Origin of the sequence: Vibrio sp. 10N.247.310.23, assembly GCF_041467155.1 — a bacterium.
GTDB lineage: Bacteria > Pseudomonadota > Gammaproteobacteria > Enterobacterales > Vibrionaceae > Vibrio > Vibrio crassostreae_C.
Genome location: NZ_JBFSTZ010000022.1, coordinates 57,672 through 100,980 on the forward strand (window position 1 = coordinate 57,672; position 43,309 = coordinate 100,980).

The following is a 43,309-nucleotide window of genomic DNA, read 5'->3' on the forward strand; positions in this document are numbered from 1 at the left end:
GGAATGGTTGGCGTGTTCATTTGGCTAAGTACAGCCGTTGAAGGCTTTACCGGTTCCATCACAACCGATAACCAATCATCGGCATTGAATTTGTCTGTACGAATCAGTGCGTGATGGCCAACAACCGGGCTAATTTTATAGCCACCGCGACCAAGCACTAAGTTGGTCGCCGTTAACTCAGGCACGTCGCCTGTGATATCAATCTCAGCTTGGTACTTGGTGTTTGGCAATTGCAGGCGCGCGGTAATCGTCTCTTGGTTACCCGATGCCTGTAGCCTTGCAGAGCCACTTTCTAGTGATTTTTTCTCCAAAGGGTACGGGTAATCACTCGCCAAGTATTTTAGATCTGACTGTAAGTCTAGTTGGTAGGTAAAGCCGATATCATTAAGCTGGATATCAATCTGGCTTTGCCATTGCGCATGACCTGACAAGCGACTTAACCATTGCTCACCAATGTAAGGTTCTAGAGGCTTTACGTCCCAATCACCTAACACATCAATATCAACGGCATAGCCAGGACCATCATTCAGGCCTTTAAAATCAAGCGAGATACCTTGGTTAAGTAGATCCGCAGCGAGGCCATTCGCCGTCACTACATCATTATCAAATTCAATGCGTCCCGTGGTGTTCTCAAGCACCATTGGCGGCGCTTCAATTTCAACATGGTTACCACTTAAGTCGGCGTAACCCCATGCTCTTGCTTCTTTTTCAGAATCAAACGGAATATTAAGCTGAAATTCAGAAGAGACATCACCACTCACTTGAAGTGCGGTTAACGCTGCGCCTACTGAACCTACCAGTGGCGAAGACGTCATGTAATCGCGTACTGCGTTGCCAGACGCCGTCGCTTTAGCTTCAATTTCAATATGGCCGCCTTCCCCTAAATAAGGAATGCGTCCTGTGATTCGATCTGCCGTCACATCCATCAGTTGAGCTGAGCGAGAATCCAGATGCATCGCATCATTTTCAAACAACAGATCAAGCTGAAGATCAGTAATCAGTGGCCACGCGGTATCAAAGCTGAATTTCGCATCTTCTAAGCCAACCCAAACCTGGAAAATACCATCGTGGTTAGTGTATGGGTATTGAGACAAATCACCATGCCACAACAGTTTTACGGTATCCGCTTTACCGGCTTGAATCGCAGTTGAAAGGTAGTCTGTTAGATCTTGCCCAAGAGCCAGTGTAGGTAAGTAGCGCCATGTTTCACCGACATTGTAAGCGTCCGCTTCGCCGTAGAAGGATAAAAACGGGCTCGCATCTTTTGGGAAGTCTAAGCGGAATGCGCCTAGTACTTGTAAATCGGGGGTGGCAGCTGTGATTTTGTCTGACCACAGCTTCCAGCCGTTTTCATCTTGCTGCCAAACAATATCAACCTGACCTTGTTTGATATTCAAAGGCGCTTGGAATACGTCACCATAAGGGAACACATCGTCAATAACATGCAGGCTAGCTTTCGCTTCCGAGGCCGAACCAAACACACTACCAGACACTTGGCTAAAGCCTGGGACTAGTTCCCACTGCTCGATAGCAAGATCAGAAAAACTGGCTGAATAACGTAAACTGTCAATTCCCGAACCCATGGAAACACGGATATCAGAAACAGAGCCGCCCGGCGCCAATACGTTAATCATTTTGGTTGATTGTTCAGAGTCAGGCAGCAGCTTAATCAACGGAGTAATAGTCGCAATATCCAGCTCAGAAATGTTGAGTTGCCATGGACCTTGATTCCACTTGAACGCTACGTCGAGTTCCGGCCAAGGTGTGTCATCCGTTCTAAGGTTTAGTGAGTGACCATTTACTTGCCAACCATCATCAGTCGGCGACAACTTAAAGACACCGGACTCAAGCATGAGGTCATGCTCGCCATCTTCGTTCCACGCCAGTTCTGAGGGTAAAACCTCAACATAAGCGCTCACTGGCTTGCTATTTCGCAGCGTAAGCCAACTATTCAAGCTCACAGTACCCGTTTCAATGCCGGATTCCGCCTGCATATAATGCGTAAGCCATGGCTTAACAGAAATGCTGTCGGCACTGACATAAAACTCACCAGTCACATCAGTCAGTGACCCACCATCAATAAAGTTAGCACTCACTGACAGAGAGTTTAGATTGGCATCTTTGATACTCACCACACCTTCAGCAAGGTGATGTTTGTCTGAATTTTGCCATTTTAAGGTTTCTATATCGAGCTGACGTTCTTCACCCGAAACAGAGTGATAAAGAATAGAAGAATCTTTTGCAGTTACATCGACGAGTGTTTTTAGCAGTAAATTATCGAGCTCTTGTATCACTCGCTTGGAAGACTCGGGATCTGTAGGTTCGTCTTTGCCATTTTGCCCGGCAAACAGATCAATTGAGCGGATATCAAGATACATTTGATTCATGACTAGATCGGCCACAACCGGGCGCATCTGCACGAGCGATTGAATCAAGTCAAACTCGACTTCAACACGCTCAACAGAGAAGGTCACATCTTCTGCATTGGGGAGGCTAGCTTTAACGCCTTGCAGAGCAATAGAGGGGTGAGTGTTACGCCAAAAACCGCCCACATCTTGAATCGAAAAATCAAAACCGGAGTGTTGGTTTACCCAAAGCTCAATTTCAGATTGATACTTGTTTAAATTGGGCAAGGCTACACGCAGTGTAGTAACGGCAATGGCTAGCGTTACTAAGAGAGTAACCACTAACCATAAACATGCACGTAGAATCAGAGTAACGCTTGAGCTCACAAAATTTCCATTACATCATAACAACATCAAACTGCTCTTGTATGTACAGAGGCTCAGCCTGGATTTTAACTTGCTTACCAATAAAGACTTCAAGCTCCGCAAGCGCATGAGATTCATCGCCCTCTAACGCCTCAGCTACGGCAGCTGCCGCATAGACCACAAATTTATCGGCGTCGTACGCACGATTCACTCGCGTGATCTCTCGAAGAATTTCATAACAAACGGTTTCAACTGTCTTCACACTGCCGCGGCCTTCACAAGCAGGACAGCTCGAACATAGGATATGCTCAATACTTTCACGAGTACGTTTACGAGTCATCTCAACCAACCCAAGCTGCGTGAAGCCATTAATATTGGTTTTCACACGGTCTTTGTCGAGCGCAGCCTCTAAAGAAGTTAGTACTCGCTTACGATGTTCCTCAGACAACATATCAATAAAGTCGATAATGATGATGCCACCTAAGTTACGTAGACGCAGCTGACGAGCAATCGCTTGAGTCGCTTCTACATTGGTGTTGAAAATCGTCTCTTCTAGATTACGGCGACCAACAAACGCGCCAGTGTTGATATCAACCGTGGTCATCGCTTCAGTTTGGTCAATAATCAAATATCCACCAGACTTTAATTCGACTTTACGATCCAATGAACGCTGAATTTCGTTCTCGGTATCGTACATATCAAAGATAGGTTTATCACCTTCATACAGCTCAAGCTTGTCTGTCAGCTCTGGCACGTATTCAGAGGTAAACTCTTTTAGGTTTTCATACTCTAGACGAGAATCGACCTGAATCTTACTCAGCTCAGTACCGACAAAATCACGCAAGATACGTTGGCTTAGACAAAGTTCACCATACAAGCGAGTGCGCGCTTTGTGTTTGCCACGACGCTCAAGAACCTTTAGCCAAAGTCGCTTCAAGAAAGCGGCATCTTGTGCAAGTTCATTCGAGTCAGCGCCTTCAGCCGCAGTACGGATGATGAAGCCACCGTGTTCGTCACAGTAACGAGACACGACTTTTTTAAGACGGTTACGCTCAGACTCGCTGTCGATTCGTTGGGAAACGCCGACATGACTTGCGCCCGGCATAAACACCAGATAACGAGACGGTAGAGTGATATCCGTGGTTAGGCGGGCACCTTTAGTTCCAAGAGGATCTTTGACCACTTGCACCACAATGTCTTGCCCTTGACGAACAAGCTCTGAAATGTCACGAACTTGAAACTGCTTCTTTTCATTTTCAGCAACACATTCAGTGTGTGGAACAATATCAGAGGCGTGTAAAAAAGCTGCTTTTTCAAGGCCTATATCCACAAAAGCCGCCTGCATTCCCGGAAGAACACGGCTTACACGTCCTTTATAGATATTTCCTACGATACCGCGTCGAGCATCTCGTTCGACATGGATCTCTTGAAGAGCCCCCCCTTCAATCATGGCCACACGAGTTTCACTCGGGGTCACGTTCAGCAACAATTCAGCACTCATGGTGCACCTCAGATTAGTAATTATAAGAATTCTTGCAGTAGCTGGTCCGTTTCAAATAAAGGTAAGCCGACAACGGCGTAATAACTACCTTCAATTCGGGTAACAAAGCGTCCGCCCAAACCTTGGATCCCATAGCTACCGGCTTTATCGCATGGCTCCCCTGTTTGCCAGTATTGTTCTATTTCTTTTTCACTGAGGGGTTTAAACCATACGTCGGTAATAATGATTTCTGTTCTTTGTTTTTCTTCTGAAACCACAGAAACCGCCGTCATCACTTGGTGACGTTCATTCGCTAACTGAGTAAGCATGCGCTTAGAGTCAGCAAAATCGGTGGGTTTCTCAAGCACTTGCCCTTGACTAACAACGACGGTATCAGAACCAAGAACGACTATATCAGAGCCATTATCTACAGTATCAGAACTAGGAACGACATGCTGCCTTTCAGAAGGGTTATCTTTTAATAAAGACAACGCAGCTAAAGCTTTATCTAAAGATAGTCGCTTAACATATTCTTCGGCGGTTTCTTGAGCGTGTTTACACTCTTCAACATCGGTTACGAGGACAGAAAACTCATAACCGAGTTGAGATAGCAATTCTTTGCGGCGTGGAGAGCCGGATGCCAAAACTAAATGTTTCTTTTCCATCGTCACGCTACCTCACATGCCAATGGCGACGCACGCGTCTCATTAATAAAAACATCCAAGGCCAAAGTATACAGTTTATCAATGCGCTCCATAACGATAACGGATTGAAAACAACATCTTGGATCAAATATTCACCAAAGAAGATCAACACCTCAAACAAGACCGTTAACGCGGCAATGATCATCGCTTGCTGCCATAACGCCATGTTACGAATGACGAGGAAGTTCATCGCAATAATGTACATCACTATTGCCATCATCATGCCTCGAATACCCAGAGTAGAGCCGATCAAAAGGTCCCACAATAAGCCTAAAATCAAAGCACTACCCACGTTAACACGATGCGGTAGAGCCAAAACCCAGTAACACGTAACCAGCAGTAACCAAGATGGTCTAAATAAATCTAAGCTACCAGGCCAAGGGATCGTCTGCAGAATCAGTGCTATTAAAAATGAGCAGAAAATTACTACCTTGCTTCTCAAAACGCTATTGGCCATCTTCGCCCTCTAACAATGCTTGTTCTATGCTCGATTGATCCGCTTGCATCTGTTTGTTTTCATCAGGCCATACAAGCAGCAGGTATCTGAGCTTATCGAACTCAACCACAGGCTCTGCTTTAATCACAGCGAACTCACGTTTCGGGTCGTAATCAACGGCCGTAACATAGGCGACTGGATAACCTTCTGGATATACCCCACCAAGACCTGATGTCACCAACAGATCTTCTTCTTGTATATCGGTACTGGTTGGAATGTGCTCTAGCTGGATCTCATCAATCATGCCATTGCCCGAAGCAATCACACGGATGTCATTACGAATAACCTGAACAGGAATCGCATTGTTTGCATCAGTGAGTAGTAATACACGACTATTATGAGCAGCAACGAAAGTGACTTGGCCGACAATGCCTTTTTCGTTGATCACCGGCTGACCTTCATACACCCCATCAATCTGACCTTTGTCGATCACGACTTGATGGCGATATGGTGAAGTGTCTACCGCCATAACTTCTGTGACGACTTTCTTCTCATCACGGATAAACGGAGACCCCAACAGCTTACGAAGGCGCTTGTTTTCTTCTTGATATTGCTCAAGCAGAATCAGCTCGCTCTTCAGACGCAAGACTTCTCGTTTAATATTATGGTTGGATTCAATTAACCCTTTGCGAGTGCTAAAACGGTCGTAAACACCATCGAACATAGTGCGAGGCAAGTTGGCTGCATATTGAATAGGCGCAACCATGCTGTTTAATAGATAGCGAACATTTGAGAAAGCATCTAAACGACTATCAGCCAGCATAAGGCTGGCTGATAAAATTACAGCAAAAAACAGGCGCAATTGTAGAGAGGGACCTCTACCAAAAATTGGCTTCATTCTATATTTGGTCCTAGAGCTACATTTGATCCTATAGACAAGGTCCTAGGCTCTTTACATAAAACTAGATAAGAAAAGAGCCTAACACTAGATATTATTCTTCGCTGAACAGATCGCCGCCGTGCATGTCGATCATCTCTAGAGCTTTACCGCCACCTAGAGCAACACACGTTAATGGCTCTTCTGCAACAACAACAGGGATACCTGTTTCTTCTGTTAACAGGCGATCAAGGTCTTTAAGCAGTGCACCACCACCTGTTAGTACCATACCGTTTTCTGAGATATCAGAAGCCAGCTCTGGTGGACACTGTTCAAGTGCAACCATGACTGCAGATACGATGCCAGATAGAGGTTCTTGAAGTGCTTCAAGGATTTCGTTTGAGTTTAGGCTAAAGCTACGAGGCACACCTTCAGCAAGGTTACGACCACGTACTTCGATCTCTTCGACTTCATCGCCAGGGTAAGCTGAACCGATTTCGTGTTTGATCTTCTCTGCTGTCGCTTCACCGATCAAGCTGCCGTAGTTACGACGAACGTAGTTGATGATCGCTTCATCAAAACGGTCACCACCAATGCGAACAGAAGACGAGTAAACCACACCGTTCAGTGAGATAACCGCAACTTCAGTAGTACCACCACCGATATCAACAACCATTGAACCTGTTGGTTCAGATACACGTAGGCCAGCACCAATCGCAGCAGCCATAGGCTCATCGATTAGGTAAACCTCACGAGCACCAGCACCTAACGCTGATTCACGGATAGCACGACGCTCAACCTGTGTTGAACCACAAGGTACACAAACCAAAACACGAGGACTTGGTTTAAGCACACTGTTGTCATGCACTTGTTTGATGAAGTGCTGAAGCATTTTTTCCGTTACGTAAAAGTCGGCAATTACACCGTCTTTCATTGGACGGATCGCTGAGATGTTACCAGGCGTACGACCAAGCATTTGCTTAGCAGCGTGGCCAACAGCAGCGACACTCTTTGCAGAACCCGCACGATCTTGGCGAATAGCTACAACTGAAGGCTCATCAAGAACAATGCCTTGGCCTTTTACATAAATAAGGGTATTGGCTGTACCTAAATCAATCGATAGGTCGTTTGAAAACATGCCACGAAGTTTTTTAAACATATTCTTCGCTCATCCTGCAAGAATTAGAAGACAAAAATTGCACTAAATGTACCAATGCCTTGCTGTTACGGCAAGGCATTGAAGTACAAACATGGACTGAAACCCGCAATTTCTTACAGATTCCTAACTTAAGGGGCAAAAATTATATTATTACTGACCTGTTAAGCCACTTTCACCTCGGTAGATCACACGATCGTTACCACGGTAGATACCAAATGTGACGACGGTGGATGGATCTTCATCACCCAGTTGGCGCCAGTTGTAACGTAGCCATGGTTGATCTTGATCACTGCCACTACATGAGATGTTATTTCCGCCATCGCTATCAGGCTCAGAGTCATCCATTCTTAACCACAGACGAACTTGCTCACGTGGCGCGTCTGTTCCTGCTGGCGTATTTTGATTTGCTGTGACCTCTTCTTCTCCATCATCCACATTTCCACTACCGCTAAGTGAAACTAAAGTGGTTGCCGCCCCTTCACTGTGCCAAATAACTTGTTTACAAGTATTAGCCCCATTGAAGGTACTGTGGTCATCATCCTCGTTAACAATAAACTCGCTGCCATCCCAGAACTCAGTTCGCAGCGGAATAGTTAGAGTAGTACCGGAATTACCACCAATATCATCAAGCGCCATTCGGCCATAACGAGCTGGAGGCTGGACCGGAAACTCGACAGAATCAGTCAAAATATCAGAGTCAGTAAATGAAACAGGATCAACTCCTGCAACGGTCAAGCCAAAGTGGGTAATAGTGGAGTTAGCATCTGAAGTATTAAACGGTGCATCTCTGCGGCTAACGTCATCTGAATCCGTAACTCGCTGAAGAACAGAGGCACTATCGTTCAACAACCAATGCTTACGATCATTAGACCAAGACCCAGCATCCGTATCTAGCAAGAAGCCGTTATCTATATTGCTATCATCTAGAACACCAAACTTTGCTTGTAGTTCTGTATTAAAGAATCGGTAATTATTAAGCGCATTATCCGTATCACCTTCACCTTCACCTGATGCCATTGGATATACTTGGTGAACTGTAGAGTCATAAGGTTGACTCAAATAAGCAATGTCGTTTTGATTCGCGACATTCCATTCAGGGTTCTCTTGCAGGAAGTACTTCGGATAGAAGCGGCCAATTGATTTACTTCCAGAAAATCCACCAAGAATCTTGCCGTAAAAGCTGCTCGAATCTTCAGTCACTTCAAAATTTATACTACCAACTTCTGAATACTTTAAACTTTTGAATTTATAACCATTATCATTAGGACTAATATCGGAACTAGACTGAGTCAATTGGCTGCCAGGCTCTAAGCTACCAAGCACTGCACCATTATTGCTAGGTGTATCCAGAGTATGAGTTGCAACGACAGCACCAGAGGACAGCAAATAGTTTTGTGTTACTAAGCTATTGTTACACGAAGGGTTAGCGTTACTCGAAAATCGAATTGGTTTAGCAAACACGTCAAACTCTTCCCCTGCTGCAACAAACGCATTCCCACCACTGCTGTTGCCATCAGAACTGTTGTTTGTACAGATTGCAAATTGCCAAGGTCTGACATAGACCTCAACGATACCTTCTAACGAATCCCAACTGTCACCATCATTATCTTCACAATCATACCCCGTTGGACATTCAAAAGTAGGGTCCGAAAGTTTGAAGCTAACCTTACCCGCTTCACTGTAAATAACGGAACCTGTAGTTTGAGCGGAACTATCAAATTCAAAAATTACCGAAGTATCGCTCCAATCGCTCTTACTTTTTACCAATAAGTTTCCATCAACGGCTCCCTGGGCAGAAGTGGGGTGCACCAATGAAAAGTCCGAGACATTGAGAGTTTTATCCCCTAGATAACCTAAAACAGGTGTTGCCGTATCATCTTTACAAGCCAAAGCTTTCAGGTCAAAGCTCGCAGCCAGACCGGCTACAGCATATATATCGCTCGCTTCAAATTTGTATAGCGATACTAAAAAGTCGCCAGAGTCACTTTGATTGGAATCTGACGCCAATTCAGCCTCAATTTTATAAGTCCCAATTGATTCAGCATCTAAACCGAGCGTTAATATCCCAGATGAATTTGTCGAATAAGAATTACCACCGTTATGGCGCCCCTCAATAACACTATCAACAATTATGCCAGCAGGTGTCGTAATATAAACTTCAACTTGCTCCGTGGCTGGATTCCCTTGAGAATCAGTTATGATGACCGTCACTTGTGGAGTTTCACACAATAAAGAGAAATCTTTATTAGGTGTCAGATCCAATTGATAATCTGATGGTTGCACAGGACAAAACTGACCATCATCAATAATTTTCCCATCAGGTCGTAATTCTATATTTTTCGCTGTTACTCGACCATTTATAAGACCGTTGCCACCAGTAACAAGGACTTTATCGCGACTAAAAATTAGCGCATTCAAGTTCCTTTCCACCTGAACTAACGCATTGCTACCTTTATAATTCTCAGCCCATATAGACAGTTTGAAGCTATTATTAATAACTTGCCCCCCGCCTGACAATTCAAAACTATTCACATAGATCTTAGTATTTTGAGATAATATTATTTTACCGCTAGCACCTACAATCAAATGCTCAATATAATAGGTATCCCCAGTCAAGTTAATCGTACCTGAACCTCCAGCGGATACTGTATTATACTTACCGCTAACCAAGTTGATTTCTTGCCAACCGGCATCCACATTTTGACCTGTTGGTAAATCTAGATCGACAATATTAGGCTCAGTTATATATAGCGATGAGTTCTCTACACACTCGTTGCCATCACATTGTGTCTTTGGGTTAACGGTTGGGTTTGTCGGGTCAACCCATATGCCTACTTGCCCACTAGACTGGTAGGTACCTTCAATCTGAATCGAGGCCGTATTTGAAGTCCATAATAAGCTACTATTATCCCCCCAAGACTGAACCACATATGGAGCAACATCACATATATCTAATGGAACATCTTCCATTTCAAAAGCAAAGTAACCCACTTCTTCCGGAATATGCGTGCGGTCTCTAAAGTCCTCATCTACAACAAAGCTAACTTGGTTCGTGTTAATGTTACATCGACGTAGCCAGCCTCCGTGTCCACCAGCCCTCTCTTGTTTATTAGCTATGATCCCGTCAATATTCGTTAGAGAGGTGGTAGCATACTTATCCTCACAGCCATCCAACATTGGGTCATTACCGCTTTGACTTGGCGTATCATACCCTCTTGCAAATTGAACCTTAAAACCATCAACATCAAGGTTAGTATTGGTGGCTAACGTCGCTAAAAACGCGATCTTCTCATCGTCATAATCATCGTTACTGCGGTGAGAAGCACTTAGCTCCAAAAACAAATCAATGTATGACGTTTCATCGGTTCGCCTAACCTTGCCAGAGGTCATCCATTTATCATTGTTATTTCGAGTTTGAATTTGATGCAATACCACCGGATTAGAAGAAAAGCCAGCTCCGCCAAAATCGCTATAAAGGACTCTATCATTACTATTTGAGCCTGATTTAGCACTGGCTGCATTGGTGTTCAAATAACCCGCTATGACTTCATGGCCATTAAAATCGGCCACACCGGGCTCAATCGCAAGGTAACTGACTTCTGTTATCGGTTGGCTATCTAAATCTGAACCACCGCCATTCTTTGGCGCCTTAATCTGCTTGATGGTCGCTTCGGTTTTGCTTACCTCGGTAACCATTAACGTTGCAGGAGCATCCGCGTCAGGGGCACTTGAATCAATGGTTGGCATCACAAACACCAGTGGCGTGTTGGTATAAGACTGAGTCAGTGGGATCTTACATTCTCCACCAGAGCACTGAACGATACCAAATTCATACTGAGCATCGTTTGAATAAACCGGCGGTGGCTCGATATCCGAGCTGTCACATTCTAGTTCAGTACTGTCCCCACTATTAATATCGACGCTTTGCGGGTGAATACCTTTAAAGTCTGCGGGGTAATTGCCTAAAAAAGTAAAACCCTGCCCATCGTCAACGTAGTAGTCTGCGGTTCCGGCATCATTTCCCGCTCCCGGCTGATAAATCAGTTGAACACTATAGTCTCCCCCACCAACCATGTAACGAGGATCGCGAATAAAGGGCGTATCTCCCACCGTAGGCTCATTAATATCATTGGTCCAGATGGTGTATTCCGGGCGGTTATTTCCGGGCTCTTGCTCTGCAAACACAGATTCAACAAGCTGGGCGGAATTGATATTAAATGATATTTTAAATTCACCGCTCGGATCTACGTTACAAGTCGACGCTGTCGCGATCAAAGGGAATAGGCAGAAACAGGCAACTAAAATATATCTACATGCTTTCATCGTATTGACTCCTTCACCCACACTTCTTGATTACGTTGCACTTGGCTCACACCAGAACCGCAAATTACCGAAGACTCTAGAACATAGAAAACAAAGCCATCAAGCTCTCCTCGATTGGAACACTGCACTCGCTCAAGAGAGCAATTCACCGAAGCCGTATCAACAATAGAGCTTGCTACCGTAAAAACCCCACCTCCGGGTTGGAGATCATTGCTGCTACAAACACTAGCAACAGCAGAAGAAGCCTGAGGATCAGGATCCGGATAAAACTGAGTCATAACATATTCATTAACAGAGTGACTGAGCAACCAAGCTTGTGTGCCAAGTACAACTCGAGTGTTTGAATCATTATCAGACCAACTCGTTCGACTCAAACTTGTCGCTAAGAAACCAAGCACCACGATAACAAAGATGACAATGACTAACGCACTACCTTTTTGGGTTGATTTACGGGACATTAATCACCTGTATATCTAGCTCAAACACTGTGGACTCATTATTTTCTGCAAACTCGAGAATCAACTCAACAACACCGTTACTCTGAACATCCGCAGGTTGATAACTCAGAGTGCTATTCTCACTCATAACTCGATCGCTTATTGTGACACCATTACGAGTTAGTAAATTACTATTCGCAAGGCAATACTCCACAAGGTTATTTGAGTCAAAAATGTAGTGCCTTTTACCTACAGATTCACTGACAAGAGTGTTAGCTCCATTTGGAATAGAAAAGTATGCAGCAGATACGCTCGGAGGAACCACACTATCAAGAGGGTATACATTATTTAGGTTGTTGATATCCGTATGTGGTCTAGTCGGATTTATAACCAATGACATAGATTGTAATGAACTACTTGTCGCTCCAGTATCACTAACTAGAAAGTTAATGTCTGCCCCCGAGGTAGCGTAAAAACCTGAATCAACAATTGGATAAAATGATACGCAACCGCTACTTACAGAAGCAGGAAACAGATTAGGTACAGCATGCCTCACTTCACGCGAAAGCTTTTCCAGTACAAACCTAGCTTCGGTTTGTAGCCGAAAGCGCTCTACAGAGCCAAAATAGCTTCTCATACCGAGTTCAGTAAAATTCGCGACACCAAGCAAAACGATACTTGAGATGACAATAGCTAAAATCATCTCTATAAGCGTAAACCCTTTCCCTTTCATTAATACTCCCCTTTATAAGCAACTAAAGTGATAGGAGGATTATTGCTTGCGGTAATTGTTAAGGTAAATTTCTGCATCGAAGCAGTTGGGGTATCGTTGGCAACAACCAAATCCACATCAAAATTAGTATAAGTGCTGCCGAGTTCAATTGGAGTACCTGAGCTCACCGTTCCGTAATCTCGAGCTAACAGATCGGTCATAATACTTTGACCTAATGCCGAAGCTCGGTTGGAATAATTTACTTGCCCTGAAAGCGCAGATTGTGGTGCAAGAAAAGTAGAAAATGCGAGCATTGCAAAACCAAGTAGTACAATAACAATGATCGACTCGATAAGCGTAAAGCCACTATTTACGTACTTCATGGGCATACCTGATTACTTGGATAAACAAAACCTTGAGAGTTAACACAAACCCAAGCTCTGTCTGAACTATTATTGGATAAAATCGTAATTTGAACACCAGATGAGGCGGTATTTTCAGGATTACCTAAAAGGCTGAATTCGATTGGCGAAGAGTAATTAGAGGAAGGTACAGACGCGAAACTATAATCATCACTAACGATAACATCACTTCTTGTTTCAGATGTGTTATCACAAGCAGATTTCGAACCGATACAATTGTTCGCAGCTACTAAACGTAAGCTTTCAGCACCTGACACAGACATATCCATATTGGATTGCATTCGATTGAGCTGAATTTGTCGGATGACAGAAGATGTCTGTTCTTGAAGAGCATACAATTCGTAGACTTGGCGACCTCCAAACCGGCTAATAGCTGTCGCTGAAATAATAGCAAGTAAAAGAATCACTACGATCAATTCAACAAGAGTGAAACCTTTGTTTGGCTTTATGTCCATATACATCCTAAGTAGCTCAATCGCAGCTCTACATTACAAGATAGAAAAAAAACAATGAATATATCTATTGTGAATATTAGAGATTTATTAGTTTATTCCTAAAATAAAAAAGGCCGGCAAATGCCGACCTCTAGCTTACCGTAGCAAGCTATTTAGTTACCATTACAACCAGCACCAAGAGTCACTGATGTAGATGCAGCTGTATCAGCAGTTGTTCCTGTTGCTTGAGTATAAGTAACGATACACTCATCTTCACCAACATCTGCTCCAGAAAAGCTGAATGAGATAGTACCTGAACCACCACTAGTAACGTCTTCCCAGTCATCATTTAGGCCAACAACAGCAGCTCCAATACCTGTAGATGTTGCAGTTGGGTAACCGAAGGCAATATCAATGCCTTCGACGTTTTGTCCTGAAGAAATAGCTTCTAATCCCTCAACAGCAGCTTTACCGTAAGTAATACCAGCAGCACCATCAATTGCACCTTTTAGACCTTGGAGTGAAGACTCACGAGCATCATCTTGCAGGTTTAGGAAGCGTGGTGCCGCAGTTACAGCAAGAATACCTAGAATAACAATTACAACCACTAGTTCGATTAGGGTGAAACCGCCTTGTCTTTTCATAGTTTAGCTCTCTCTATGTTTAATTTTACGCAGACTTACTGCAAAGTTACGGTCACACGACCAGTTTTAATTTCGTAAACAAATTCATGTTCTGTACTACCTTCTAATTGAACGTAAGTACAGGTTGCATCACCTGAATTCGCTTGCGCTGAATATTTGTAATTTGAGTCATTAGCGACATCTGAAACCGCACCTACTTTAGGTGGATTTTGCAGCAAGTTTTCCATCAACTCAGAACATGTTTGGTCTGAAATATCTTGTGGAGCAGTGCTCGAATTATTGTTCAGAGTCCACGGATAGCCATCACGAAAGTCGGTCTCGACGTTGTTACTGTTTTTTGATCTTGTTAACCAAAAATCAACACCATCATAGTTTACAGTATTGTATGTTTCAACACCTATCTTCTCTGACGGCCTTGCTTCCGCTTCCCATTGTGCTCTTGCTGACAAAACAGCCGTTGCAAAGCCACCAGCGACACCTTCAATACTGGATTTCTTGGCTTCATCCGTCACATCAAGAAAACGAGGCAACGCAGCGACCGCCAATAAACCAACAACTACGATCACTATCACTAATTCGACAAGGGAGAAACCCTTTTGATTCTTAAGCATTTTCTACCTACTCATCTAATTATTAACGCGCATTATACATTCGCGCACGTATAAAACCATACTAAAACTGTCAATATTTTCACAAAGCCAAAATATTGGCTTTTACACTAAACCTTTCTCTTTCAAGTAATATATCTACCTGATATTTATCAGTATAATGATAACTACAGTGAAAGTGTCTGTTGTCACTTTTATCTTCAACTCTTGGAGAGCTTAGCCCTAAAATGCTCCCTTGAGGATATAATTGATCCAGCCAATAATTACAGTCTCGCTCCGTACCTTGGATAGGCATTACCCACCCAGTTCTGCTGTAGATCTTTGGGGGTTCCGAGCCTTCTTCTTGCCCAGCACCCGATAACAAATACTGCTGTTTGAACAAATTGGCTTGCTCCAAAATCCGCTTGCTCGCGACGATAAATGCCGTGTTAGTCGCTTCCTCTTCTACCGTTTTGAATGCCGAAAGCACACCGACAATAAGAAAAAGAATAACCACTGTCCAAATAACAAAACGTGAGCGTTGTAGGTTATTTAGCATTCCCTAGCCTTTGATCGCATCCAACATTCCCCACATCGGCAAGAAGATACCTAGCGCCAAAATCAGCACCATGCCTGCAACGATGGTTAACAAAATGGGTTCAATTCTGGCGGTTAAGGTTTTCAGATCGTAATCGACTTCGCGGTCATAAAAATCAGCCACTTCAAGTAATAGCTCATCAATACGACCCGTCTCTTCACCGACGGAGATCATTTGTATCACGAGCGGTGTGAAAATTTCGCTGTTAATCGCGGTCGACGAAACCGTACTACCGGCTTCAATGGCCGATTTCATGGCTTGAACTCGCAACTCTAGAAAACGGTTATCTAAAGCTTCCGCCGAAAGCGCTAGCGACTGGTTCAGTGGAACACCCGCTTTAAGCATCAAAGCAAAAGTACGCGAGAAGCGTGACAACAGTGCTCGATTCACTACCCCGCCAATGACCGGCATTTTTAAGCGTAATCGATCCCACTTTTCCAAGCCTTTGTCTGTCTTCACCCAAGCTTTAAAAGCGAAGATAAGACCAAAGATCACTCCAAGCATTAAGCCCCAGTAATTCACAAAGAACTCAGACATACCAATCAAGATACGAGTAGGCAGCGGCAAGTCGACACCAAAGCGCGCAAACATGCTTGAGAACTGTGGAATAACCTTGATGTTAAGAATGAACATTGCAATCAAGATAAAACTGATCACGAATGTTGGGTAACGCATCGCAGTCTTAATTCGTTTGCGAGTCTCAACTTCTTGTTCGTAATATCCAGCTAATTGCAGTAAAGCCTGATCTAGACGGCCTGTGTTTTCACCAACGCCAATCATCGAGACAAACAACGGACTGAATACCTTGGGGTGCATCTGCATTGACGCCGCTAAGCCGCGACCATTAGTTAGCTCAGCAACCACCTCTTCCAAGGCGGCTTTCAGCTGCTTATTTTCGCAGTGTTGAGTGAGGCCTTTCATCGATCTTAATAGTGGTACACCCGCTTTGGTTAGGCTGTATAACTGTCGACAAAACAGAACCAACACCTCTAACGGTACACTCGGAAAGAACAGACTCGATACATCCATATCTAAGACTGAACCACCACTTTTGCCCAGTTTGATAGAGGTTGGAATGATCCCTTTACTCATCAAGCTTTCAGCAGCAAGATCTTCGTTATTCGCGTCTAATTGCCCACTTACTTGACTACCATCAGAGCTGCGACCTACATAACGATACGTTGGCATATCATTCTACCCCTACAGATAAATTGGGTCAGTGGCACCGGACGCATCACCTTCGCCAAGATGCATTATCTCATCAAGACTCACGACACCTTGCAGAGCCAATTCCATCGCAGAAGCCAATAACGGTTTATAGTTTTCAGACTGTCTCGCCTTTTGAGCAAAACCTACCGCATCATTAGCTCTCAGTGCATCCATCATGTTTTGTTCTAGCTCCAACATTTCAAATACACCAATACGCCCACGGTAACCGGTTAAATTACAGTTCTGACAGCCACGGCCTTTCATAAACGGCACACCCACTTGGTTAGGGAAACGAACGCTCAGCCATTGCTTACGAGGTTCATCTAACTCATCCTCAACCTTACAATCGGTACAAACTTTGCGAACCAATCGCTGTGCAACGACCGCTCGAACAGCGCTCGCGACCAAGTAACCCGGTGCTCCCATATCCATCATGCGCAGTGCACTGTCTACCGCATCATTGGTATGGAGGGTGCTTAATACTAAGTGGCCAGTCAGCGCGGCTCTCAAGCCAATCTCAACCGTTTCGTGGTCACGCATCTCACCAATAAGAATGATATCGGGATCCTGACGCAAGAAGGTTCTTAGGACTGTAGAGAAGTCGAGATTGATCTTAGGGTTTACCTGAACTTGGTTCACACGAGGAAGACGGTATTCCACCGGATCTTCCGCGGTAATGATCTTTTTACCCGGTTCGTTGAGCTCACTTAATGCCCCATACAGGGTGGTGGTTTTACCCGAACCTGTCGGCCCAGTAACCAAGATCATACCGTGCGGGCGGCGCAGCTGTTGACGAAGACGAACCAACAGATCGCTCGGTATACCCGAGGCTTCAAGTTTACGTAGTCCTGCAGATTGGTTAAGCAGACGCATCACGACAGACTCACCGTGCTGTACCGGCATGGTCGACATACGAATATCAACCGACTGACCTTTAGCACGGATATTAAAGCGACCATCTTGAGGAAGACGTTTTTCTGAGATATCGAGGTTTGCCATCAGCTTCAAGCGCAGTACAAGTGCTGAAGCAATATTCACTTCATTCAGCAATGTTTCATGCAGCACACCATCAATACGCTGACGAAGACGCAATACGTTTGAATCTGGCTCGATATGGATATCCGAAGCACCAACCTGAATAGCATCTTCAAATAGTGAGTTGATCAGCTTAACGACGGTAACTTCATCACTGTCTTCTTCAGCGATATCGAAATCAAAAGCATCATTAACTTGGTGTTCAGCGTGAAGTTGCTCAGCAAACGAGGCAATCTCTTTGGTTCTTCGATAATAGCGATCGAAGCCATCAACCAATTGCCTTTCTTGAGCAACAACGAATTCCAGCGCGTAATCGCCGAGCTGACCAAGCAAAGACTCTTGGGCAAACAGATCCGCAGGGTCACTCATTGCAACACGCAAAGTGTCACCTTGGCGTCCAATAACCAATGCACGAAGGCGACGAGCATGTACTTCGGGTAAAAGCTGTACTGCTTCAACATCGACAACGGCTCGGCTTAAATCAATAAGAGGAATCGCTAACTGCTGCGACAAAAAGCTCAGCATTTGCTGTTCTGACAAGAAGCCAAGCTCAATTAGCGCATCACCCAGCTTACGCCCAGTACTTTTCTGAGCGGCCAGTGCTTGTTCAACTTGAGCCTCAGTGATAATGCCTTCTTCGACAAGCAAATCACCAAGTCTTTTTCTTAATCTAATTTGCATCGCCGCTCTCCTCTAAAGCATTGAGTATTTTTAACCGGTCACGCACAAAGCTTTGTGATTGAGATGAGATACCGACTCTGGTTAACGCACCTTGGTATGACGCTTTAGCAGCTGTGAAATCGAGTTGACGTTCTTGCTGAATCGCTAAGCCTAACCACCAGCGAGCATTATCTGAATCGACCTCAACCAACTTTTGGTAACTTTCCAATGCCACTTCTTCTTGCTGACTCTTTTGACTCAAGGCCGCACGCATCGCCAAATAATTTTGGGTAGGGTTCGGTGGTAAATGTATTAACGGACTTAAAGCCGCTTCTGATTGATTCGCTTTTACCAGCAGTTTTGATAACCCTAAACGCAGTTTTTCACTGTTGATGTTGAGCTTGATACCAGACTGATAAAGCTCATAGGCTTTGCGAGTATCGCCTTTACCAAAATAGAGAATCGCAAGTTTCTGACGGACATCTTCATTTCTTGGGGTATAACGCAGCGCCTCGGTATAACCTTTCAACGCACCAGTAAGATCGTTCGCATCAAGCGCTTTCTGAGCTCGACCTTGTGCATTCACAGATAGCTGTTCCGGAGTTAACTCAACCTGCTCGATCAACATTCCGCTATTTTCTGAACCACCAGAGGTTATAGGCTCATTAGAGATAGACGCAGGATCTTTTTTGGCCACACTAGCAACGTAAACTGGTTGGGGGATGTCAGTCCTAATCGTTTTAGGCGTGCTTAGAGGTTTAGCCGGTGTTTGTTGTTTTGTCGCTTTTGGGGCAGACATAACAACTGATTCGGAAACACTAGGCTTAGATTGAGCGCTTTTTGCCATCGCAGTGTTTTCTGTTGAAAGGATCGCAGAGTCTAGTGTCACCAATTTCTTAGTTGGCGATGAGATAGGTTGAGCAACTTCCTGAATGCCATTTGAATCATCAACGACAGAGACTTGAACCTGTAAATCTCGAGTTGAGATTGACTGCTCAACAATAGACTGATCAATCACAGGGCCTTGCGATATCGCCCAACCGCCCATCGCTAAGCTCAAAGTAAAACCTGCAACAACCCAAACTAGGGGGGAACGCGTTTTTACTTTAGGTACGACTGCCGCTTCAATCGAAGTCGCTGACTTTTTCTTTGCCAATTCAGACAAGGCGTTGTTAATGACGCTCATAATTAATTCCAACCCCACAGTATTGGCGTTTTAAATTTAGGCTTACACACATCGTACGTTTCATGCATAGCTGAAAAAAGATGTTGGTTGTCGATACTTTTCTTATCGTCACTGAACGAAAGCAATAGAGCCTTATGGCAAAGTTGGTTTATCAATCTAGGGATACCTAACGACGAACGACAGATCGCCTTTTTTTGATTCAAGCTGAATAACTCAGGGCTACCACCAGATTTAGCGATTCGATTATCAATATAAGCCACCGTTTCATCGAGATTCAGCGGTCTCAGTGTCGAACTAAATGTGATTCTTTGGCGAAACTGCCTTAGGTGGTACGCCTCTAATCGAGCATCCAATTCTGGCTGACCTAATAAGACAATCTGCAGCAGTTTTTTATCTTCCGTTTCAAGGTTACCAAACAACCTTAATGTTTCGAGCGCTTCATCCGATAGAGCCTGAGCTTCATCAAGAATAGCCACCACTCTTAAACCAGAATTGTGCAATTCAATGAGCTTATGCTGAATGTTATCAACCAAGGTTGCTTCATTATCGACAGCTAAACCAAGCTCTGTTGCAACCGCCTGGCGCAAGTCTGCCCCTGATAACACAGGGTTTGGTAAATAGATCAGAGCTGTACAGTAATGTAGGTGATTGACCAACATCCGGCAAACCATGGTTTTTCCAGTGCCTACCTCTCCGGTCACCTTAATCACGCCCTCGCCCATTTCCAACGCCGAGATTACCGTCTGAATCGCTTCGAAATGAGGCGCTAAACCATAGAAGAAATCGGTATTCGGCGTTAAGGTAAATGGCAGTTGTTCAAAACCAAAGTGAGCTTGATACATACGACGACCTAGCTTAGTGAGACACTGCCACTCTATATTGAGAAAGTAAGCAATTACTCTTCATCAGGGAACCACTGTTGAAGAAGATCACGTGAACGCTCCAACTCATTTTGCCAAGTATTCACACCCACGATCGTTGGCTTAAGTAAGATCACGAGCTCAGTTTTTTGCGTTAACTGATTGGTATTACGGAACAAATGACCTAAGGCTGGAATATCACCGAGGAATGGAACTTTAGAGGTCACATCACTGGTGTTGGATTTCATCAAACCACCAATAACAACCACATCGCCATCTCGAGCTCGAATCACTGAGTCAGACTCACGAATAGAGCTTTTCGCCAAAGGAAGCTGCACCACACCCGTTGTAGAACCAAGGTTGAGCTCTTTCACTTCTTCCTCGACCTCAATAACGGCTGGGTGAACATGTAAGAATACGCTACCTTTATCATCTATCTGAGGGGTCACATCTAAGGAGATACCCGAAAAGAACGGAGTTAACTCAACCTCAGGTGCGACGTTCGCGTTGTCACCACTGCCTACCGCGCTAGATAAATCCGTCACGTAGTATTCGTCAGTACCCACTTTGATAACCGCTTTCTGGTTGTTTGCAGCTGTGACTCGTGGGCTTGATAGAACGTTCAGGTCACCTTGAGTATCCATAAAGCTCAATACCGCTTCAAAACTGCCATCTGAGATCGTTACGTTGGTTTGCCCGCCTAACAAAGAGCTGATCGCATCTAATGGAGGCAAAGTTCCACCAGGTCGATCAATTACCACACCGCCGCTGCCAATCGACTTAGATAAATTAGACCAGCTAATACCTTGTTGGTAACCATCACTCAAGGTTACTTCCATGATTTTGGCTTCTAGGATAACTTGACGCTGCAGGCGTTTTTGAGAAATACCTAAGAACTCTCGAACCTCACGAATTTCGTCAGGGTAAGCACGCACTGTAATCACACTCGCTTGCGGGGTCACGACAACGCTTTGCCCATCGCCCGAGCCAATTAAGTGAGCAACCGCCGCTTCAAGCTGTGGCCAAAAATCACTTTCAGAGGTCGTTTCAATCTCTGTACCACCATTCGATGTCGAGTTTGATGAATTAGAAGAGTTAGATGAATTTGACGAGTTTGAGTTCGAGTTTGAAGAGCTCGATGAATTCGAATCTGAGTTAGAGATCGTGCCGGTGGTGATCGTCGTTAATGAGCGACCAGAACGCTTAACTTGTAAGTAATCGACAGGGATCGTTACGGTGCGAAGACCGGCAGGATAAACTTGAATCACTTTGCCACGCTTTTCAATATCGTAGCCATACATATCTTGAGCAACAGCCAGTACCTCATCTAACGTCACGTCCGTTAGATTAAGCGTAAGGTTTCCAGACACACTTGGGTGAATAGCCGCACTATATTCCGTACCTTTCACTAAGCTGGCAAAAAAAGTTCTCGCTTCAACGCCTTTTGCCTGAATACGAAAACGCTTAACCGTTTCCATCCCCGGAGACATCGAGTCAGAATTAAGCTGAGGCATAAGGTCATCTTGAACCGACGAAGGCAGCTCATGAAGCGCTCTGCTATTGGCTTCATTAATTGATTCGTTTAAAGACTCTTTAATCTCAACAGGATCTCTATGCCCCATCGAACAGCCGACTAAAGATGACACTAGGATTGCTACTACAAGTTTACGCATGTCTTCACTCTAACCTTAATTATTCTTAACATCTAAAGAGAACATCTCTAATTTCCACTGCTTAGAGCTTCTCTGCAGAGTGACGTATTCTGGATCTATGTTCTTAACTCGGTACCCTCTGATCGTTTCCCCTTGTCCGAGAATCTGACCATTCATAATCGCATAGCAAGGCGTATCTCCCTTACACACGATGCTTTCTAAAGAAGGCAAGCGATAACGAGTTGGTGCTTTCTTAGCAGGCGCCGTTTTCTGTTGAGGTGAAAGCCAGCCTAATGGCGCCGTGGGATCTTGCTCAGCCCACACAAAAGAGCTACTAAATAGCAAGGACAACAAAAGAGTTCTAACCACCGATAAACTCCTGTCTAGTACCTAATGTGTAAACCTCGAACACCAGTCGAGCTTTAGGATATTCTTCTACTGAGTATTCAAATGTGCGCCAGTAGTAACTCACAGGTAGAGACTCAAGTGCTTGAAGGTAAGCTGAGATATCAAAGTAACTGCCGGTTAGCTCCATTCTTACAGGGTGAAGAAAGTAGCCTGAATATTCGCTGGTCTCTTTATTGTTCGAAATCGCTTCTGGTTTTAATGACTCTAGCGATTCAAGCTTTAGTCCATTACCGGCGTTAAGAACGCTCTCCAGTAACTGCGACATTTGAGAAGGTGTGATTAATCCATCAACAATCTGAGAAAGCTGAAGAGAGAGATCTTGGCTCTCCACCAGCAGCTTTTTGTACTCTCGATTAATTTCTTTGTCTGGGTCTTTGTTTAACTGAGCTTGCAGAACAAGTAACTCACCTTGCTGCCTTTGATTCGATTGAGTCAGGCTGCTCGCCTTGGCATTTTTAGCTTGTAGATCGAGATACGCAGGCTCAACCAATAAGGTGAACAACAACATCGATAGGCCAACAAAACCACACACAAAAAGTAGCCATTTTTCTCTTTGACTTAATGCAAGAAACTTATCGCTCAGCTGGTTCCACTGCTGCATTATTTACTCTCCCGACGAGTACTTAGCTCAAACGTCACCACATCCTGATCATTACGGCCAATTTTTAGTTTTTCAAAAGTGCGTCCGACTAAATTAAGCTCACTTTTAAACTGACCAATCCAGTTCGGAACGACATTTGCGTTACGAGCCAAGCCACTAAGATCTAAAGTATCGTGGGTCATGTAGATGTGCGAAAGAGAAATGTCATTTCGGCCTAATTTAGCTAAGGAATTCATGACGCCAGAATACCCGACTTGTTGGGATTCGTCGTATTGTCCAACAGCCTTCAAAGCCTCTTTTTTAGCCTCAGTCTCACGTTTGAGACGCGCAACCGCCGCGACTTTCTCTGGAGACGGTTTATGCTGAGTTAACTTACTATTCAATTGGTTAACTTGCTTGTTAAGTTGATTCGAGTCTTGTTGCAGGGCTGTTAGCTCTTTATCTAGATTAGAAACTTGATACTGCATTGCGAAGTAACCACCAAGCATCAAAACACAAACTACTCCCCAGCTCGCAACAACATTGGTCAGCGTAAAATATTCTTTTTTAGGCTTAAGGTGTTCAGGGTAAAGATTGACCTTAAACGTCTCTTTTTCAGCTGCAAGTTTAAGCAACAAACTCTCTGAATTATCACGCTCACCTTCAACCAACAGTGAAACTGTCGAGCTCAATGTACTGTTTAAGGCACTTTGTAACTCTGCTTCATCTTCTTCGTCACAACAGATTTTAAGCTGGTGAAGCTGGGTGCCTTTAATTTGAGAAGAAAGGTAATCAATCGAGCGTTGAAGCTCTAAAGCGAGGCCATCTAACTGAAGAGCACTTGACGCAACACCCGTTAAAGGTGGCACAACACTGCGGATGGTTCTTTGAAAACAAACGGTATTTTCGACAAACGCACCCAATTTAAAGTGTGAATTGACGCTACGTTGTAAAAGAATGAAATTAGACAGTTCGCCTGCACTGTAACCCCAGATTTCATCTTCAGGAGCAACACCTATTAATTCAACCTGAGCCGAATTAGTGATATTCAAAAGCTTGTCCAACAGCTTTTTAGGCAGGACATATACTTGCAGCTTGTTCGACGTTGGTAACGCGACCGCACTCGCAGTAATTTCCGTGACTCTTTCTGAAACAAGATCTTTGAGTAAAAAAGGCAGTGCTACCGACCATTCACTCTCTGGAATGTCCGGTTTATCAATTTGGTAGGTTTGGTAGTAGTTAGCACAGACAATCAGTTGGACGCTATTACTGGTAAACGCCTCACTGCTAAGCGATTTTTTTAGCGCACTCTCCCAGTCCCCATTAACCACGGGAATGCTGGCTACTTGAGGATCTTGTTCTGTCGATGAAATATAAATGGCGTCATTGCCCAGCAAGACAACTTGCGAGCTACCTTTATTATTCGTTGGCTTTATTTTGTCTAAAATCGCTTTAAAATTCATTCTTAACTACTACTCTTACGCCATCGATTTCTTCGTCCAACTTTGACAACAGATTCCGCTTTCGCGGCTTTTTCTGCTTGATTAGGCAAAGGGATAATTTGTTGTTCTTCGTCGAAATATCTCCCTTGATAGCCGTTAATGCCTAACTCTATCAAGGTATTCTTTTCTTGTTTTGTCTCGACTCCAACGGCAATAACTTGAGTTGGAGAATCACCACACGCCCCAATTAAGCTTCGAACAAACAGTTGGTTCTCATGCCTTTGGTCGATTTTCTTTATTAGGCTTCGATGAAGCTTAATATAATTAACCTTCAAATCCTTTATATAGTGAGTGCTAACAATGGTTCGCCCAGCTTGGCCAACCACAACTTTACACCCTAAACCTCGCAACATCTTTGCCACCGGTCTCATATAATCAAGATGAGCAATCAAGTGCCCTTCTGGAAACTCAAACGCAAGCTGAGAGCGGTGTTGAGCAGAGAGCTGTAACAACTCACTCCTAAACCACTTAAAGTGCTGTTTATTAGCAAACGGGGTAACATTCAGATTCACTGAATAGTTGATAGGTTGAGTTGATTCTTTCAACGATTTCAACACAACCTTTAGAACCGATTGGTCCATTTGAGCTTGATAACCCACTTGCTCTACCGCAGGCATAAATCGAGACGATTTCAATAAACCTTTGTCAGGATCCTGAATTCTAGTAAATATTTCTCTATGCAATTCATTAACTTGACCAGATTCCGGCATAAGATAACACCGCTGAGCAAAGATTACTAAATTTTCAGGAAGCAGCGCTTTATCAAGTAATGTTCTCCAACGAACACTGCCTCTATCAAGCTCATTCTTATTCTCTTTCGGGTAACGGCTCCAGTTATTAATACGCTCTAACTGAGCACTCTTTAGTGCCGTTTCCGTTTCATCCATGATCTGGCTATGACGCTCACCTTCGGTATACATGGTCACACCAATATGACACCAGTTATCCGACTCTAAAGGCTCTGGCGGAGCTAGCTTATCTAACTGCCTTAAACACTGAGCAGCCAAGGTCGCAATATCTTTTGCGCCCTGATGAGGGATAAATACAGCAAAGTCCGCTTCGTAATAGCGAGAAAAAATGACATCGGGATAGCGTTGAACGATATTCGACAGTACTTCACCGACTTCAATAATAAAGCCGTCTGTGGTTTGCTTATCGTTAGCATCACTAACTTGCTCCCATTCGTCGATACGTATCAGTAACACACCGCCTCGAGCACCACTTTCATGCAGTGCCGATTCCAGCTTATTATCGAATAAAACTCGGTTTGCCGTTCCCGTGAGTTTATCTAGGAAAGTATGGGTACGAATAAAGGTATCAAAGCGACTTCGTTCTTGACGAGCATCTTGTAGCTCTTCAATCAATACATCTAAGGCTTCGCTTGCGGTATAAGGCCACTCTCGCTCATCTCCCTTTGCATGAGCTTCAACCTGACCGGCCAAGATCATTCTTCCTCGCTCTTCCAAGATTTCAGAACCCATGAGTTGTTCTTTCAACCAACGAACACCGCGAGCAAGACAGAACAGAACCAATGCGACAGCCAAAGTAATTGACCACATCGCTTCCATTGAGTAGTTGTAGCCAATATAAGGAGGAAGTGCTTTAAATTCGATTCGGTAGCCTTCATTACGCTCTAAAATGAAGCTTTTCTCATAAAGACGATTGGGATCAATTTGTGGGGAGGTATCTTTGAAACGATAAACGATGCCGGTCTTGTTCGAGAGTTTCATCTCAACAATATTGCTCGCCTGCAACATCTTAGGCATCCAACGCTGCATTGAATACGCGGCGTCAGGGTCTTCCATCTCTTTATCTACAACGTCGACAATGCCAACCAAATAATGGTCTAAATATTCCTGTCCAATACGCTTAAAGGAAAGTGTGCCACCAATAAAAAGAATGAACATCGCGCTGATCACTATCACGGTGACAAATGCGACCAATCGAGTGCTCAATTTTAGTGTCGGGGTATATCTCATGAATAACGAAATCCTTTTCAACTCACATTATACCGTATTGCTACTTATACTATAAATTGACGTTGTAAATAAAGCGTTAAGAATTGTAGGTAACAAAAAGCCGCGATGAACGCGGCTTTTTCCAATTTAATACTGTCTTTATAATATATTAAAAACAGGGACTAAAATGGGATGTCATCATCAAAATCCATTGGCGGCTCATTATATTGAGGTTGAGCCTGCTGAGGAGCTTGTTGAGGTGCTTTTGGCTGCTGTTGAGCGGGAGCACTGTATTGTTGTTGCTGTGGCTGCTGTGGCTGACCCCAACCACCTTGCTGTTGGTTGTTACCCATGCCACCTTGAGCAGGAGCACCACCTTGAGCACGGCCGCCAAGCATTTGCATTACACCATTGAAGCCTTGAACAACCACTTCAGTTGTGTAGCGATCTTGACCGCTTTGATCTTGCCATTTACGAGTTTGAAGTTGACCTTCAATGTAAACTTGAGAACCTTTACGTAGGTACTCACCAGCAACTTCCGCAAGCTTGCCAAACAGAGCAACACGGTGCCATTCTGTTTTTTCACGCTGCTCGCCAGTTGCTTTATCACGCCATGACTCTGACGTTGCAATGGTAATGTTCGCTACTGCGCCGCCATTTGGCATGTAACGAATTTCAGGGTCATTACCTAGGTTACCCACTAATATAACTTTGTTAACTCCACGGCTAGCCATGATTTGCTCCGTCTAAATTCATAGTCTCAGAAAATTTTAGCGCACAAGAATAGCATGCTTTTCTACAGTGATAAATCGCATTCCTATTCTCTCCTCACTACAAAGAATAAAAACGTAACAAATCATGATATTCAGAGCGATGTTGCTTTTTTCTCCACTTACAAACCACTCATTTACTTTGATAATTGATATTCAACGCAAGTCACTATCAAGGCGCTAGAGAAGCTAAAGCCTGCATGACAACGTGGAATCTAATCCCACTCAAACAGGACGTTTCAATGAGAAAATCAAGATACGCTCGCACTTTACACTTTCTGTGCATCGACCCAAACGATACCTATCTACATGTAAAAGAGATAGAAAAGCATTTATCTATTGTTCTCTACAAAATGACACCCGACGCATTAATGCTAGTTGATAGAAAGCAGAGTAACCGGATCTTGCTCGTCGATTACAGAGAGGTACCACAACTACTGATTATTTGTCCTAACCTGACTGTTATGTGGAAAAATCACGAAATCATTTTATTCAATGTCCCCCAGCAACTTCCAACCTCAGAGCTTCTTACCTATGGGGTACTAAAAGGACTCTTTTACAACACTGAACAAAAGGACAAGATTGCTCGTGGTCTTCAAGAAGTCATTGATGGCGATAACTGGCTGCCAAGGAAGGTAACCAATCAACTGTTGTTTTATTATCGCAATATGGTCAATACCAACACCACACCAACCAATGTTGATTTAACCATTCGTGAGATCCAGGTGATTCGCTGTCTTCAATCCGGGTCTTCAAACACACAAATCGCCGATGACTTGTTTATTAGTGAGTTCACGGTTAAATCTCACCTCTATCAAATATTCCGTAAGCTTGCGGTAAAAAATAGAGTTCAAGCGATAGCATGGGCAAACCAGAACCTGCTTGCATAATCGACCCACCTCTTAGTCTGACGATAATTTTGAGGGAAGCTCTAGTAAACCATGGCTATTGTTGCTGAATTTTCGACATAACTTATGCTAGAGTTGCCCTCAGAAATATCAACCACTCAGGTTGAATCAATAATTATTATAGATAAAGGGTCTTATCATGATCAAAAAGTGCCTTTTCCCGGCAGCTGGCTACGGTACACGTTTTTTACCTGCAACCAAGTCAATGCCTAAAGAAATGATGCCTGTAGTAAACAAGCCTCTGATTGAATACGGTGTAGAGGAAGCTATCGAAGCTGGTATGGATGGAATGTGCATCGTTACTGGTCGTGGTAAGCATTCTCTGATGGATCACTTCGATAAAAACTACGAACTCGAACATCAGATCAGCGGCACGAATAAAGAAGACCTATTGGTTAATATCCGTGAAACGATTGAAGCGGCAAACTTCACCTACATTCGTCAACGTGAGATGAAAGGCCTTGGCCATGCTATTTTAACGGGTCGCGAACTTGTAGGCGATGAACCGTTCGCAGTAGTACTTGCTGATGACCTTTGTGTGAACGAGCAACAAGGCGTGCTAGCTCAGATGGTTGCGCTATACAAACAGTTCCGCTGTTCTATTGTTGCTGTACAAGAAGTTCCAGAAGAAGAGACTCACAAGTACGGTGTTATCTCTGGCGAAATGATCAAAGATGACCTTTTCCGAGTTGATGACATGGTAGAGAAGCCAGAGCAAGGTACAGCACCAAGCAACCTAGCGATCATTGGTCGTTATATTCTGACTCCAGATATCTTTGAATTAATCGAGCAGACAGAACCAGGTAAAGGCGGCGAAATCCAGATCACTGATGCATTGCTAAAACAGGCAAAAGCAGGCTGTGTATTGGCTTACAAATTTAAAGGCCAACGTTTTGACTGTGGTAGTGTTGAAGGCTATATCGAAGCAACAAACTACTGCTTCGAAAACCTATACAAGAAAGACCAGCAGCAAATCGAGCTAGGTAAACACTCGACCAAGAAAGAAGCATAACGACTGGTTAATCACTAACGTTACTGATTTTAGAAAGGGCGACTCTTTGAGTCGCCCTTTTTGTTTACTGTTTTTTTATCCAGTAAAACTTTGCACAAATCTCACTCTATGTAATACTTTAGCCACTTAAAATTACATGGTCTATTGAGATGGATAAAATAGAAATTAGAGGCGCTCGTACGCATAACCTCAAAGACGTCAACCTAACCATTCCACGTGACAAACTGACTGTCATCACCGGATTATCGGGTTCAGGAAAGTCGTCACTTGCGTTTGACACACTCTACGCAGAAGGTCAGCGTCGTTATGTTGAATCTCTGTCTGCTTACGCTCGTCAATTTCTATCTCTTATGGAAAAGCCTGATGTCGACCATATTGAAGGTCTGTCTCCAGCTATCTCAATAGAACAAAAATCGACTTCACATAACCCTCGCTCAACCGTCGGTACCATTACCGAAGTCTATGATTACCTCAGATTATTGTATGCGCGAGTAGGCGAACCTCGCTGTCCAGACCACAACATCCCTCTAGCAGCACAAACCATCAGTCAAATGGTCGATAAGGTCTTAGAACTGCCTGAAGGCTCAAAGATGATGTTGATGGCACCGATTGTCAAAGAGCGCAAAGGTGAGCATGTTAAAACACTGGAAAACTTAGCTGCGCAAGGCTTTATCCGAGCCCGAATTGATGGTGAAACCTGTGATCTATCCGATCCACCAGCCTTAGAACTTCATAAAAAGCACACCATTGAGGTCGTCGTTGATCGATTTAAAGTACGTCCCGATCTACAGCAACGTTTGGCTGAATCGTTCGAGACCACATTAGAGCTATCTGGCGGCATCGCTGTCGTCGGTTGGATGGACGAAACGGATCAAGAAGAGATCGTATTCTCTGCTAACTTCGCTTGTCCTAAATGTGGTTACAGCATGCAAGAGCTTGAGCCTCGCCTGTTCTCATTTAATAACCCGGCAGGAGCATGTGGTACGTGTGATGGTCTTGGTGTTCAACAGTATTTTGATCCAAGCCGAGTGATTTTAGATGAGAACCTAAGCATTGCTGAAGGTGCGATAAAAGGTTGGGATCAAAAGAACTACTACTATTTCCAAATGCTAACGTCGCTGTCAGAACATTATGGTTTTGATCTGTATGCGCCATTTAATTCTCTACCGAAAAAGACTCAAGAGATCATTCTAAAAGGATCAGGTCGTACTGAAGTGGAATTCAAGTACATCAATGACCGAGGTGATATTCGGGTTAAGCGTCATCCATTTGAGGGCATTTTAAATACCTTGGAGCGCCGTTACCGTGATACTGAATCGAGCGCAGTGCGTGAAGATCTTGCTAAATACATCTCAACCAAATCGTGCTCTAGCTGTGATGGCACTCGCCTGAGATTAGAAGCTCGTAATGTTTTCATTGGTGATACAACACTTCCGGAAATCGTTGAACTTAGCATTGCTGACGCACTACAATTTTTCCAAGAATTGAAGCTAGACGGTCAACGTGGGCAGATCGCAGATAAAGTGATGAAAGAGATCAATGATCGTCTGCATTTCTTAGTCAACGTTGGTTTGAACTACCTTAACCTATCACGCAGTGCTGAAACGCTGTCTGGTGGTGAGGCGCAACGTATTCGTTTGGCGAGCCAAATCGGTGCCGGTTTAGTTGGCGTTATGTATGTACTTGATGAGCCATCAATTGGTCTCCACCAGCGCGATAATGAACGTCTATTGCAAACCTTAATTCACCTGAGAGACTTAGGTAATACGGTACTTGTTGTGGAACATGACGAAGATGCAATTCGTTGTGCTGACCATGTTATCGATATCGGTCCAGGAGCAGGGGTGCACGGTGGTCACGTGGTGGCAGAAGGTACCATGCAAGACATCATCGAAAACCCGAACTCTTTGACAGGCCAATACCTGAGCGGTGCTAAAGAAATTGCAGTGCCTGAAAAGAGAACGCCTATCGACAAGAAAAAGGTCGTCGAGATCGTTGGCGCAACGGGGAACAACCTAAAGAATGTGACCGCGACAATTCCTGTTGGCTTGTTCAGTTGTATTACGGGCGTATCAGGTTCGGGTAAATCAACGCTTATCAACGATACCTTCTTTAAAGTCGCCCACACTCAATTAAACGGTGCCACGACTGCAGTTCCAGCAAAGCACAAAAAGATTAAAGGGTTAGAACATTTTGATAAGGTAATCGACATAGATCAAAGCCCTATCGGTCGTACACCAAGATCAAACCCTGCGACCTACACAGGGATTTTCACCCCTATTCGTGAACTATTCGCGGGCACTCAGGAATCACGTTCTCGTGGTTACAAGCCAGGTCGATTCAGCTTTAACGTTCGTGGTGGTCGTTGTGAGGCTTGTCAGGGAGACGGCGTAATCAAGGTAGAGATGCACTTCTTACCCGATGTGTATGTGCCTTGTGATGTGTGTAAAGGTAAGCGTTATAACCGTGAGACTCTAGAGGTCCGCTACAAAGGTAAAACCATTGACGAAGTTCTAGAGATGACTGTGGAAGATGCTCGTGAATACTTCAACCCGGTACCTGTTATCGCTCGTAAACTGCAAACTTTAATGGACGTTGGCCTTTCCTACATTCGCTTAGGGCAAGCAGCTACAACCTTATCTGGTGGTGAAGCTCAGCGTGTTAAATTAGCGCGTGAACTGTCTAAACGAGACACGGGAAAAACCTTATACATTCTCGATGAGCCAACAACAGGCCTTCATTTCCACGATATCCAGCAGCTACTGACGGTATTACATAGACTGCGTGATCACGGTAATACAGTTGTCGTGATTGAGCACAACCTAGATGTCGTTAAAACAGCAGACTGGATCCTAGATCTTGGCCCAGAAGGTGGGCAAGGTGGTGGTGAGATTGTTGCAGAGGGTACACCTGAAGATGTGGCGTTAGTCGAAGGTTCACACACTGCTCGCTTCCTTAAGCCTATGTTAAATTTGAAGTCGGTGTAAAATAGCGCCCTGCGGGCAGACAGAAAAATGTTAAAGTAACAGAGCTTGTTTCAGAAGGAACAAGCTCTGTTTTTATAAGGTTAGGGATTTATGGCAACAATACACACTAGCGGTACTCAGCTAGAAAATCAGGTCACTCAGCTACCACTCAACAAAGCATTTCTGGCTTCTTTAGCTGTTGTATTCTTGTTAGCTATGCATTTTTTTATGCCGAATCCTGGTGGTTCGGGCCTTGCTCTATCCTTTAACCCTACCACTTGGCTAGCGCTAAGCTTCACGCTAGCGATTGGCTTTTACCAACTCGCGACCAATCGAGTACTCAAGTATTCCAAATTAACAATTGGCTTGTTGATTAGCTGCATCATACTCACGCTACCCATTTTATACAGCAATGCTGCACCTCAAGGAGCGTCAGGACGCTTGCTTGGATTGTGGGCGGGCTTTGCCTTATTTGTGGTGCTGCAGCAATTTAAGTTCAGCAATAAACACAAGCAACGTATGTTATGGTTCATTGTACTTGCTGTTGTTATACAAGCACTATTTGGCTATGTGCAATATTTCTTATTAGAACCAGGCAACCTATTTGGCTACAACACTGCTGCAAACCGACCATATGGGATATTTCAACAACCGAATGTAATGGCAAGCTTTCTTGCTACTGGTTTTATGCTGTCCGCTTACCTTTTAGCAAGGCAGCCGGCTAAATATAACCATAAGATCAGCGAATCATTCCTACTGTATTTAACTCCAACCTTAACCGTGCCCTTGCTGATCATCATTGCATCACGTACCGGATGGTTGGCCGCTGTCATTGGGTTTATCTGCATTCTGCCCTATCTATACAAGTTCTCGACCAAGAAACGCTTCTACGGATGGTGCGCATCAGTGCTCGTCGGTGTCGTCGTCGCTTTTTCGGTGATCAGCCTAAGTGCGACTGATAGCCTCGCTAGCAAGAAAGCGAACCTAGAAAGCCCGCGCGCTTATACGTTCCCGCAAGCTTTAGATATGATGATCGAAAAGCCATTTACAGGTTATGGTTACGGGAAATTTGAGTCTGAATACACGCTATATACAGCTCGCCAACATCAACTCAACTCGAACTATCATCCAGGTCTTCCTTCAATGGATCACCCGCACAATGAGTTCCTGTTTTGGGGAGTTGAAGGGGGGATTGTACCAATCATCGGAATCTTGATTGCTGCAATATTGGTGATGTCACGCATAACAAGTTCAGCAAAGGGAACACGTCTAGCCCTGCTCGCGTTATTTATCCCAATCCTTTTGCACTCTCAACTTGAGTATCCTTTTTACCACTCGGCGATTCACTGGATAACATTCATTATATTGATTTACTGGGTAGATCAGCGCTCTTCCCGACATTATCAACAGTCGTTCAGTATCATCAGCAAGACCCTATTTAGAGTGTTGAGCTTAGTGCTCCCTATTTTGGTCAGTTTTTATATGTTGAGCGCCCTGCACACCAACTATGTACTGACTAAGTTTGAACTGTCTAAGCCGAAAAATCCGGACATTCTTAAGCAGGTAACGAACCCAGTGGTGTGGAAAGATCGCTACGATTGGGATATATACAGCACTTACCTTAATATCGGCCTCTACAAAGCCGACCCGAGCCTTATACAGCCTTACATCGATTGGTCACTGGAGATCATAAAGAGTAAACCAAGACCGGCTTTCTACAGCAATCTGATTCTGGCGTATCAAGGCCTAGGAGAAGAAAGTAAAGCAGAGCAAATTCGTAGCGAAGCGAACTTTTTATTCCCTAACAGAGACTTTTCAAAGGTTCAGTATAAGAAAGTGTCACAAGCAGAAGATAACGTTTCGTCTGCAGAATAATGTTAAGAATTCGCAACGCAAGCTTCACTTAGTAGGCAGTAGGAGCTTGGGGTAGATACAAAAAAGCGCACGATCTCTCGTGCGCTTTTCTTTTTAATTTCAGTTCATGCAGCTACTTCAAAACATCTTTTAGCGCTTTTAGGCACAACGCGACATTCTCTTTACGAGCACCGTAACCCATTAGGCCGATACGCCATGCCTTACCAGCCAAAGAGCCAAGCCCAGCACCGATTTCAAGATTATATTCTTCTAAAAGCTGCGTTCTGATCTTAGCCTCATCAATTCCTTCTGGGAAATAAAGTGCATTAAGCTGCGGCAGGCGGCTCTCTTCATCAACCACAAACTTTAACCCTAGAGCTTCTACGCCTTCTTTAAGCTCTTGGTGCATCGCATGATGACGAGACCACGCATTATCTAAGCCTTCATTTTTCAACAAAACCAGCGACTCATGCAGAGCATAAAGGCTGTTCACGGGTGCGGTATGGTGGTAGCTACGCTTACCTTCTCCACTCCAGTAACCTAATACTAAACTTTGATCCAAAAACCAGCTTTGCACTGGTGCTTTACGGGCTTTCATTTTATCAACCGCACGCTGAGAGAAAGTCACTGGAGATAGCCCTGGCACACAAGACAGACACTTTTGGCTGCCAGAATAAACCGCATCAAGCTGCCACTCATCAACCAGCAATGGCACACCACCTAATGATGTCACTGCATCAACAATCGTTAACGCATCAAACTGACGAGCGACAGCAGAGATAGCTTGAGCATCAGATAACGCTCCGGTTGATGTCTCTGCATGCACAAATGCAACAGCAACGGCATCGGGGTTTTCTGCCAATGCTTGTTCTACCTTTTCAACTGAAACGGGCTTGCCCCATTCGTCATCAACAAGGATGGCTTCGCCACCACAACGCACCACGTTTTCTCGCATACGCTCACCGAAGACACCATTACGACAAACAATCACCTTTTCACCAGGCTCAATCAAGTTAACAAAACAGGTCTCCATACCTGCACTGCCCGGTGCAGAAACGGCAATCGTAAATTCGTTTTCAGTCTGAAAAGCGTATTTAAGAAGTTGTTTAAGCTCATCCATCATCGCAATAAACAGCGGATCTAGGTGACCTATGGTTGGACGGCTCAAAGCCTGTAGCACTTGAGGTGAGATATCAGAAGGACCAGGCCCCATTAACGTTCGGTGTGGTGGATAAAAGCTATCGATAGCAGTAGTGAGTGTGAAATTAGACATGTACATCCCTTACGTTAATGTTGTGAACAATCCACCCTAAAGCAAATTGATTACCTCAGCAATTAGCCATAAGTATTGAGGTCAAACCACTGTCACATAATTGTTAAAATTATTTTTCAATTATCTCAAGTTACGGATTGACATTGTTACCACAAAAACGTTCAATGAAACGGCTATCTAGCAGAAGAGGAGCACTGCCCAGGCAGATGTTTTGTGGAACCGCATTTCCAATACAAAACATTTATGGGGAGCAGTGCCGAGATAATAAAAGGATGCAGGACCTTTATTATCGGTTGAGCGGGCTGAATCCCGTCAACTGTCGCCATTTCTATATGGTGAAGAGCTTCTGAGGTTACTATTCTAATAATTCCTCTCTTTTTGCTCTAAAACTCTCTTCGAAAAACATCGGACGTTGGATTACCCAACCGTAATTTTATTTTAGGAAGTCGTGGGAGATATATCGTGAGTGCATCTAATGTAGCTGGTTCTTTTAATGTCGCTAAGTTTGGTGGAACAAGTGTTGCCAACTTTGAAGCAATGAGCCGTTGTGCTGCCATTATTGAAAACAACTCAAACACGAAACTGGTCGTGAGTAGTGCATGCTCTGGTGTCACTAACTTGCTGGTTGAACTAGCAAATGGTGTTCAAGACAAAGCTCGTCGTCAGGAACTAATGGCGCAATTAGCGGACATTCACAACGCAATTCTTGACCAACTCGCAGATCCAATCAGCATCGAAAAAGAAGTCCACAGCATTCTTGATGACATTGCGAGCGCTGCAGAGGCCGCATCATTCCAAACAAGTACTAAACTGACGGATCACCTTGTCGCATGTGGCGAGTTGATGTCGACACACATCTTGGCTCAGATCATCTCTGAACGAGGCACTCCTGCTGTTCGCTTTGATATCAGAGAAGTGATGCGCACTAATGATGATTTTGGTAAAGCCGAACCTCAACTAGAAGATATTGCCGCTCTAGCGCAACAGAAACTTATTCCACTTTGCCAACAACAAGTTGTCGTTACACAAGGTTTTATCGGTGCTGATAGCGAAGGCAACACCACGACTTTAGGCCGCGGTGGCAGTGATTACTCAGCAGCATTGATTGCCGAATCTGTAAAGGCGATTGGTCTAGAAATCTGGACGGATGTTCCGGGTATTTACACCACTGACCCTCGTATTGCACCTAAAGCTTCTCCTATCCCAGAGATCAGCTTTAGTGAAGCATCGGAAATGGCAAACTTTGGTGCGAAGATCTTGCACCCATCAACTCTAGTACCTGCACTACGCCACCAAATACCGGTATTTGTCGGCTCTTCTAAAGCGCCAGAGCTCGGTGGAACTTGGATTCGCCAAGAAGTTGAGAGCTCTCCTCTATTTAGAGCGCTTGCCCTACGCTGCAACCAAACCATGGTTACGCTACGTAGCGCTAATATGTTCCATGCCTATGGCTTTTTGGCAAAGGTATTCGAGATCCTTGCTAAACATAAGATCTCGGTCGATCTTATCACCACTTCAGAGATCAGTGTTTCACTAACACTCGATCAAACCGATACCTCTGGTGGTGCTCCTGAGTTACCTGAAGCCGCTCGCCTTGAGCTTGAAGAGTTGTGTTCCGTGGATATTGAGCACGACCTATGCCTTGTTGCACTGATTGGTAACAACATGAGTGAAAGCAAAGGCTATGCGAAGCAGGTATTCGGCACTCTTGAAGATTTCAACCTACGCATGATTTGTTACGGAGCAAGCCCACACAACCTGTGTTTCTTGCTAGATGAATCTGTTTCTAAGTTGGCGATTCAAAAACTGCACCAAGAATTGTTTGAGTAAAAATGCGTTTATCACCAACAGATAAATAACTAAATCTCAGATACAAAAAGGGTTGCGATTAAGCAACCCTTTCTCTTTTTTACTATACGAATCAAAGCTCGTCGTAGATTCAAACTAGTTAATGTTTGGACCTAACCACTTCTCAGCTTCCAACATATCCCAGCCCTTACGATCAGCATAGCTTTCTACTTGATCCTGTTGAATCTGTGCAATCGCAAAATATCGCGAATCAGGATGAGAGAAGTACATACCCGACACTGAGGCACCTGGCCACATTGCGTAACTCGTGGTTAGTGACATGTCGATGGCTTTTTCAACGTCCATCAACTCCCACAACGTGCCTTTCTCTGTATGTTCTGGGCAAGCAGGGTAACCCGGAGCTGGACGAATACCTTGGTACTTCTCTCGAATCAAATCGTCGTTAGACAAATCCTCATCAGGCGAGTAACCCCAAATGTCCTTTCTCACTTCTTTGTGTAAATATTCTGCAAACGCTTCAGCCAAACGGTCCGCAACCGCCTGAATCATAATCGCATTGTAATCATCACCATTAGCTTTATATTCATCAGCAAGCTCTCGCTCACCAATACCGCCAGTAACCGCAAAGCCACCAATCCAGTCAGCTTTACCGCTTTCTTTTGGCGCAATGTAATCAGACAAACAGTAGTTAAAGCCTTTTGGTTTCTCTGTTTGTTGACGAAGATTGTGTAGAACTTTTAGAACTTCGGTACGAGATTCATCGGTATACACCTCAATATCATCACCAACACTGTTCGCTGGGAACATGGCACACATACCACGCGCTTCAAGCAGCTTCTCTTTCTCTACGCGATCCAGTAAATCATTAGCATCTTTGAATAAACGTTTTGCCTCTTCACCCACTTCTTCATGATCAAGGATTGCAGGGTATTTACCAACCAATGACCATGTCATAAAGAATGGAGTCCAATCGATGTACTGACGCAAAGTTGCCACATCAAAATCATTGAAGATGTGAACTCCCGGCTTAGCGGGTGCCGGTGGCGTATACGCATCCCAATCGATAGCAACTTTATTGGCACGAGCTCTTTCAAGCGTGACAGGCTTGGTACGAGGCTTCTTACGATTGTGCTGATCTCGAACGCGATCGTAATCGATATCCAGCTTCTCAACGAAAGCGGGTTTCAATTCATCAGAAAGTAGTGAGGTACAAACACCCACTGCACGCGAGGCATTATTTACGTATACAACAGGTTCTGAATAATTCTGCTCAATCTTAACTGCTGTGTGAGCTTTAGATGTGGTTGCACCGCCAATCAGAAGAGGCAGCTTGAAACCCTGTCTCTCCATTTCTTTAGCAACATGTACCATTTCATCAAGAGACGGTGTAATCAGCCCAGACAGGCCAATAATGTCGACATTCTCTTCTTTCGCTACCTTGAGAATCTTCTCGCAAGAAACCATCACACCTAAGTCGATAATTTCGTAGTTATTACACTGTAAAACCACACCAACGATATTTTTACCGATATCGTGAACGTCACCTTTAACGGTCGCTAACAAAATCTTACCGTTAGTTGCGCCCACTTCTTTGGATGCATTAATGAATGGTTCTAAATGGGCAACCGCCTGTTTCATCACACGCGCAGACTTTACAACCTGTGGTAAGAACATCTTACCTTCACCAAACAGGTCACCAACAACGTTCATTCCGTCCATTAGAGGACCTTCAATCACTTCAATAGGACGAGAGGCATTAACACGAGCTTCTTCGGTATCTTCAACAATAAAGTCGGTGATACCTTTTACCAAAGAGTGCTCCAAACGCTTCTCTACAGGCCAAGTTCGCCACTCTAATGCAGATTTATCTTCAACCTTACCAACAGCACGCTCTAGGTATTCGGTCGCCATATCCAGCAATCTTTCAGTCGAATCATCACGACGGTTTAGTACGACATCTTCAACAGCATCACGCAGATCTTCTGGAACATTATCGTAAATTTCCAACTGACCAGCGTTTACAATGCCCATATCCATACCGTTTTTAAAACAGTGATATAGGAATACCGCGTGAATAGCCTCACGGACGTAGTTATTACCACGGAATGAGAATGAAACATTCGACACACCGCCAGAGATCATCGCATGCGGGAGATCGCGTTTGATGTCTCCTACTGCTTCAATGAAATCAACCGCATAGTTATTATGCTCATCGATACCAGTAGCCACTGCGAAAATATTCGGGTCAAAAATAATATCTTCTGGTGGGAAACCGACTTCATCAACAAGAATGTTGTAGGCATTGGTACAGATTTCGACTTTACGCTCTCGAGTATCAGCCTGCCCGACTTCATCAAACGCCATCACGATGACAGCAGCACCATAACGACGAACTAATTTGGCTTGCTCAACAAACTTCTCTTTGCCTTCTTTTAGAGAGATTGAGTTAACGATGCCTTTGCCTTGAATACACTTTAGGCCAGCTTCGATAACTTCCCACTTAGAAGAATCGACCATAACAGGTACTTTCGAGATTTCAGGTTCTGAAGCACATAGATTCAGGAATTTAACCATACACGCCTCGGCGTCTAGCATCCCTTCATCCATGTTGATATCGATAATCTGAGCGCCATTTTCGACTTGCTCGCGAGCAACACTCAATGCTTCGTCGTAAAGCTCTTCTTTGATCAAACGCTTGAAACGCGCAGAACCAGTGACATTGGTCCGCTCACCTACATTCACGAACAAAGATTCTTTAGCTATCGTCAGTGGCTCTAGTCCCGAAAGACGACAAGAAACTGGTAAGTCTGGCAATTGACGCGGCGTTACACCTTCAACGGCCTCAGCCATTTCACGGATATGCTCTGGAGTAGTACCACAACACCCACCAATTAGGTTCAAGAAGCCACTTTCAGCCCACTCTTTAACATGTTCAGCCATATCCTCAGGAGAAAGGTCATACTCGCCAAATGCATTAGGCAAACCCGCATTAGGGTGAGCAGAAACATTGCACTCTGAGATACGAGACATCTCACCGACATACTCACGCAGTTCATCAGGGCCCAATGCACAGTTCAATCCAAATGAGATTGGTTTTACATGACGAAGGGCGTTGTAGAATGCTTCTGTCGTCTGTCCTGAAAGGGTACGACCTGATGCGTCAGTGATGGTACCGGAAATCATCACTGGAAGAGCAATACCCACCTCTTCAAAAACAGATTCAACGGCAAAGGCACACGCTTTCGCGTTTAACGTATCAAAGATAGTTTCAATAAGAATTAAATCTGAACCGCCCTTAATGAGCGCGCGAGTCGATTCAGAATAGGCTTCAACCAGTTCGTCAAAGCTAACATTACGGTAACCTGGATCGTTTACATCAGGCGAGATAGAACAAGTTCGGTTGGTAGGGCCTAATACACCCGCGACGAAGCGAGGTTTATCTGGGGTCTTTGCAGTCCATTCATCAGCTGCTTCACGAGCAAGCTTGGCAGCAGCAAAGTTAATCTCTTCACTAAGGCTTTCCATATCATAGTCGGCCATAGCGATGGTTGTAGCGTTAAAGGTATTGGTTTCGAGGATGTCAGCCCCAGCTTCCAAATACTCCATATGGATATCTTTGATAAGTTTAGGCTGTGTAAGAACTAAAAGGTCATTGTTGCCCTTCAAGTCACTGTGCCAATCAGCAAAGCGTTCACCACGATAGTCTTGCTCTTCCAATTTATAATCCTGAATCATGGTGCCCATGCCACCATCAATCAGTAAAATTCGTTGCTTCAACAGAGCGTCAACCTTTTGCCTTACATTACTTCCCACGGTACAACCTCATTCCTTTAATTATCCCTCCATCCTATCACACATTAAAAAGGAGTCTAGACGTCTAAAAAAGGAAATTGATTACTGAGTCATGACAAAAAAATGTTTGCTATTTGAGCATGAGACAACGAAAATTCATATTCATACTTTGTTACATGTTGGAATCCCAATGTCGGTCTATTACACCTTATGCTTCTTGTCCGCTGCAGCCATGCTTATTGCTTTCGTGAATACAAAAATTGGTAAAATGCAGACAACCATCGCCATTACAGCTGGCTCAATGATGTTATCTCTATTAATTATCATTGCGGGACAAAACAATTGGTTCCAATTGGCTGACATCGCCTCAGAAACCGTTGCCAGTATCAATTTTGAAGATTTCCTTCTAAAAGGGATATTAGGATTCTTACTATTTGCAGGCGGTTTGGGAATCAAATTACCAAACCTAAAAGACCAGAAATGGGAAATAACAGTACTCGCGTTAGGTGCTACGCTGTTTTCAACATTCTTTATCGGTTTTGTGCTGTACGGGTTTTGCCAGTTCATCGGTATTCAATTTGATCTGATTTACTGCCTACTCTTTGGCTCGCTAATCTCTCCAACCGATCCCATCGCCGTGCTAGCAATAGTAAAGAAACTCGACGCTCCCAGAAGAATCTCTACTCAAATCGAGGGAGAATCTCTATTCAACGATGGTTTTGGCTTAGTTATCTTCGTAACCCTATTTACTATCGCATTCGGCACAGAAGCGCCAACCGTCGGTAGTGTGACCATGCTATTCGTTCAAGAGGCGATTGGCGGCATTGTCTATGGTTTTGTTTTAGGTCTTGTATTCCACTACCTAATCAGCAATACAGATGACCACTCGATGGAGTTACTATTAACCATCGGCATCCCAACTGCTGGTTATGCGTTTGCTGAAGTTCTACATGTATCAGGCCCATTAGCGATGGTGGTCTCAGGTATCATGATTGGTAACTGGACTCGCTTTATCGGATTCTCAAAAGAGAGTGAAGATCACTTAGATCATTTCTGGGAATTGATAGATGAATTCTTAAACGGCGTATTATTCCTACTAATTGGTATGTCGATGCTGTTATTCAAATTCCACCAAGAAGATTGGATCTTAATGGCTTTCGCAGTCCCTCTAGTATTGAGTGCACGTTACTTGAGTGTTTTCTTGTCTTACATCGGATTTAAACGCTTTAGAACTTACAACCCGTGGTCGATTAAGATTCTAACTTGGGGTGGTTTACGCGGTGGCTTAGCACTAGCCATGGCACTTTCAATCCCTTCAGGTATCTGGGTAATTGAAGACAAAGCAATCGATGTTAAAGAGATAATCCTTGTCATGACATACGCCGTTGTTGTGTTCTCTATTCTAGTTCAAGGCTCAACAATCACTCCTATGATAGAGAAAGCAAAACAAGCAGAGAAAGAGCTAGATTAACACCTAGATAGATCAACCAAAGCCGCCTACTTTAGGTGGCCTTTTTTATACCCAATGAAAGTCAAACTCACCAATTCCCATACTGGAGCTATCGCTGAAAGATATGCGTGGAACATAGATCTCATATCGATATTTGATACCGCTAATATTTGAGTAATCGAAAGCCTTAATGTGGGTATCCAGAACTCTTTAAGTAGGTTAAGTCATACAGAGAACTCGTTCTTGTGCGCACTCGCTAGTCTACCCAATAACCCACTCTCAAGTTATATAAGCTTCAATCGAAAGGCTTCACCTTTCACCTGGAAACAAAAATAACGGGACTCAACGTCTCGCTAGAATAGCGTTAGTTATTAACAGGACTACGGAGCTAGATGAGTGGTGAACAGAAAGCTTTAGCTTTGAACTAAGTCATTAAATACAGCAAGGCTGCACTAAATCAGTGTTCGATAGAGATAGCTAAAGGAACACATGGTACTTCAAGTGATACTTGTAAAAATGACAGGAATAAAAAGCGCTAGCATTTCTGCCGAGACGTGCAGACTAGAGTCTTAAATATGGCAAGGCTGGAATGAGTAGGTACTCCGGAGATTCGAGCACGCAGGTGAGCTAGGAGCGCCTAGTTATCCCAACATTACTTCGTAGAAGCAGCAGATACAAAAAAGCCCCAGTATTTCTGCTGAGGCTTAGTATATGGAAAGGTTGGAGGTTTAGACTCCCAACACGCGCTGTTTTGGTAAGTAGGAGAATCCGCGGCTTTGCTAATGGCGTATATTATACCAATCCGGAAAATTAACTGATCAGGTCAATCCAATCTCTTGTACACATTTTTGTGACGCGATCTTTGCACTCAAGAAATCCATTCCAAGCGCTACAGACCTTC

32 protein-coding genes and 1 riboswitch (1 of these 33 running past the window's edge) are annotated in these 43,309 nt (G+C 44.1%); of the genes, 6 read left to right on the top strand and 26 right to left on the bottom strand.

The window, feature by feature from the left end; genetic code table 11:
- The 24 genes from AB6D93_RS16705 to AB6D93_RS16820 form a co-directional block, all read right to left on the bottom strand.
- A protein-coding gene (locus AB6D93_RS16705; RefSeq protein WP_102332746.1) for a YhdP family protein crosses the window boundary here: on the bottom strand, positions 1-2,732 show its 5' portion. The gene continues 1,144 nt to the left of window position 1, outside the view; only the first 2,732 of its 3,876 coding nucleotides appear in the window; it begins with the start codon at positions 2,730-2,732; the stop codon falls past the left edge of the window.
- A 10-nt stretch (positions 2,733-2,742) separates the two neighbouring features.
- Entirely contained in the window at positions 2,743-4,212 is a 1,470-nt protein-coding gene (gene rng, locus AB6D93_RS16710) for a ribonuclease G (RefSeq protein ID WP_017061363.1), read from the bottom strand.
- Between the two features lie 20 nt (positions 4,213-4,232).
- On the bottom strand, positions 4,233-4,856 hold the full coding sequence (locus AB6D93_RS16715; RefSeq protein WP_017062955.1) for a nucleoside triphosphate pyrophosphatase: 624 nt from the start codon (positions 4,854-4,856) through the stop codon (positions 4,233-4,235).
- 7 nt (positions 4,857-4,863) lie between these two features.
- A complete protein-coding gene (mreD, locus tag AB6D93_RS16720; protein WP_017061361.1) occupies positions 4,864-5,352 on the bottom strand; it encodes a rod shape-determining protein MreD in 489 nt (162 codons plus the stop codon).
- Positions 5,342-6,229: a rod shape-determining protein MreC gene (gene mreC, locus AB6D93_RS16725; RefSeq protein WP_004735927.1), complete on the bottom strand. Its 888-nt coding sequence runs from the start codon at positions 6,227-6,229 to the stop codon at positions 5,342-5,344. The genes mreD and mreC overlap by 11 nt, the downstream gene beginning before the upstream one ends.
- Before the next feature lie 94 nt (positions 6,230-6,323).
- Positions 6,324-7,367 (bottom strand): rod shape-determining protein, encoded by a 1,044-nt coding sequence (locus AB6D93_RS16730; protein ID WP_017062957.1) that lies wholly within the window; start codon positions 7,365-7,367, stop codon positions 6,324-6,326.
- 150 nt (positions 7,368-7,517) lie between these two features.
- Positions 7,518-11,690 (bottom strand): DUF6701 domain-containing protein, encoded by a 4,173-nt coding sequence (locus AB6D93_RS16735; RefSeq protein ID WP_102332745.1) that lies wholly within the window; start codon positions 11,688-11,690, stop codon positions 7,518-7,520.
- A complete protein-coding gene (locus tag AB6D93_RS16740) occupies positions 11,687-12,148 on the bottom strand; it encodes an MSHA biogenesis protein MshP (RefSeq protein ID WP_102332744.1) in 462 nt (153 codons plus the stop codon). Before AB6D93_RS16740 ends, AB6D93_RS16735 begins: the two co-directional genes overlap by 4 nt.
- The gene (locus tag AB6D93_RS16745; RefSeq protein ID WP_102332743.1) at positions 12,138-12,860 is read right to left on the bottom strand and encodes a PilW family protein; all 723 of its coding nucleotides are present in this window, start codon (positions 12,858-12,860) and stop codon (positions 12,138-12,140) included. Before AB6D93_RS16745 ends, AB6D93_RS16740 begins: the two co-directional genes overlap by 11 nt.
- The gene (locus AB6D93_RS16750) at positions 12,860-13,222 is read right to left on the bottom strand and encodes a prepilin-type N-terminal cleavage/methylation domain-containing protein (protein ID WP_102332742.1); all 363 of its coding nucleotides are present in this window, start codon (positions 13,220-13,222) and stop codon (positions 12,860-12,862) included. The genes AB6D93_RS16745 and AB6D93_RS16750 overlap by 1 nt, the downstream gene beginning before the upstream one ends.
- Complete coding sequence (locus tag AB6D93_RS16755; RefSeq protein ID WP_102332741.1) at positions 13,219-13,716, bottom strand: type II secretion system protein; 498 nt, start codon at positions 13,714-13,716, stop codon at positions 13,219-13,221. The genes AB6D93_RS16750 and AB6D93_RS16755 overlap by 4 nt, the downstream gene beginning before the upstream one ends.
- A 152-nt stretch (positions 13,717-13,868) precedes the next feature.
- Positions 13,869-14,339: a prepilin-type N-terminal cleavage/methylation domain-containing protein gene (locus AB6D93_RS16760; protein WP_102332740.1), complete on the bottom strand. Its 471-nt coding sequence runs from the start codon at positions 14,337-14,339 to the stop codon at positions 13,869-13,871.
- Between the two features lie 35 nt (positions 14,340-14,374).
- Positions 14,375-14,950 (bottom strand): prepilin-type N-terminal cleavage/methylation domain-containing protein, encoded by a 576-nt coding sequence (locus AB6D93_RS16765; protein WP_102332739.1) that lies wholly within the window; start codon positions 14,948-14,950, stop codon positions 14,375-14,377.
- Between the two features lie 79 nt (positions 14,951-15,029).
- Complete coding sequence (locus tag AB6D93_RS16770; RefSeq protein ID WP_017068728.1) at positions 15,030-15,485, bottom strand: hypothetical protein; 456 nt, start codon at positions 15,483-15,485, stop codon at positions 15,030-15,032.
- A gap of 3 nt (positions 15,486-15,488) precedes the next feature.
- The gene (locus AB6D93_RS16775; protein ID WP_102332738.1) at positions 15,489-16,712 is read right to left on the bottom strand and encodes a type II secretion system F family protein; all 1,224 of its coding nucleotides are present in this window, start codon (positions 16,710-16,712) and stop codon (positions 15,489-15,491) included.
- A gap of 12 nt (positions 16,713-16,724) precedes the next feature.
- Complete coding sequence (locus tag AB6D93_RS16780) at positions 16,725-18,449, bottom strand: GspE/PulE family protein (RefSeq protein WP_102332737.1); 1,725 nt, start codon at positions 18,447-18,449, stop codon at positions 16,725-16,727.
- Positions 18,439-19,614: a lipopolysaccharide assembly protein LapB gene (locus AB6D93_RS16785; RefSeq protein WP_017071536.1), complete on the bottom strand. Its 1,176-nt coding sequence runs from the start codon at positions 19,612-19,614 to the stop codon at positions 18,439-18,441. Before AB6D93_RS16785 ends, AB6D93_RS16780 begins: the two co-directional genes overlap by 11 nt.
- A 2-nt stretch (positions 19,615-19,616) precedes the next feature.
- A complete protein-coding gene (locus tag AB6D93_RS16790) occupies positions 19,617-20,456 on the bottom strand; it encodes an ExeA family protein (RefSeq protein WP_102332736.1) in 840 nt (279 codons plus the stop codon).
- A gap of 53 nt (positions 20,457-20,509) precedes the next feature.
- Positions 20,510-22,147 (bottom strand): pilus (MSHA type) biogenesis protein MshL, encoded by a 1,638-nt coding sequence (mshL, locus tag AB6D93_RS16795; protein ID WP_017065932.1) that lies wholly within the window; start codon positions 22,145-22,147, stop codon positions 20,510-20,512.
- Positions 22,148-22,162: 15 nt separating this feature from the next.
- Positions 22,163-22,495: a hypothetical protein gene (locus tag AB6D93_RS16800; protein ID WP_017061346.1), complete on the bottom strand. Its 333-nt coding sequence runs from the start codon at positions 22,493-22,495 to the stop codon at positions 22,163-22,165.
- On the bottom strand, positions 22,488-23,135 hold the full coding sequence (pilO, locus tag AB6D93_RS16805; protein ID WP_017061345.1) for a type 4a pilus biogenesis protein PilO: 648 nt from the start codon (positions 23,133-23,135) through the stop codon (positions 22,488-22,490). The genes AB6D93_RS16800 and pilO overlap by 8 nt, the downstream gene beginning before the upstream one ends.
- Complete coding sequence (locus AB6D93_RS16810) at positions 23,135-24,577, bottom strand: MSHA biogenesis protein MshI (protein WP_017065934.1); 1,443 nt, start codon at positions 24,575-24,577, stop codon at positions 23,135-23,137. The genes pilO and AB6D93_RS16810 overlap by 1 nt, the downstream gene beginning before the upstream one ends.
- A 2-nt stretch (positions 24,578-24,579) precedes the next feature.
- Complete coding sequence (gene csrD / locus AB6D93_RS16815; protein WP_102332735.1) at positions 24,580-26,595, bottom strand: RNase E specificity factor CsrD; 2,016 nt, start codon at positions 26,593-26,595, stop codon at positions 24,580-24,582.
- 161 nt (positions 26,596-26,756) lie between these two features.
- The gene (locus AB6D93_RS16820; RefSeq protein WP_017062970.1) at positions 26,757-27,308 is read right to left on the bottom strand and encodes a single-stranded DNA-binding protein; all 552 of its coding nucleotides are present in this window, start codon (positions 27,306-27,308) and stop codon (positions 26,757-26,759) included.
- A gap of 278 nt (positions 27,309-27,586) precedes the next feature.
- Here AB6D93_RS16820 and AB6D93_RS16825 point away from each other — a divergent pair, with 278 nt between their 5' ends.
- From AB6D93_RS16825 to AB6D93_RS16840, 4 genes are all read left to right on the top strand, one after another.
- A complete protein-coding gene (locus AB6D93_RS16825) occupies positions 27,587-28,234 on the top strand; it encodes a LuxR C-terminal-related transcriptional regulator (protein WP_102332790.1) in 648 nt (215 codons plus the stop codon).
- A 157-nt stretch (positions 28,235-28,391) separates the two neighbouring features.
- Positions 28,392-29,264: a UTP--glucose-1-phosphate uridylyltransferase GalU gene (gene galU / locus AB6D93_RS16830; protein WP_048618119.1), complete on the top strand. Its 873-nt coding sequence runs from the start codon at positions 28,392-28,394 to the stop codon at positions 29,262-29,264.
- A 149-nt stretch (positions 29,265-29,413) separates the two neighbouring features.
- The gene (gene uvrA / locus AB6D93_RS16835) at positions 29,414-32,251 is read left to right on the top strand and encodes an excinuclease ABC subunit UvrA (RefSeq protein ID WP_017062972.1); all 2,838 of its coding nucleotides are present in this window, start codon (positions 29,414-29,416) and stop codon (positions 32,249-32,251) included.
- A 90-nt stretch (positions 32,252-32,341) separates the two neighbouring features.
- Entirely contained in the window at positions 32,342-34,105 is a 1,764-nt protein-coding gene (locus AB6D93_RS16840; protein ID WP_102332734.1) for a PglL family O-oligosaccharyltransferase, read from the top strand.
- 112 nt (positions 34,106-34,217) lie between these two features.
- Here AB6D93_RS16840 and AB6D93_RS16845 read toward each other — a convergent pair whose 3' ends face one another.
- Positions 34,218-35,357: an alanine--glyoxylate aminotransferase family protein gene (locus tag AB6D93_RS16845; RefSeq protein ID WP_102332733.1), complete on the bottom strand. Its 1,140-nt coding sequence runs from the start codon at positions 35,355-35,357 to the stop codon at positions 34,218-34,220.
- Between the two features lie 176 nt (positions 35,358-35,533).
- A riboswitch (Lysine riboswitch) is annotated at positions 35,534-35,711 on the top strand.
- 108 nt (positions 35,712-35,819) lie between these two features.
- Between AB6D93_RS16845 and lysC the strand changes: the two genes are divergently transcribed.
- Positions 35,820-37,187: a lysine-sensitive aspartokinase 3 gene (lysC, locus tag AB6D93_RS16850; RefSeq protein ID WP_102332732.1), complete on the top strand. Its 1,368-nt coding sequence runs from the start codon at positions 35,820-35,822 to the stop codon at positions 37,185-37,187.
- Between the two features lie 114 nt (positions 37,188-37,301).
- Here the strand turns inward: lysC and metH are convergent, their stop codons facing one another.
- Complete coding sequence (gene metH, locus AB6D93_RS16855; RefSeq protein WP_102332731.1) at positions 37,302-40,979, bottom strand: methionine synthase; 3,678 nt, start codon at positions 40,977-40,979, stop codon at positions 37,302-37,304.
- A 169-nt stretch (positions 40,980-41,148) separates the two neighbouring features.
- Here metH and AB6D93_RS16860 point away from each other — a divergent pair, with 169 nt between their 5' ends.
- Positions 41,149-42,429 (top strand): sodium:proton antiporter, encoded by a 1,281-nt coding sequence (locus AB6D93_RS16860; RefSeq protein WP_017061334.1) that lies wholly within the window; start codon positions 41,149-41,151, stop codon positions 42,427-42,429.
- The last annotated feature ends 880 nt before the right edge of the window (positions 42,430-43,309 follow it).

Excerpts from the sequence above, each read along its gene's own strand:
- AB6D93_RS16715 (WP_017062955.1), bottom strand. The coding sequence starts at position 4,856 with ATGGAAAAGAAACATTTAGTTTTGGCATCCGGCTCTCCACGCCGCAAA.
- AB6D93_RS16760 (WP_102332740.1), bottom strand. The coding sequence starts at position 14,339 with ATGAAAAGACAAGGCGGTTTCACCCTAATCGAACTAGTGGTTGTAATT.
- AB6D93_RS16755 (WP_102332741.1), bottom strand. The coding sequence starts at position 13,716 with ATGGACATAAAGCCAAACAAAGGTTTCACTCTTGTTGAATTGATCGTA.
- mreD (WP_017061361.1), bottom strand. The coding sequence starts at position 5,352 with ATGGCCAATAGCGTTTTGAGAAGCAAGGTAGTAATTTTCTGCTCATTT.
- AB6D93_RS16735 (WP_102332745.1), bottom strand. The coding sequence starts at position 11,690 with ATGAAAGCATGTAGATATATTTTAGTTGCCTGTTTCTGCCTATTCCCT.
- rng (WP_017061363.1), bottom strand. The coding sequence starts at position 4,212 with ATGAGTGCTGAATTGTTGCTGAACGTGACCCCGAGTGAAACTCGTGTG.
- galU (WP_048618119.1), top strand. The coding sequence starts at position 28,392 with ATGATCAAAAAGTGCCTTTTCCCGGCAGCTGGCTACGGTACACGTTTT.
- AB6D93_RS16840 (WP_102332734.1), top strand. The coding sequence starts at position 32,342 with ATGGCAACAATACACACTAGCGGTACTCAGCTAGAAAATCAGGTCACT.
- mshL (WP_017065932.1), bottom strand. The coding sequence starts at position 22,147 with ATGCGTAAACTTGTAGTAGCAATCCTAGTGTCATCTTTAGTCGGCTGT.
- AB6D93_RS16825 (WP_102332790.1), top strand. The coding sequence starts at position 27,587 with ATGAGAAAATCAAGATACGCTCGCACTTTACACTTTCTGTGCATCGAC.
- AB6D93_RS16810 (WP_017065934.1), bottom strand. The coding sequence starts at position 24,577 with ATGAATTTTAAAGCGATTTTAGACAAAATAAAGCCAACGAATAATAAA.
- csrD (WP_102332735.1), bottom strand. The coding sequence starts at position 26,595 with ATGAGATATACCCCGACACTAAAATTGAGCACTCGATTGGTCGCATTT.
- AB6D93_RS16785 (WP_017071536.1), bottom strand. The coding sequence starts at position 19,614 with ATGAGCGTCATTAACAACGCCTTGTCTGAATTGGCAAAGAAAAAGTCA.
- AB6D93_RS16845 (WP_102332733.1), bottom strand. The coding sequence starts at position 35,357 with ATGTCTAATTTCACACTCACTACTGCTATCGATAGCTTTTATCCACCA.
- AB6D93_RS16820 (WP_017062970.1), bottom strand. The coding sequence starts at position 27,308 with ATGGCTAGCCGTGGAGTTAACAAAGTTATATTAGTGGGTAACCTAGGT.
- AB6D93_RS16765 (WP_102332739.1), bottom strand. The coding sequence starts at position 14,950 with ATGCTTAAGAATCAAAAGGGTTTCTCCCTTGTCGAATTAGTGATAGTG.
- AB6D93_RS16740 (WP_102332744.1), bottom strand. The coding sequence starts at position 12,148 with ATGTCCCGTAAATCAACCCAAAAAGGTAGTGCGTTAGTCATTGTCATC.
- AB6D93_RS16750 (WP_102332742.1), bottom strand. The coding sequence starts at position 13,222 with ATGAAGTACGTAAATAGTGGCTTTACGCTTATCGAGTCGATCATTGTT.
- uvrA (WP_017062972.1), top strand. The coding sequence starts at position 29,414 with ATGGATAAAATAGAAATTAGAGGCGCTCGTACGCATAACCTCAAAGAC.
- AB6D93_RS16790 (WP_102332736.1), bottom strand. The coding sequence starts at position 20,456 with ATGTATCAAGCTCACTTTGGTTTTGAACAACTGCCATTTACCTTAACG.
- AB6D93_RS16730 (WP_017062957.1), bottom strand. The coding sequence starts at position 7,367 with ATGTTTAAAAAACTTCGTGGCATGTTTTCAAACGACCTATCGATTGAT.
- AB6D93_RS16770 (WP_017068728.1), bottom strand. The coding sequence starts at position 15,485 with ATGCTAAATAACCTACAACGCTCACGTTTTGTTATTTGGACAGTGGTT.
- AB6D93_RS16860 (WP_017061334.1), top strand. The coding sequence starts at position 41,149 with ATGTCGGTCTATTACACCTTATGCTTCTTGTCCGCTGCAGCCATGCTT.
- AB6D93_RS16780 (WP_102332737.1), bottom strand. The coding sequence starts at position 18,449 with ATGCAAATTAGATTAAGAAAAAGACTTGGTGATTTGCTTGTCGAAGAA.
- mreC (WP_004735927.1), bottom strand. The coding sequence starts at position 6,229 with ATGAAGCCAATTTTTGGTAGAGGTCCCTCTCTACAATTGCGCCTGTTT.
- AB6D93_RS16775 (WP_102332738.1), bottom strand. The coding sequence starts at position 16,712 with ATGCCAACGTATCGTTATGTAGGTCGCAGCTCTGATGGTAGTCAAGTA.
- AB6D93_RS16745 (WP_102332743.1), bottom strand. The coding sequence starts at position 12,860 with ATGAAAGGGAAAGGGTTTACGCTTATAGAGATGATTTTAGCTATTGTC.
- pilO (WP_017061345.1), bottom strand. The coding sequence starts at position 23,135 with ATGCAGCAGTGGAACCAGCTGAGCGATAAGTTTCTTGCATTAAGTCAA.